The sequence below is a fragment of the Erwinia sp. AC075 genome, from assembly GCF_979253995.1.
In genome coordinates, this window is record NZ_CEEDEU010000001.1 from 3,192,565 (window position 1) to 3,249,360 (window position 56,796).

Consider the following 56,796-nt stretch of genomic DNA (forward strand, 5'->3'; position numbering starts at 1 on the left):
CAACGTTTCGGCTTTGTACTGTTCGTTATGATCGTGCAATGCGAACAGGCGCGCATTGATGGCGAAATGTTGTAGCAACAGTCCGGTATGACGTGTATCTTCCGCTGCGATCAGATCGACGCCCGCAAGCACCGTCAGCGCACGCTGGGTGATATCGCCCAGATTACCGATCGGGGTTGGAACGATATAGAGCGTGCTGGCAGAAATATCATCGCGTTGTTTCATTGTGTGATCCGAATTGCCGATTTAATATTGAGCATCTTGAAAAAAACATCACTGGATACAGTATGCTTCCTTCGAAAGTCATTCATAACAAAGCAGGACGCTGCATGCCTGTTCTACTGGCCGCCCTGTTCTTTGCGGGGTGTTCAAGCCAGGGTCCGCAAACGCCAGAGGCGAATGTGCAAGGCGCAGCTACAGGCACCTCTGACTATTATCTGCAGCAAATGCAGCAAAGTTCAGATGATAACAAGGTTGACTGGCAATTACTCGCAATCAAAGCGCTGCTCAACGAAGGGAAGTTCCCTCAGGCCAACGACCAGCTTTCCAGTCTGCCGCAGACGTTAAACGATACCCAACGTCAGGAAGCGCTGCTGTTACAGACGCAGGTTAAGCTGACTCAGCAGGACGTGAATGGCGCGGCGGGCCTGTTAAAACAGGTTGATGTTAGCGCGTTATCGAAAGAGCAGCAGGCCCGTTACTACCAGCTGCAGATTGCCGCGAACCAGGGTCGTCCTTCGCTGGACGTGCTGCGTGCATACATCGCGCAAGAGCCGTTGTTGACCAATCCGGCCGACAAACAGAAGAACATTGATGCCACCTGGCAGACGCTGGTGCAGATGTCGCCTGCTCAGGTCAGCAACATGGTGATCAACGCTGACGAGAATACGCTGCAAGGCTGGCTGGATTTGCTGAGCGTGTATAAGGCCAACAGCAACGATCCCGACATGCTGAAAGCCGGTCTGAAGGACTGGCAGACCCGCTACCCGGTTAACCCGGCGGCGAAAATGCTGCCAACGGCGTTGAGCCAGGTGCAGAACTTCCAGCAGTCGACCACCGGTAAAATTGCCCTGCTGCTGCCATTAAGCGGTCAGGCGCAGATCTTTGCCAACGCCATTCAGAAAGGCTTTAACGACGCGAAAAACGGCGTGCTGACCCAGGCGGCCGCCCCGGCACCTGCCGCGGCCAGCACACCCGCCGCCGATGGCAGCGCACAGCCGGCGGCGGCGACCAATCCAGCCGATCCGGCCGCGGCGGTCAGCCCATCCGCAGCGCCAGTGGAAGCTAATCAGAACGCCAGTGCGACGCCAGACGCCAATGCCGCTCAGGCGCAGCCTGCTGCTCAGTCCGGCAACGTCGCGCAAACCGCGCCACCGTCGAGCGCAACTCAGGTCCAGGTGTATGACACCAGCACCCAGCCGATTGACCAGGTGCTGGCGCAGGCACAGAAAGATGGCGCCACGCTGGTGGTCGGCCCGTTGATCAAAAGCAACGTCGAGAAGCTCTCTTCACTGCAAACCCCGCTGAATATCCTTGCGCTGAACGAGCCGGAGTCGGTACAGAACCATCCGAATCTTTGCTACTTTGCGCTTTCTCCTGAAGACGAAGCCCGTGATGCCGCTCATCATATGTGGGATCAGGGCAAGCGCTCGCCACTGCTGATGGTGCCACGCAGCTCGCTGGGTGACCGCGTCAGCAAGGCGTTCGCCACCGAATGGCAGAAGCTGGGCGGCAGCACCGTACTGCAACAGCAGTTTGGCTCGACCGGTGAACTGAAGCAGGGCATCAACAGCGGTGCAGGCCTGCAACTGACCGGCACGCCAATTACCACCGAACCGGCTCAGCCGCAGGGTGTGACCATTGCCGGGCTGACCATTCCGGCACCGACGCAGCCCGAGCCAGTGGCGGCAACGTCGGGCAATGGCGGCAGCGTCGACGCGGTCTACATTGTGGCCACCGAAGGTGAAATGGCGCTGATCAAACCGATGATCTCTATGCGCGTCAGCAGCCGCAGCATGGTGCAGATGTATGCCAGCTCCCGCAGCTTCCAGGCCGGTTCCGGCCCGGACTACCGTCTGGAGATGGAAGGTCTGCAGTTCAGCGATGCGCCGCTGCTGTCCGGTTCAAACCCGGCCCTGCTGCAGCAGGCCGCTAAAAACTTCAACAACGATTACTCGTTGGTTCGTTTGTATGCCATGGGCGTGGATGCCTGGACACTGGCAAACCACTTTAACGAAATGCGCCAGCTGCCAGGCTTCCAGGTGAAAGGGGAAACCGGCAACCTGAGCGCAACTCAGGACTGTGTTATCAACAGGAAGTTGACATGGAACCAGTATCGCCAGGGGCAAATCGTTCCGGCAAACTGAGTCGCCAGCAAACGGGGGCGGGCTATGAGCTTCAGGCCCGCCGCCTGCTGGAGCATGCAGGGTTAACCTTTGTGGCGGCCAACGTCCGCTATCGCGTCGGGGAAATTGACCTGATTATGCGCGACCGGCTGACGTGGGTGTTTGTCGAGGTGCGGTATCGTCGTAGCGATGCGTTTGGTGGCGCCGCCGCCAGCGTGACCCGCAGCAAGCAGCGTAAGCTGCTGCGCGCCGCAGCGGTGTGGCTTCGGGGACGCAACAGCAGCCTGGATAGCGCAGACTGCCGTTTTGATGTGATTGCGATAACCGGCACCCAGGTTGACTGGTTACCCAATGCCTTTTCGGTGGAGTAGACACTCCACCAACGACTGACCAGGTGAATGAAGTGCTGGAAAGAATAAAAGTATGTTTTACCGAAAGTATTCAGACGCAGATTGCCGCGGCAGAAGCGCTTCCGGATGCCATCTCCAATGCAGCGATGACCATGGTTCAGTCGCTGTTGAACGGCAACAAAATTCTGAGCTGTGGCAATGGAACCTCAAGCGCCAATGCCCAGCATTTTGCCGCCAGCATGATCAACCGTTATGAAACGGAGCGGCCAAGCCTGCCGGCGATCGCGCTGAGTGCGGATAACGTGCTGCTGACGGCCATCGGTAACGATCGTCTGCACGAAGAGATTTACGCCAAACAGGTCCGGGCGTTGGGCCAGGCGGGCGACATTCTGCTGGCCATCTCAACCCGCGGCAACAGCCGTGATATTGTGAAGGCCGTAGAAGCAGCGGTAACGCGCGACATGACCATCATCGCGCTTACCGGTTATGACGGCGGCGAGCTCGCCGGTTTACTGGGACCACAGGATGTGGAAATTCGCATCCCCTCGCACCGAAGCGCGAGGATTCAGGAAATGCACATGTTAACCGTGAATTGCCTGTGCGATTTAATCGATAACACCTTGTTTCCCCACCAGGACGTTTAAAGGAGCTTAAATGAAGGTATTACCAACTCTGGCCGTGGTACTGACCGCGCTGATGTTACAGGGCTGTGTGGCTGCGGTGATTGGCAGTGCAGCGGTAGCGACCAAATCCGCCACTGACCCACGTACCGTTGGGACCCAGGTTGACGACAGCACGCTCGAGCTGCGCGTCAGCAATGCGCTTGGCAAAGACCAGCAGATTAAAAATGACGCCCATATCGTCGCCACGGCCTATCAGGGCAAAGTCCTGCTGACCGGCCAGTCGCCAACGGCGGATATCGCCAGCCGTGCGAAGCAGATCACCATGGGTGTCGACGGCGCGAATGAGGTGTATAACGAAATCCGTACCGGCGACAAAGCCAGCTTCGGCACCGCCTCTTCGGATACCTGGATCACCACCAAGGTGCGCTCGCAGTTGCTGTCCAGCGACCAGGTGAAATCGTCCAATGTGAAGGTGACCACCGAGAACGGCGAAGTGTTCCTGCTGGGGCTGGTGACCGATACTGAAGCGAAAAGCGCGGCTGATATTGCCAGCCGGGTGAGCGGCGTGAAGCACGTCACCACCGCCTTTACTATTCTGAAGTAAGCGCTAACCGCCCGTGCAACCCTCTGCACGGGCGGACTTTATTCCTGCCTTCCTTGCCGCTACAACCGACTTAAACAGTCCATCGCCACCGCTTTAAAACTGGCAAAATCGCCACTGTCCCGCAGCCGGGTCATCGCCCTTTCGCGCATAAAAGTGACGAACAGATCGTAGATCGCCATTGCCTCTTCGTATTCCGTTTTGCTGATCGCCAGCAGAAAAATGACGTGGGCGGTCTCTTCTCCCCAGGCAATGCCCTGTGGGGCCAGCACGGTGTACACCACGGTTTTCTTCGCCAGCAGGCCAAGGGAGTGCGGCAGCGCGATGCCCTCGCCCAGCATGGTGCTGACGATCGCTTCACGCTCTTCCACCGACGGCCAGAAATCGCTGTCGACCACCCCTTCCTGCTCCAGCTGTTGGCACAGGCTCTGGAACAGTTCGGCCTGGGTCATCGGCTGGTCGATGATGCGGAAGTGGCTGGCATCGAAGTATTTTTCCAGCATATAGGGCCGGGTACGATCCACCAGCACCAGCTTACCAATCTGCTCCAGCTGGTAATCCGTCGGGAACGGCGACATCACCACCACCGGCTTATCTTTCTCGGTCAGCCGCGCGGTAGAAATGACAAAATCTTCCTCGATGCTCTGCTTCTGCTCGTACTCCCGCAGCGAGACGATATGACTGAGGACGATTTGCGGATATTTCCGCGTCAGCATCGCCTGGATCATCCGCACCGTCGAATTGCCGGTGTCGCAAACCAGCAGGATCTGCGGATGCCGCTGATAGCCGACGTTGTAATGCCGCTCCAGACCGACGCCGATATGCAGCACCAGGAAGCCAATCTCGTTTTCGCTGATCACATAAGGCGTGTACTTGCCCCAGCTGGAGACCGCAGCCAGCGTGACGTCATACGCCATCGGGTAATGCTGTTTGATATTGGCCAGCAGCGGGTTGGGAATATTTATCTGATAGCGAACGCGGGTGATCATGGTTTTGATATGCGTCAGCAGGTCAGCGCGGAGTTGGGGATCGTTCTGCAGGTTGAAATTGTAGTGGCTGTTGATGTAGCTGAGGATGTAATCCACCAGCGCCTCGCCGTCATCCGGGCTGATGGCGCTGGGCGCAATCTCCTCGACGCGCCGTGCCGCGATATTCACCCGCAGGTAGGCCTCTTCCGACGGCGAGATCGCCTTGCCGGTGATTGGCCGCATCAGGTTGATGATATGCCGCGCCGCATCGCGCACGTCTTCATCGACGTCTTCCGCGCTGAAATCAGACAGCGGATAGCCTTCGCTGATGCGCCTGACCGCGACCGCGCAATACAGCCGCAGATAGAACTCGCTGTCATCGGTCATGCGGATATGGAAGCGGCTGAAGCACTGATGCAGCAACGGCTGCAGCGTGCCTAACATGCCGCTGTTCAGCGCTTCCAGATTCAACAACGGATCTTCGCTGTCTTCCTGGGCGATTTTATACAGCAGATCGGTCAGGCAGGTACGCATCGCCACTTCGCTGCCAAACAGCTTCATGCCGTAACGCGGCTTGGTTTCAATCGCCAGCTGGTAACGCCCCAGCCACTCTCTCACTTCAGCCATATCACTTTGTAGCGTGGCGCGGCTGACAAACCACTCATCAGCCAGATCTTCCAGCTTCAGGGAAAAAGCTGAAGTGAGAAAACGGGTTAACAGATAGTGTACGCGGGCGGCGGAGGTGCGCGGCACGCGGAGATGTGACGGTGACTGATCCTGCAGCTGGCGGTAAAGCGCCTCATCATCCACTTTCAGCTGATAGCCCTCGCCACGGTTTAACACCAGACGGACGCCGTGATCGGCCAGCAGCTCATTCAGGGTGGTGATATCGGTGCGGACGGTGCGGGTGGAAACGTCAAAACGTCGCGCCAGTTCATCCTGAGGCAACGTCTCGTTTTGAAGCAGATCGAACAGTTGGGCAAGGCGTTGGTTTGGGAATCTCACTCTTTATCCTGTGATTGCGGGGCGGAAGCAGAGGGCCGAACAGCGTCGGCCCCTGAATAATTACGGCGTTAACACCAGTTGAGACGGAGCCCCAACCGCGGTGTAGTCGTTGGTAAACGACAGGGCGCCATTCGCGGGATCCACCTTGAAACGGGTGATGTTATCGCTGCGCTGATTCATGGCATACAGAGTCTTACCATCTGGAGACAGCGTCAAGGTGCGCGTGTAATCGCCGCGCGTCCAGACATCGTCTTTCTGCGTCAGCGTGCCGTTGGCCTCGATGGCGAAATGCGCAATGCTGTTATGCAGGCGATTGGCGACATAGAGGTTTTTCCCGGCCTTATCGATCACAAGGCCAGCGGCAAAGCTGGTGCCCTTGTAGCCCGCAGGCAGCGCCGGGACGGTCGCCGCTTCGCTAAGCGTACCCGTTTTGCGGTTCAGCAGATAGTGAGTCAGCGTCGAGGCTTCTTCGTTGATCAAATAAACCGAATGACCGTCGGGATGGAAGACAAAGTGGCGGGGTCCGGCACCGGCTGACGAAGCCGGGATCCAGGCCGGCGTATTCGGCTGCAGCTTGCCATCGGCACTGAGTCGGTACTGATAGATACGATCCAGCCCCAGATCGGTGGAGAAGACAAACTTACCGCTCAGATCGGTGGCGATCATATGGGCATGCGGGCCGTTATGATCGCTGACCGCAAAGCTGCCCTCAACGGCGGCTGCCGGTTTCGCGGCGCCTGCCGGTCCCTGATCCTGCTGCGTGTCGCTGGCCTCCGCCAGGCGACCATCGGCCAGCACCGGCAGCACCGCTTTGCTGCCGCTGACGTAGTTGGCGACCAGCAGGAATTTACCGTCTGGCGTCAGCGACAGGTAAACCGGTCCTGCACCGTGGGTACTGACTTCATTCAGCTTGCTCAGACTGCCATCTGCGGCAATGGCATACGCCACCACCACGCCCTTCTCGCTCTCGCTGGCAACATACAGCGTCTTGCCTTTGGCATCCGCCGTCAGCTGCGCCGGATTGGCCAGCTGGCTGACCAGCGTTTTGCCACTCAGCGCGCCGTCGGCCGGGTTAACCTGGAAGCGGTAAAGGCCTTCACCATTGGGATTATAGGTGCCGACCCAGGCAAACTGCGCCTGTGCCACCAGGGGAACCGTCGCCATCAACGCGACAGACACGGCAGAGATCAAAGACCAGTTACGCATGGTGTTCCTCGCAAAGAAATGTCAGGGGACTACAGAAGCGGCGGGCAGAACGCCCGCCGTGAGCACTTAACCGACCAACTTTTTGGTCATCGCCAGCAGCGTGCTGACATCGGCCGGACGGGTATTACCGCTCTCTTTATCGATGATTGAGCTGTAAATATGCGGAATGATCTTCGGTACGCCGGCATCCAGCGCGATCTGCAGGATCGCTTCGTAGTTCTCCAGATCGATGCCGCCGGTCGGCTCCAGCCAGAAGTCCTGTTCTGCACAGGCTTTAGCAACCGCCTTGAATTCGTCGATCGATTTCAGGCCGCCCATCGGGAAGTATTTCACCGAGCTGGCACCCATATCTTTCAGCAGGGCGATGGCGGTTTCTACCGGGACAATCGCATCGGCGGCTTTGGAACTCAGCGGGCCGGTGGAGATTTTAACCAAGCCGACCTTGCCGGTGGGCGAGATCAGCGCGTTGACCACGGTCTGATCCTGTCCCAGCAAGGCGCGGCTGGTGGCGGCCCCGGTGAATACCTGATTCACGTGCTGCGGCTGGATCTCAGCGGAGATGGCGCTGACCATCGCCGACTGGTTCGGATCGCCGGCACCCAGCCCCACCGACAGCGCGTTATCGATCAGCGCCGCGTACTCACGCATATCGCTCACCGCGCTGGCCACGCTGTCGTAGTTTTTGGACAGTACGCCCACCAGCACATGGCCTTCCGCCGCCTGCCAGATCTCACGGGCATTCTCTTTCGAACCGGCCAGCACGTTCAGACATACGCGGTCTTTATAAAATTTCGGGGTCAGCGTCATGCTTATTTCTCTCCTGCTAATAGGGCTTTAATGCACAGATAGATGGTGTTGAGCTGCTCTGGCGAGACGCTGCGCACATCCACTTCGACGATGCCTTCGTTGGCCTTATAGCCGCGGAAGTAGATGGCGATGACGCCGGTTTTCAGCGCCTGCACCAGCTCGCCGGTGGTGTGGCCAATCACCGCCTCATCGAAATGAATTTCGGTACGGGCGATATCACGGCCCGCCGCATCCCAGACCACGCGCGAAGTGATGCCATTCAGCGAGTTCAGGCTGTTGATAAACGGCGTCATTTTTTCCACCATCTGCGCACCCGAGACTTTCTCGTTGACCAGATAGTTTTCAATCGCCTGGGTCAGGCCAAGAATGCCCTCTTTGCCGACCTTCATCGCGCGGCCGATCCCCATCGACTGGCGTTTAACCCACTCAACGTACTGCTTACGGCCCATCACCAGCCCGCTGGTTGGCCCTTCAATCGCTTTCGCACCGCTGTAAATCACCAGATCGGCACCGTACTGGTAGTAGCACTGCAAATCTTCTTCGGCGGCGGCATCCACAATCAGCGGAACCCCGTGTTTACGGGCGACGACGGCTGCCTGCTCAACGCTCAGATGGCTCTTCTGCACGCAGTGGTGAGACTTGATATACATAATGGCCGCGGTCTGTGGCGTGATCGCCGCAGAAAGCTGATCGGCGGAGCATTCGTTCGCCCAGCCCGCTTCCACCAGGCGTCCACCGCCCATCGCCACCATGGTGCCCACCGGCGCACCGAAATTGACGTTATGGCCCTTCGGCACCACGATGTCGTGCGGCACAATCAGCGGCGTGGCGTGCAGGTTTTCCAGCAGCCAGTCATCGTCTTTCACGATCACTGCTGCCACGGACTGCGCGATGCCGGCAGAGGCGCAGGAGACCACCACGGCATCTTCACAGCCGAGCAGGTTGGCAATGTAAGCCCCGGTTTTGTTCACCAGGTCTTTCATTTCGAAATAGTGATTCAGGCCATAGTTGACGGTCTCAACCACGTCGGCACTGGGCGTAGACACTCCGAGGATAGTCATGCGGCCAGAGGCGTTAATGACCTGCTTTAAGCCGTATTTTTCATAAATCGAAGACATGATTCTTTTTCCCTTCGTCGGTAATGAACCACTGACCGCCAACAACGGCGGCCAGTGGTACCAGCTGCTTCTCACCCGAAACTGACTGCCCTTCGGAGTCGGTAAACAGGCAAGTTTCCTCTTTGACGTCAAAAATAGTCAGGTCGGCATCCCTTCCCACTTCCAGCCGCCCTTTACTGTGCAGACGCAGGCCTTCCGCCGCGTTAACGGTCACACAGTCGATAATCTGCGGCAGGGTCATGCCGACGTTAAAGAATTTGGACATCACGTGGGCCAGGGTATACACCGGGCCGTTCAGGCGGTTGCGGCAATAGATATCGGAGCTGATGCTGTGCGGCAAAATGCCGCGTGCAATCGCCACGCGGGCCACGTCAAAGCTGAAGCTGGCGCTGCCGTGACCGACATCCAGACGCACGCCGCGATGGATGGCGCGGCTGACCGACGCACGCAGCTCGCCCGCCGGGGTCAGGATGCGGTTTGGCTTGCCGTTGTAGCAGTGGGTGATGATGTCGCCACGGGTCAGCAGATCGGCGATTTCATCCAGATCGGGCGGATTGTTGCCGATATGCACCATCAGCGGCAGATCGCCAATCTCATGCTGGATCTCTTTGGCGCGGAGCAAGGGTTTGATGCCGTTGGCACCGACCACGCTGCTGCTCATACGCGCCTTAATACCGATGATGAAGGCCGGTAAACGCTGCACCGCATCGCGCACGCCAACCTTATCAATCTGGGTCATATCGGCCAGTTCGTTTTGCGTCACAATCCCGGTGCGGGCAATGTTCAGCAAGGCATACACCTGGGTATTGGCGCTGCGGGTCAGGCGGTAAAACTCGTCAACATCGTCAGCGCCGGTGCTGCCGGCATCGACGACGGTGGTGACGCCGGTATCAACGCCAATGCGATCCGCTTCGTCATGATAAATCGGGGATTTCGGGTAGCAGTGAACGTGGGAATCAATCCAGCCTGCGCTCAGCCAGTAACGTCCGGCCAGATCGCGCTCGGCAGTGGCCGTGCCCGTCACCTCCCCCAGCGCGGCGATTTTGCCGTCCTGCAGGGCGATATCCGTCACGCTGCCATCGGCAAGGCGTGCACGGCGAATAATCAGGTCATACATAACAAACTCCTTCTTGCACCGGATGGGATGACATCCGATTAAGCGGTTTACCCGAGATGGGTAAACCGCCGTTACATCAGAGCGCGACCGGGAAAATCGCACCCAGCAGCATGGCGCCGAGGATCGCGCCACCGGTAATCGGTTTGTTCCAGAGATAGAACAACAGTGCGCCGACCAGCGAACCCAGACCGATTGGAATCGATGCGGTCATTGCCGACAGGATGATCAGCGGCCCAAGGAAACGACCTGAGGAGTTACCCGCGCCCATCATCACGTCGGCACCGTAAGTGGAGTCGCTGTTGTTGATGGTGAACTTACGCGCGAGGATAATCAGGTAGCCAATCGCCACGCCAATCACCAGGCCTGTCACCAGCGAGGCGGCAAAGTTGGCGACCGGATAGACGATCCCGGCACCCAGCAGCAGCGCCGGCACGCCGAGGCCGACGCCGGTCTGAATGGCACCGCCGATATCGAGGATCCCGACCAGCGAACCTTCAATGATGCGGGCAAACAGGAAGCTGGCACCGAAGGCCGCTACCGCGCCATACACGCCGGTTTCCATGCCGGAACGCAGCATTGAAACGAAGGCCACTTCGTTAAACGCGCCCAGGCCATAGGTGTAGTACATGTGCGTTCCCGCAAACACCCCGGCTGACAGCAACCCGACGAAAATCGGGAAAGACCAGTCGGCATACCAGAAACCGCTTTTTGACTCTTCCATTGACCGTTCCTCTTATTTGCCGCTCAGGGAGTTGTGGATCATATCCAGCCAGCCTGGGACGCCCAGTTGGAAGGACTGCAGCACTTTCATATCGAAGCCGCGGAAGAAGCCGCTCAGCACGAACAGCAGCACAATCGCCGCCATCATCACCTTGGTGACTTTGTTCCAGCCGGCTTCTTCGACGCCTTTACCGATCAGGATACCCAGCACCAGGCCAGGGACGGCGTTACCCATGATCAGCTGCGCCAGGCCGCCGAAGATGGTGGCCCAGAAGCCCGATTTTTTGCCGGCATCGATCGCCGCCAGCCAGAAGATCACCGGCATCACGGTGTTCACCAGCAGGTTAGCCGCAGGCACCAGCACTTTCACTGCGGTCACCTGCAGCGCGGCCGGCACCGCTGAGGCGGTAGAGTTGAGGAAGGCCACCACGATCATGCCGATGATGCCGCAGGCAATCGCCATTTTTTTCGGGTCGTGCAGGGTTTCTGCCACGTTGCGGTTTTTCACCATCAGTGCCGCCGCGCCCCAGTGTGGGATGATGCGGTGGTCAACGTCCTGGGTGAAAGAACCGGCTGCAACCGACGATGCCCAGGCGTTGAAGAAGAAGCCCAGGCCAAAGGAGAAGTGAGAAGCAGGATCGCCTTCACAGGAATTCAGTTCACCCAGCGTACGAAATGCCCCCATCCCCTGCGTTGTTGGCGCGTGGAACATGCGCGCCGCACCGGCGCCAACGCCCACACCGACAAGACCGCCGATAATAAGTGACTTAAAGAGAATAATTAAAAACATCAGTCTTCCTTTCAGGCTTTCGCCAACGTTTTTAAATCAGGTTATTGCTGCCCTTACAGGCAGTGCTTTATTGCGAAACGAAACTGACTTTGTCAGTGTCGATCACCGTTACGTTGACGGTAATATCCAGCTCGACGCTGTAACTCCGCCGTTGTCTTGCCAGAAAGAAGAACAAAAACTTCTCCTGCCTGACACTCTCCCGGGCCTGAACCACCTTCACATCCTCTGGTTCAATCCGCAGCAGAACCTTGTTGGTCGATTTCAGCACGGAGTTCTGAACCCGGCTTAGCGCATCGGCAAAGGCGCGCTCTTTGCTGTCGCCTTTGCCGCTGACGTTCACCGTGGTAGTGAATTGTTCCTTCATCGATCAGCTACCGTGCTTCTTGTTCCACGCCTGAACCAGACGCTCGCCCAACTCTTCTTTGTCCATAAAGCCGAAGCCCAGTACGGTGGCACCTTCGTTGATGGCGGTAACGCCTTCGTCGACGGAACGCATACCGTGCTTCGCCTTGTAGCCATATTTGTTCTGTGCGGTGATCGCACCCGCGCCGCCGCTGCCGCAGAAGGAGATGCCGAAAGAGGCGCCTTCCGCTTTCATCACGTCGCCCAGCTTCATATCTGCCGCCACGCCAGGCACAACCACGGCTTTCCCGCCCGCTTTCTCAACGCCTGCCGCCACTTTCTGGCCTTTACCTAAACGATCGCCGATTACTACGATGACTTGTGACATGGTGAATTCCTCAATGTTGAATTTTTACCGGACCTGGCTGGCAGGCCCTGCGGGATTAGTCGTTTTCTTTCGCCACTTCAAAGTGGACGGAGAGCAGCCAGGCCTCTTCTTTTGGCAAATTGCCAAACAGATCGACCACCTGTTGCGCCAGAGCCATGGATTCCGGGGAGATATCTTCAAACAGCTCCTCTTCCACTTCAGGCAGCGGCTCGCCGGTCAGTGAGCGCAGCGCCATGGCCTTAACATGCGACGCCAGCATCTGCTGCTGTACAGCGTTAGGGACGATAGCTTTTGCCGCAAAGAGGTCGGCAATCTGCGCCATCACTTTGCCTGCCAGCGCCTGAATAGCCTGATCGTCGTCGGTCGTGCTCACGGATACCGCTCCATTATTCACTCTCTGCTCCTCATGTTCCGCTCGGACTCTGGCCTGAAACGGGGTTTATTCGCGTTACAAACAAATTAGTCCTCCGGCAGGCAACTGTGTAGACCGACTTTTTCCACTTCGAAGTGGAAATAGCACCGAGCGGTGTGGCTTGTGCCACAGAATCGTTAATTCATGCATAAAAGAGGAGGAAATGAGAGGAAAGTCACAGAACAGGGCTGATATTCGCTAAGCCAATGCATTGACGGGAATTTTTTGCAGCGAAAAATGCGTCTGAAGAGGTCAGTGATATAGGAAAAACTTATCTCAGGGATATTTCAGCCATCGTTCAGAAGGAAAATGGCGCGATGCGGGAGAATATCGGCAGGATAAAAGGCGTTATTTACAGGCGTGCAGTCACGGCGTAAATAAATGGGCTCCTGAGAGCCCGGGAAATTAACGAAACTTTTTGTGGTTCTCATTGCGGGTGGCGGTAAATTTCTTCGCTTCCGCTTTCGCACCGGCCAGATCGCCGGCGTCGGCCAGCTTCATGCTGCTGTCAATCTGACCAATCAGCGTGTCGAGGCCCGCGTGGTAATCTTTGATTTCGGCACTGTCCGCAGGTTTGCCTTTCAGCTTATCCGGGGTTTGCGTTTTGGCATCTTCCGCCGCACCGCGCATGCTGGTCAGGGCTTTTTTAAACTCACCGACATCGTCGGTTTTACTGACGGTATGTAAACCTGCATTCAGGGTATCCATATCGTCTTCCAGGCTGGCCATCGCCGACACGCTGGAGAATAACAGGGAGGCGGTCATCACGGCTAATAAGGCTCTACGCATTGCTCATTTCCTTCTTGTTATATGAGAAGTAAGACAATTTTTATTTGAAAAGCACGACAAAAAAGGGTGACCCAAAGGCCACCCCATAATAATACGCAAAAATGACGAAATTACTGCCCGGCGATTTTCATTTCTGGCAGCAGCACCGATCCACACTGGATGTTACTGCGCAGTTCAATATCGCTGCCGACGGTGACCATGTTCATCCACATGTCTTTGAGGTTGCCCGCTATGGTCACTTCGCTGACCGGATACTGAATCTCGCCGTTTTCAACCCAGAAGCCAGCCGCCCCGCGAGAATAATCGCCGGTCATGCCGCTCACGCCCTGCCCCATAAGCTCGGTGACCACCAGGCCGGTGCCCATTTTCTTCAGCAGCTGATCGAAGCTGTCGCCCTGACCGGCGATGCGCCAGTTATGGATGCCGCCGGCGTGACCGGTGCTTTGCAGCCCCAGTTTGCGCGCCGAGTAGCTGGTTAACAGCCAGGTTTGCAGCACGCCATCTTTGACGATGTCACGCTGCTGGGTGCGCACGCCTTCGCTGTCGAACGGCGTCGAGGCCAGCCCTTTCAGCAGATGCGGCTGTTCCTGAATGGTCAGCCACTCCGGCAGGATCTGCTGGCCCATCGAATCGAGCAGGAAGGTGGATTTGCGGTAGACGCTGCCGCCGCTGATGGCCCCCACAAGGTGACCAAACAGGCCGGTGGCCACTTCCGCAGCAAACAGCACCGGTGCTTTCATGGTGGACAGCTTGCGCGGAGAAAGACGGGACAGGGTGCGACGGGCGCACTCTTCACCGACCCACTCCGGGGATTTCAAATCTTCAATCGCGCGGCCAATGGTATAGGCATAATCGCGTTCCATATCGCCATTGGCTTCAGCAATCACGCTGCTGGAGATCGAGTGGCGGCTGGAGGAGTATCCCTGGATCATGCCGTGGCTGTTACCGAACACCTTCATGCCGATATGGCTGTTAAAGCTGCCGCCTTCGGTGTTGGTGATGCGCTTGTCGGCCTTCAGCGCGGCCTGCTCTGCGCGGGCCGCCATTTCGATCGCCCGATCCGGATCGAGATCGGTCGGATGGAACAGATCGAGATCCGGCGCATCGAAGGCCAGCAGCTCACGATCCGCCGGACCGGCAAACGGATCCGCGGTGGTGAATTTGGCGATATCGATGGCGGCCTGCACGGTGCGCTTAATCGCATCCGGGCTAAGATCGGTAGAGGACGCGCTGCCCTTGCGGTTCTGATGATAGACGGTGATGCCAAGGGCACCATCGCTGTTGAATTCTACGTTTTCCACTTCGCCAAAGCGCGTGCTGACGCTGATGCCGGTGGTTTTGGTCACGGCGACTTCCGCTCCATCGGTGCTGACTTTTGCCAGTTCGAGTGCTGTTGCTACCGCCTGTTCGAGGGTTTTACGCTGTTCTGCAACTTGGGAGAGTAATTTCATCGACCTACCATATAATTAACAGAGGGCTTTTCTGGAGCGGGTAAAACGCCAGATTGCCTGACTCTTTAGTGATTAAGGTTCATTTGAGTCTAACAGACTCAGAGAACAATTTCGCAGTAGCCACGTAACCTGATAGCATGAGCCTCTTTTTTAGGGAGCCCCCAATGACCAAACAGCCTGACGACTGGCTTGATGATGTACCAGATGACAAAGAAGAAGAAGACGAAGAGATTATCTGGGTCAGTAAAAGTGAAATCAAACGTGACGCCGAGGAGCTTAAGCGCCTGGGTTTAGAATTGATGGAACTGAGCAAAAACTCGCTGGATAAAATCCCGCTGGATGAAGACCTGCGCACCGCCATTGAGCTGGCTCAGAAGATCAAGAAAGAAGCGCGTCGCCGTCAGCTTCAGCTGATCGGTAAAATGCTGCGCTCCCGCGATGAAGAGCCGATCCGCCTGGCGCTGGATAAGCTGAAGAACCGTCACAACCAGCAGGTTGCGCTGTTCCATAAGCTGGAAGTGCTGCGCGATCGTCTGGTTGCCGAAGGCGATGAGGTGGTGCCGGACGTGCTGGCGCTCTATCCCGAGGCCGACCGTCAGCAGCTGCGTGCGATGATCCGCAATGCGCAGAAAGAGAAAGCCGCTAATAAACCGCCAAAAGCCTTCCGCCAGATCTTCCAGTATCTGCGTGAGCTTGCCGAAGCCAAATAAACCGGGCGGAAACCGTTCCGCCCTTTTGTTGCGCTTCTGAACTCTGGCAAGAGACTTTCCTGCCAGGGTTTTCGCCTGATTACTTCGCCAGTCTGTCCAGCAGCTTCTGATGAATGCCACCAAAGCCACCGTTGCTCATCACCAGAATGGTGTCGCCCGGCTGCGCCACTTTCACAATCATCTCAACCAGCACATCCACATCCGGGCTCCAGTGCGCCGGCTGCGAGCAGGCTTCGGCCACTTCTGAAACCTGCCACGGAATATGGTGCGGCTGCAGCAGAAACACTTCATCCGCACGCGCCAGCGCCGGCGCCAGGTCGTCCTTACTGATGCCCATTTTCATGGTATTAGAACGCGGTTCCAGTACGGCCAGAATACGGGCGGTGCCGCCAACCTTGCTGCGTAAGGCGGTCATGGTAGCGAGGATCGCCGTTGGGTGATGGGCAAAGTCGTCATAGACTTTGACGCCGTTGGCTTCACCGCGCAGTTCCAGGCGGCGACGGGCGTTGATAAAGTCGTTCAGCGCCAGACCGGCATCCTCCGGTTTAATGCCGACGTGACGTGCGGCGGCGATCGCCATCATGCCGTTATGCATGTTGTGTTCGCCCACCAGCGCCCAGTTCACTTCCGCCACGCGCTCACCGTCCAGCCAGACTTCCCAACGTGAGGCGTCCGGCGTCAGCTTTTTCGCCTGCCAGTGACCGGAGTCGCCAACGGTTTCCTGTTCGCTCCAGCAGCCCATCGCCATCACCTGCTTGATGTTGACGTCGTGATCCGGCATCAGGATTTTGCCCTGGCCTGGGACGATCCGCACCAGATGGTGGAACTGGCGCTGGATCGCTTTCAGATCGTCAAAAATATCCGCGTGATCAAACTCAAGGTTGTTGAGGATCAGCGTGCGCGGGCAGTAATGCACGAATTTGGAACGCTTGTCGAAGAAGGCGCAGTCATATTCGTCGGCTTCAATCACGAAGAATGGGCTTTTTCCTAAAGTTGCCGAGACATCGAAGTTTCCCGGCACGCCCCCGATCACGAAGCCCGGTTCGAGGCCGCACGCCTGTAAAATCCATGCCGCCATCCCCGCCGTGGTGGTTTTTCCATGGGTTCCGGCCACCGCAATGACCCAACGGTCACGCAGCACGAAATCATGCAGCCATTGCGGGCCTGAGAGGTAAGGAATGTTGCGCTCGAGTACCGCTTCAACACAGGCATTTCCGCGCGTCATCGCATTACCGATGATCACTAAATCCGGTGCAGGATCGAGCTGGGAAGCATCATAACCCTGAATTAAATCAATACCTTGTTTTTCAAGCAGCGTGCTCATCGGCGGATAAACGTTCGCATCTGAACCCGTCACTTCATGGCCCAGTGCCCGGGCCAGTACGGCCAGGCCACCCATGAAGGTGCCACAGATACCGAGGATATGAATACGCATAAAATGTTCCGTTAACAGGAAAGTCCGGCGCACAGTGTAGCGTCCTCATCGCGAGGAAGAAACGGATTTGCCCTATGTTCTTTAGTGTCCAATCGGCTAGACTGCTTACGCATACGTTGGCAGTTTGTAAATCAGGCTGCTGTTCAACCGCAGATTCAGGGATAGTGTTATGAAAACGTTAGGCGAATTCATCGTCGAGAAGCAACACGACTTTCCTCACGCCACAGGTGAACTGACGGCGCTGATTTCAGCCATCAAACTGGGCGCGAAGATTATCCACCGTGATATCAACAAAGCCGGTCTGGTGGATATTCTCGGCGCCTCCGGCGTAGAGAACATTCAGGGCGAGCAGCAGATGAAGCTCGATCTGTTTGCCAATGAAAAACTCAAAGCAGCATTGAAAGCGCGCGGGATCGTTGCCGGTATCGCCTCCGAAGAAGAAGATGAGATCGTGATCTTCGAAGGTGTCGAGAACGGCAAGTACGTGGTGCTGATGGATCCGCTGGATGGCTCGTCAAACATCGACGTTAACGTCTCTGTGGGCACCATCTTCTCCATCTACCGTCGTATCACGCCAGCCGGCACGCCAGTCACGGAAGAAGACTTCCTGCAGCCGGGCAACCAGCAGGTTGCTGCGGGTTATGTGGTTTACGGTTCGTCCACCATGCTGGTTTACACCACCGGCTGTGGCGTTCACGCCTTCACCTACGACCCGTCACTGGGCGTATTCTGCCTTAGCGCGGAAAAAATGGAGTTCCCGGAAGCGGGCTACACCTACTCCATTAACGAAGGAAACTACATCCGTTTCCCTCAGGGCGTGAAGAAATACCTGAAGTTCTGTCAGGAAGAAGACGTTGCCACGCATCGTCCGTATACCTCACGTTACATCGGTTCTCTGGTTGCAGATTTCCACCGCAACCTGCTGAAAGGCGGCATCTACCTCTACCCAAGCACCGCCAGCCACCCGAAAGGCAAGCTGCGCCTGCTGTATGAGTGCAACCCGATGGCCTTCCTGGCCGAGCAGGCCGGCGGTAAAGCCAGCGACGGTAAAAACCGTATTCTGGATCTGACCCCGGAAACCCTGCACGAGCGTTCACCGTTCTTCGTCGGTAATACCGCGATGGTGGAAGATCAGGAACGTTTCCTGCGCGAATTCCCGGACGCGTAACGCCTCCTGCGAGCCAGATAAAAAAAGGGCGATCTGACGATCGCCCTTTTTATTTCCCGTCTTTAAGCAGCCTGTCAGGCTGGGCTGACCTTAAACACCGCCATTGATTGCACCAGCTGCTGCGACTGCTCCTCCAGCGACTGGGTGGCGGCCATCGCCTGCTCGACCAGCGCGGCATTCTGCTGTGCCACCTCATCCATCTGCGTCACCGCCTGGTTCACCTGCTCGATGCCATGACTCTGCTCCTGAGACGCGCTGGAAATCTCCTTCATCAGCGTGGTCACCCGCATCACTTCGCTGGCGATTTCGTCCATGGTCTCTCCGGCTTTGGTCGCCATCTCCGAGCCTTCGCTGACCCGGCTTTGCGATTCAGCGATCAGCGTGCGGATCTCTTTCGCCGCCGTGGCACTGCGCTGCGCCAGGTTGCGCACCTCGCTGGCGACCACGGCAAAGCCTCTGCCCTGTTCTCCGGCGCGTGCAGCCTCTACAGAGGCGTTCAGCGCGAGGATGTTGGTCTGGAAGGCGATGCCGTCAATCACGCCGAGGATGTCGCCAATGCGCTTAGAGCTGTTGGAGATCTCCTGCATCTTATCCATCACGTAGCTCACCACTTCGCTGCCACGATCGGCGCTGTCAGAAACCGACCTTGCCAGCTGATGCGCCTGGCTGGCGTTATCGGCATTCAGCTTCACCGTCGCCGTCAGTTGCTCCATGCTGGCGGCAGTTTGCTCCAGCGACGCCGCCGACTCCTCGGTGCGCTGAGAGAGGTTGATGTTGCCTGAAGAGAGCTCACGGCTGCCGATATCAATTTGCAGGCTGGCATCGCGCACCCGGCTGACCGAGAGCTGCAGAGAGCTCTGCATCGCCGCCAGCGCCGCGTTCAGTCGTCCCAGCTCATTGTTGCCACTTTCCGGCAGCGCCTGGGTTAAATCGCCTGCGGCGACGAATTCCAGATGCCCGATGGCGGACTCGAGCGGTTTCAGCAGGATCGCCCGCAACAGCAGCCAGGCGACGGAAAGCAGGATCACCGTCAGAACGCCGCAGCACAGGATCAAAAGGGTCAGCATTTTCTGGTTGTGAGCGGCCTCCGCCAGCTGCGCATCCGTCACCTGATTGGCATAGACGTTGAAAGCATCGGCCGCTTTGGTAAAGGTGTTATTTAACGCGGTGAGCTTTTCTTCCAGAACGGTGTAATAACCGTCGGTGTTCTGCTTTTGCAGCGCATCCAGCATCGGCATGATGCCCTGCTGCAGATAGAGGTCATAACTGGCGACAATGTCATCGGAGAGCTTTTTGCCATGCGCGGTCACCGTGCCGGCATCAACAAAGGTTTTTAAGCCTTTTTTTGAGAGTTCGATATAGGCACTGACCCGCTGAGTGGCAAGGGTGGCCTCATCAATCATCCCTATTTCCATCTTCCTTACCGATAACGCTGCCGTGGTGCGTGCACGAAGCAGGCTGTTATTGGTAAGCGATAAGCTGTTTAACTCGATACCCTGAATGCGGTTGACCACCTCCAGCGATCGATTCCCTTTGTTAATGGCAACGATGCCCATCAGGCTTACGCCCAGTAGCATCAACGTCATCAGCGCTAACAACACTAATAACCCCGTTCGAATCGAAATTTTTCTAAGCATGATTTTGTGTGACCCTCGAAAAAGCAAATAGTCCAGGAACCCAAAAAGCGAAGAAGGTATCGGCAGGGTCGCGGGCAATCTTTAGCGCTGATGAAGTGAAAAGGATTGACGACTGCGGCTGACTTGATAAGGATCAATTTTTGCCCATGACCCTACAGAAGGAATTGTCCGATGAAAAAAACCATTGCGATTACAGGCCTGTTAATGGCGTTTTACGGCCACGCAGACGTGAGCCCGATTGATACCGCCCAGCAACAATGCCTGGATAAAGCCTCTACCACCGTGGCCATGCAGCAGTGTTTTAGCGCAGCGAATCAGGCCTGGGACAGTGAAATGAATCAGCAATACGGCAAACTGACAGCCACGCTAAACAGTGAGCAGAAAGCCAAATTACGCACCGCGCAGCGTGCCTGGCTGAAATACCGCGACAGCTGGCTGGATGCCACCAAAGCGCGGCTGAGCGATGGCGGCACCATGGCGTCATTACAGGTGGGCGCGCAAAGCGTAAGCCTGGTAAAAAACCAGGCCTTAGCGCTGAAATCGTTGGCGGATGGCAACAGCGGCAACCCTTAACAAGGGGCCATCCGCGCATCGAAGGTGAAGATTCTCCCTACAGGCCGTAAGGCCAGTACTGGAGCATTCCTAAAGGGCAAAAAGGGGGGATACTTTCCAACTCAGTTGGCTATAATGAGCGTCACTTGTTTAAGGCTGAATGAAGGAATTGACCATGAGTTTGACCCAGGTTCCAGCGGGCAAAGACCTGCCAGAAGATATCTATGTTGTTATTGAGATCCCGGCCAATGCCGATCCGATCAAATATGAAGTCGACAAAGATACCGGTGCCCTGTTCGTTGACCGCTTTATGTCTACCGCGATGTTCTATCCGTGCAACTACGGTTACATCAACCACACCCTGTCTTTAGACGGTGACCCGGTAGATGTACTGGTCCCTACCGCCTATCCGCTGCAGCCGGGCTCGGTTATCCGTTGCCGTCCTGTTGGCGTGCTGAAAATGACCGACGAATCTGGCGAAGATGCCAAGGTTGTTGCCGTTCCGCACAGCAAGCTGACCAAAGAATACGATCACATCAAAGATGTGAACGACCTGCCAGAACTGCTGCGTGCGCAGATCACTCACTTCTTCGAGCAATACAAAGCGCTGGAAAAAGGCAAATGGGTGAAAGTTGAAGGCTGGGACGACGCGGCCGCAGCGAAAGCTGAAATCGTGACCTCTTTCGAGCGCGCTGCGAAGAAGTAATTCTCGCGACGAAGACGAAAAAAAACACCGCTCACTGAGCGGTGTTTTTATTTGCAGCAACCTCAGGTGGGTTTGGGTGCATTTTGTTGCAGCCAGTCGCCGCTGACAATATGCTCTCTCCCGACAATCGAACGCTGATACACATAGAGCCAGGCGCTGCCGTAAGGCGTTTGCACCAGCTCACGCTTGTACTCCCCGCCCTTGGTTCTGAGTGCATCGAGCTCGCCCAGTGTGGACGCATCGATACGGTAAACTTCACAGGCAACCTGCCCGCTACCCGCAACAACGCCGGGGTAAAGACCTAAACTATAAAGCGCGTAGCCGTCGATCTTATGATCGCCCAGCCACTGCCCGTTGGTCATCCAATGACTGTTGCCTTGCTTCCGTCTTAAGGTGCCGTAGACAATTATTCGCATTGCTAGAACTCAAACTGATAAAGCAAATCCAGGGCCTGGTCGAGACCAGACACTGCTTCCAAATAGAGCTTGGGCATCAGGCGATAACGCAGGGTTAAGGTCGCCAGTGAATCAAATATGCCAACACCGTATTTTACCTGTAGACCCGGCAGAACGTAGCCGCTGACCTGGACCTGCTGGCTGTCACCGACGCCGGCCGTATCCAGGGCGAGATTGCTTACGCCAAAGGTCTCCCCGATTTTACCCACAACCTGACCACTTTGTGCAAGTCCCAATCCCACTAATGCTGAGGTTACTGCACTGCTGTCGCTGCCATTCGAGTCCAGACCCTGTCCGCGAAGCAGGTAGGACAAGGCTTCCTGCTGTGACATTGCCGGATCGGAGAACACTTCCACCTTCGGCTCATCGGCCAGCCCGGTGACGCGCACGCCGGCGGTAACATCATTTTCCGTCGCTTCCGGGTTACGGATCGCTTCAATATTCAGGTACGGCTGATCCGCCGGACCGGAGAATTGCAGCTCACCTTTGCGCACAATCAGATCCTGTCCGTAAGCATGGAAGCGGCCGGAAGGAATGTTGATCTGGCCGTTCAGGCCCAGGCCACGACGGTCCTGCACCATTTTCAGATCGCCATTCAGTTTGGCTTTCAGACCAAAGGCGCTGATGCGCACATCGTCACCGACGTGGATCACCAGGTTGCTGTTAATCGGAATAGCGGTCGATTTCGGTGCGATAGGCTGCAGGTTTTTATCCAGCAGCACTTCATCCGACGACACGCCCACCGCGCTCTCCGGCACTTCCTGCACGTTGATGCGCGCCCACGGAATATCAACGCGACCATCGAGGTTGAACATTTGCGGCGTCGCTTCAAATACCAGGTCCGGCGAGACGTCCATCCGCACCATCGGCGGCACCGTCACGCGGATTTTATCGCCCTTGGCGGCGATCCGCGCCCGCCAGGCATCCAGCACACTCCAGTCCGCGCCACCGCTTAAGGTCAGCTGCCCTTTCGAGGTCTGAATCAGCCCTTCCAGCGTCGAGCTCATGCCGTTGAACACCATATTAAGGTTGGCGCTGGTCAGGTCGACCGGCATAAAGCTGCCGTCGACATCCACGTTCTTCAGCCCAAGCTGACCGAACACCTGCGGTTTCTGCAGGCTGCCGCCCAGACGAAGGTTGGAACTGACGATCCCCGCGACCTTTTCGCCTCTCATCAGCGCCGGGTTCAGCAGCGCCAGCGACAGGTTGGCGATATTCACATTGCCTGACAGCGTGCGCTTGCCCTCGGGATCGGCAATTTGTACGTTGCCATCCAGCTGACCGTTATTGGCAATGCGGATCAGCCAGTCCAGCTGAGCGCGGCCATTGCGCATCGCGGCATTCAGGTTCAGGGTGTCGAACGCAATCGGCAGCGTGTTGCCCTGCACGTTCTGCTCGACCTTCACGCCGTTGCCTTTCAGCGAGACGCGCCCCTGCGGCAAACCACCGCCGGCGGTCCAGCTGACGTCCGCATCACCGCTGAACACACCGCGAAGCTGGGTGTCTTCCGTGAGGAACGGCTTGGCCATCGCCAGGTCGAAGCGATTGAGCTGCACTTTGGCGTGGCCGGAAGGCCCGGCTTCAATGGTTTGCGGCACGCAGAGCTCGGCATTCGGATTGAGCCAGCAGTGCGGCCCGATGCTGACGGTCTGCTTGCTGTTGAGATAATCCAGCGCGATTGGGCGCGTCAGGCGCCATTCACCGACCGGGGTATCGAAGCGGGTGTTGTTGAGCGTGCCTTTCCAGCGCTGCTCAGCCCGGTCAAAACTGCCGTTCAGCGCCAGCTGGCCCGAGACCGGCTTACCGTCGATATTCAGCTTCAGCTGATGCTGTTTTTCGCTGCCGCTGGCATCCAGAGTGATTTGCGAGATATCCAGCGCATCCTGCTTCAGTCGATCGACCTTCAGCGTCAGCTTACCCTGAACCTGCTCGCCGGAACTGACGTCGCCGTTCAGCGCAACGCGGGCAATGGTCAGCGCCTGCCAGCGCAGTCCCGTCGCGGTCAGATCCGCCAGCAGCTGCGGCTTTTTCAGATCGCCACGGGCTTTGATGGTGCCTTTCGCCACGCCGCCCAGGCCTGGCAACGCGTTGTCCAGATGCTGCGCATCAATATCGGCATCCAGATTGAGCGTGTCCCCCAGCGATCCCTTCAGATTGATATTGTTGCGGCCCAGCACCAGCTTCAGGCCCGGAATATCCCACTGGTTGTAGCTGTTGCCGTATAGGGAACCGTCGGCGGTGACCGCGTTCTGCTTGACGTTGCCGCGCAGTTTCAGTTCCGGCACGCGCATTTGCCAACTGCCGCCATACAGGCTGCCGCGCGTGGAGATGTGGCCCTCCAGCTTCGCCGGCCAGTCAGGATATTGCTTCGCGGTATTGATGCCAGACAGCGTCAGATCGCTGCGCCAGCTGATTGCCTTGCTCCAGTCCACCAGCGCCGTCAGGTCAATATTGCCTTCCAGCGCCGCGAGACGCAGTTTATCCAGCGAGAACTGCTCGATATTGCCTTTGCCGTCCAGCGCTACCGTGGCAGGCGGAATGCCCTGCCCTTTCAGCGCGGCCTTCAGCGACATCGCGTAATCCGTCGCTTTGCCTTTAAAGCTGAAGTTGAAATTATCTGCTTCGTACTGAATTTCACCGGTCAGCGGCCAGCGCAGCTGCGGGCTCTTCACGTTCACAGACAGCGGCAGGCCAACGTCGGCCAGGCGGGTATTGCCGTCCATCTGCACCTGAACCGGACCAGAAAGATTCAACGCCATATTGAGCTGCTCGCGCAGGCCCCCGTCCAGCGTCATTTTGATCTTCTCACCTTTGATCGGATCGACGTTGACGGTGCTGTTGAGCGTGAAGTTCACCGGCCAGTTGTCAGACAGCGTCGCTTGTCCCTGGGCGTTTAGCTGTCCCTGCGGCGAGTCGACATCCAGCGTTTCCAGATGCAGCAGTTTGTCCTGAGTTTTCGCTTTCACTAACAGGCGGTTAACGGTGATATCGGTATCGCCGGTGATGCGCAACTGCTCGCCAAGGATCTCTTGAACATCGACATCCAGCGGCATGTTGAAATCAGGCAGATCCGGCAGCAACGGTTTGGCAAACATCGCTTTCAGCGTTTCGCCCAGCGGCGGTTCGTCGGCCTTCGGCTGCTGCACTTTTGGCTGCACAATCTGTTCATCGGCCACTTTCGCCGCCTTTGGCAGTGCGATCAGCAGCCCCTGAATATGGGTAGGATTCAGCGTCAGCGCGCGGCCCTGCCAACTGATGCCGGAGGTGAAGTCGGCGAGGGAAATCGCCGTGTCATCCACCTTCACATTGATATTGTGCAGCGCAAGCTGACGCAAGGTGATCGGATACGGCGTGCTGAGATCGCCCGAGGACGGCTCTTCTTCCGCCGGTGCAGGTGCCGCCGGCGCCATTTTCTTGCTGTCGACCACCACATTCACATCTTTCAGCGACAGGTCGTTGACGCAGAACGCACTGTGTTTCAGGCAGCCCAACTGTACCGCGAGGTGGAACTCGCCGGCGTTAACCGTGACGCCCGGCATTTCATACTGCACGCCGGTCAGCGTCAGGTTTCGCCAGCCGCCCTCGACCTGTTTGATTTGCAGCCCCGGAACCCAGCGCGCGGCGCCGTTAAGCAGCAGATGCAGGCCGGGCGTGGTGCCAATTAAAAAGGCGATGCCGCCCAGCAGCACCAGCAGGAAGATCAGGATTCCAATAAGGACCTTTTTCCAACGACTCATAGTTCAGGCCCCAATCCGATATAAAACTGTACGTCACGATGTTCGTCATCGCCGATAGGACGGGCGATATCCAGCTTGACCGGGCCGACCGGCGACTGCCAGCGCACGCCAAAACCGGCGCCGGTTTTCAGATCGGTCTGTTTGATGTCATTCACCGCTTCGCCGGAGTCGACGAACACTGCGCCCCACCATTTGCCGGTCACGTTGTATTGATATTCCAGCGAGCCGGTCGCCAGCTTGGACGCACCGGTCAGCTTGCCATCGTCATCGCGCGGCGAGATGCCTTTGTATTTATAACCACGAATGCTGCGATCGCCACCGGCGAAGAAACGCAGGTCCGGCGGCACTTTGTCGAAGTCATTGGTTTCAATCCAGCCGAGGTTGCCACGGGCCACAAAGCGGTGTTTATCTGCCAGCGTACGGATCCAGACGTTCTGCGCCTGCACCACCGCGAAGTCGATATCCGATCCCCATGTGGTGTCAGAGACATCTAACGAGTAACGCTGCGAATCGCCCCAGGTCGGCATCAGTCCGCCACGGGAGCGGGTGCGGTTAACGCTGACGCCAGGGTAGATCAGCATGGTGGTGTTGGTGACGTTACCCTGAGTAAAGTGATCGAGGCTCCAGCGCAGGTTAATCGCGCGCTGCCAGCCGGAAGACGAGTCCCAGTAACGGGAGGCCGCCAGCGTGGAGGAGTCGGATTTGGTGTCGTTGAGGTCGGTTTTTTTCAGGCCGCCCTGCAGCAGGTAGTACTGCTCAATGGGATTTTTCAGCAGCGGGATTTTATAGCTGAAATCCAGCTGCTGTTCAGGGGCGGAGATATTGGCACTGGTGGTCAGGCTGTGGCCGTAGCTGTTGACCCACGGCTTTTTCCAGGTGGCTTTTACCCGAGGCCCGACATCGGTGGAGTAGCCGACACCGGTTTCAATGGTGTTCTCGGTGCGTGGGCTGACGACGCCATGCAGCGGAAGAATTTTGGTTTTTCGTGATTTACTGAATTCTGGTGCTACCACTACCGAGTTAAACCAGCCTGTGGCGGATAAACGGCGGTTCAGTTCCGCCAGGTCACGAGAGCTGTAATAGTCGCCCTTTTTAAACGGCACCAAGTTTTGCAGATACTCTTCACGAATTTGCGAGCCTTCAAAGCTGACGTCGCCAAAGCGGTAACGCTGGCCGCTGTCGTAATCGATATCCCAGAAGGCCTCACGGCGCTCTACAGAGACACCCAGCTGACTTTTTGTGTAGTCACCATCGAAGTAGCCTTTGCGCAGCGCCATGTTGCTGAGAGAGCTTTTAAAGCCGTCATAATCACTGTGGTTCAGTACGCCGCCGATTTTGCCACGGCCATTTTTGACCAGCGCCAGGTAATCTTTATCGGTGCGGGCTTCGCCTCGCAGGACCACCGTTTCGCCGGCCAGCTTCACCGGTTCGCCGGCGGTGACTTTCGCCACCAGCACCGGCCTTTTACCGCCCGCCGGCGGCGGTTGCAGATCGAACTCGATGGTCGGTTCGTAATAGCCCAGCGCCTTCAGGCCTTCTTTTACCGCATCACTGACACGGGCACGGAAACGGCCATCCGCCGAGACTTCATCGCTCGAAATGGTGGACAACCGCGCACGGACGTTCTTTTGTAACTCCCCCGATAACCCCGTCACCTGCAAACGCACGGTCGCTGCTTCAGCGAACGGTGCAGCAGCTAAAAGACCTAACATGCAATAAACATGAATTCGTGGCACGCTGACTCCTGATTATGATGCCGGCCCTTATTCCAGTTGGGCACAACGCTTTCTTTACGTTCTTTCCAGGCGCGGGATCCTGTAAGCATGGCAACTTTTTGCCGCTTATGGCCCTCTATTTGCCCGTAAAGCCAAATTTATTAACTTATTGTGTGCAAAGTATCGACACGTTACAACACAGGATCGTGATCGAATGTTACTTCGGCACTCTCCTCAACCAGACTCGGATTAATCTCACCCAGCCCATCGCCGCAATTGTAAGCATGCGGCGGCACGGCTATAATCCTTTGCACAAGTCGTCTGACGGCTTGTTGACTGACTTCTGCCCCGGCAATCTTGCCGAACAGGCGCAGACATTTTTGGCACGGATAGCCGAGCTCTTATCACGGGACATGATGTCCGCAGATCCTCAAACGCTGCCCAGGCCAAAAATGACAAGTAATTAAACTCAAGGCCGGTTCCGGGCACTTTCACCTGATCGTTACTGAATCGAGCCATTTTATGGATGTTTTATGTTAGACAGTTTGCTTGTCATCGTACTGCTGATTGCGATCAGCTCATTTTTCTCATTGTCAGAAATCTCGTTGGCTGCAGCCCGTAAAATCAAGCTGAAGCTGCTGGCGGATACCGGCAATATCAACGCGCAGCGCGTGTTGAAGATGCAGGAAACACCCGGGATGTTTTTCACCGTGGTGCAAATCGGCCTGAACGCCGTGGCTATTTTAGGCGGTATTGTGGGCGACGCCGCCTTCTCTCCGGCATTTCGTTCTCTTTTTCTACGCTTCACCTCCCCGGAACTGGCCGAGCAGCTGAGTTTTATCTGTTCATTCACCGTGGTGACCAGCCTGTTTATCCTGTTTGCTGACCTGTTCCCAAAACGTCTGGGGATGATCGCGCCAGAGCAAGTCGCGCTGAAGATCATCAACCCGATGCGTTTTTGTCTGTTTATCTTCCGTCCGCTGGTGTGGTTCTTTAACGGCGGCGCTAACATCATTTTCCGCCTGTTTAAAATCCCGCTGGTGCGTAAAGACGACATCACTTCCGATGATATCTACGCCATTGTGGAAGCGGGTGCGCTGGCTGGCGTGCTGCGTAAGCAGGAGCATGAGCTGATTGAAAACGTGTTTGAGCTGGAGTCCCGCACCGTGCCTTCTTCGATGACTTCCCGTGAGAACATCGTTTGGTTCAATTTGCACGAAGACGAAGACAGCCTGAAGGAAAAAATCGCTAATCATCCGCACTCCAAGTTCCTGGTGTGTAATGAAGATATTGACCATATCGTCGGCTATGTCGATTCGAAGGAGCTGCTGTTAAGGGTGCTGGGCCATCAGAGCATGGCGTTGAACAGCGGCGTGCAGATCCGTTCCGCGCTGATCGTGCCGGATACCTTAACGCTGTCAGAAGCGCTGGAAAGTTTCAAAACCGCCGGCGAAGACTTCGCGGTGATCATGAATGAGTACGCACTGGTGGTCGGCATTATCACGCTGAACGACGTGATGACCACTCTGATGGGCGATTTGGTCGGTCAGGGCATGGAAGAGCAGATTGTGGCCCGTGACGAGAATTCGTGGCTGGTTGAAGGCGGCACGCCGATTGATGACGTGATGCGCGTGCTGCATATCGATGAGTTCCCGCAGTCCGGCAACTACGAGACCATTGGCGGATTTATGATGTTTATGCTGCGTAAGATCCCGAAACGCACCGACTTTGTGAAGTTCCACGGCTATAAGTTCGAAGTGGTGGATATCGACAGCTATCGTATCGATCAGCTGTTGGTGACGCGGATTGATGCCCGTCCAACCACGGCGGCGTCGGTGTTAACGCCGGTGCCGGAAGAGTCGTAGCGGGAAGCAGGAAACAGAAAGGCGCGAGAATTCGCGCCTTATTTTTTAGTTAAATTCGGTTTGTAATCGCAGTACCTGGCGGTTCACTTCTGACATCACGCTGTAATGCTGTTTATCTTTAACGCGTGGGATCAAGATTTTGCCTTTATCGAACTCAAATGCGCCTACGTCTTTGATGTATATCCTGCCGCGAAACAGTGTTTTTACGTATTTGGCCACCTGCAGCGGATTATATCGCTGAAAGATCTTCATGCTGGTAATACTCCTGAAAAAGATATGTGCGCTGCGTCGTGTCCAATTTCGGTACGAATCCTTGCAGCGCAAAGTGGGTTCACTATAGACCAACATCGCCTTCCTGAAGTCCGAAAACCGACTTTTTTTCCTGTTTTTACACATCATGACAGTACAGACTGCCTGCTGGTTATGTCGAAACAGTATAAACCTTCAATTGAAAGGGATTTGTGCTGTGTGTTGCAAAGATGTTATTCCGATGCGACAGCAGCATCTTCTGCGCTTATTATTGCAGGAACATGACTAACTGGTCGGATCACATCAAAAGGTCGAGTCCATGAATACCGTTCGCTTATTTTTTGTTCTTATCGCGCTGTGTTTCTCCTCATTTGCCGGCGCACATGGTTTTGCAGAAGGGCAACGCGTGCCTGCCGTGGGCATCACGGATAAAGGTGAGCTGGTGTTGAAGCAGGATGATTTCAGTTATCAGAACTGGAACAGTGCAAAGCTGCCGGGCAAGGTGCGGGTGATCCAGCATATTGCCGGGCGCTCTTCTTCCAAGGAGAAGAATGCGGCGTTGATTGAAGCCATTAAGTCGGCGAAGTTTCCGCATGATCGTTATCAGACCACCACCATCGTCAACACCGACGATGCGATCCCCGGCACCGGGATGTTCGTTCGCAGCAGCATCGAGAACAACAGGAAGCAGTTTCCGTGGTCGCAGTTCATCGTCGACAGCAACGGCGTGGCCAAAAAGGCCTGGCAGTTGGATGATGCCGGATCGGCGATTGTGGTGTTGGATAAAGACGGCAAGGTACGCTTCGCCAAAGACGGTGCGCTGACGCAGGATGAAGTGAAGAACGTGGTGGCACTGGTACATAAGTTACTGGAGTGAGGCGCGGTATCCAGGTTGGAGTTGGGTCAAAGGCTGCTCGAGTGGTAAGGCGTCGTTGGGTGGGTTTGGTGGTCACACAGGTCAAAGGCCGCTCTGGTGGTAAGGCGTCAGCATAGAGCGCGTTATCCGGGACGCCGTAAATCCATCCCTGGAGGCTTGGCTGCGGCATCCCTGCCGCAGACACCCGGCTAACGCGCTCTATGCCGCCACCCAATAGCATTGGTGTCGTTGAGTGGCTTGGTGGACGCACACGTCAAAAGCAGGTTGTTGGGTGGGTTTTGAAGTCTGTTGCCCGATAAGAACAGGCAACGCTGAAGCTTTGGGGAAGGGAGAGAAGGTTGATAGCGAGTCTTCGGCGACAGGGATGTCGCCGCTGAGCCCCCAGGGATGGGTTTACGGCGTCTTTGCGTTCAACCTTCTCTCCCTGAGCTTGCCACAAGTTTCCACAGACGACTTGCTATCTCCCTGCGACAAACTCAGCTGAACCTACCGCCAGAACATCCAGACGACATGCCTATCCAAACACGAATCAGAACAGCGAAACGCGGAAGCCTGGGTTGAGGAAGGATTCACGCGGCGTGTAGTCGAGTGTTTTGCCCTTCCAGTCATGCACGTAAGCACCGGCAGCGATGGCGACCGCGTGACCTGCGCCGGTGTCCCAGATATTGGTTGGTCCGAAGCGTGGATAAAGCTGCGCTTTGCCTTCTGCCACCAGGCAGAACTTCAGCGAGGAGCCGATGGCCGTGGTCTGGTGCTCACCCAACTGGCTTAAATAGTCTTCCAGCTCGGTGTCTGAGTGGGAGCGGCTGACGACCACCAGAGGCGGATGCGCTTCACGCACCTGAATCTGCTCGTGATGACCGCCCTCGTCTTTCCATGCCTTACCGTCTGCTGCGGAATACATTACCTGCAGCACCGGCGCGTACACCACACCCAGCACCGGCTTGCCGTTTTCGATTAGCGCGATGTTGACGGTAAACTCGCCGTTGCGCTTAATGAATTCCTTGGTGCCGTCCAGCGGATCCACCAGCCAGTAACGCTGCCAGTGCTGACGCTCCTCCCAACCTGCCGGATCTTCTTCCGACAGTATCGGGATTTCCGGGGAGAGGTCGGTCAGCCCCTGAACAATCACGTTATGAGCTGCAATATCCGCCGCCGTCACCGGCGAATCATCGGACTTGTGAGCCACATCCATCGGTGCCTGTCCGTCATACACCTTCATGATTGCATCGCCTGCTTCCCTGGCCAGCTGGCAAATTTTGTCTAACATTTTCCACCTCTTGATTAGCATCTTGATGCCGGACTCTGCCGGCAGGTGTTACGTATCAGGCCGCCTTTTTTACAGCTAAAAACCTCTACTGATCATAGCAGCTGAATTTTAGCCGCCTGTCGCGCTGCGGGCCAGGCCCGCTGATTTCGACAGATTAGGTAAAAAGTTGACCTTATTTATCAACAGCATAATTCATTTTCTCTCGCGGAACCCCCTGTTTATCCCGCCAGGGTCATAAGAGGTAAATATTTGTGGCAGATCACAGTTATGTGAGACACAACGTAACAGTTTCATAAAAATTTGAGATGTTAGGGAGTGATGGCATCGAAATTTACGGAGAAATGATGATTAAGCCTGTTTATACCCTCGCAGCATTGCTGGTTGCGACCTCACTGCATGCGGCCACGGTGGATTTTCGCCTGCTGGAAACCACCGATCTGCACAGCAATATGATGGACTTTGACTATTACAAAGACACGCCCACGGAGAAATTTGGCCTGGTGCGAACCGCTACGCTGATTGACGCCGCGCGCAAAGAAGTGACCAACAGCGTGCTGGTCGACAACGGCGATATTATTCAGGGAAGTCCGCTTGGCGATTATATGGCGGCCAAAGGCCTGCAGCAGGGTGAAGTGCATCCGGTGTATAAAGCGATGAATACCCTCGATTATACCGTCGGCAACCTTGGCAACCACGAATTCAACTATGGCCTGGACTACCTGCATAAAGCGATTAGCGGCGCGCGGTTCCCGTATATCAACGCCAACATCATTGATGTCAAAACCGGCAAGCCGCTGTTCACCCCTTATTTGATTAAGGAGGTCGAGGTCACGGACCGTGACGGGAAAAAACATACGCTGAAGGTCGGCTATATCGGTTTTGTGCCGCCGCAAATTATGGTCTGGGACAAAACCAATCTGACCGGCAAAGTCACGGTGAATGACATTACCGAAACCGCCCGCAAGTGGGTGCCGGAAATGCGCAAAGCCGGTGCCGATCTGGTCGTCGCGATTCCGCACTCCGGGCTGTCTGGCGATCCGTATAAGGCGATGGCCGAAAACTCCGTCTATTACCTCAGCCAGGTGCCGGGGATTGATGCAATCCTGTTTGGTCATGCGCATGCGGTGTTCCCGAGCGCCGACTTTGCCAGCATTAAAGGCGCTGACATCAAACAGGGGACGCTGAACGGCATTCCGGCCGTCATGCCCGGCATGTGGGGCGATCACCTCGGTGTGGTCGATCTGGTGCTGGATAATCAGCAGGGGCACTGGCAGGTCAGCAGCGCGAAGGCCGAAGCGCGCCCGATTTACGACAAGACAGCGAAAAAATCGCTGGCGGCGGAAGATCAGGCCTTGCTGAAGGTGATGAAGCACGATCATGATGCCACCCGCGAGTTTGTCAGCAAGCCCATCGGCAAGTCGGCGGATGTGATGTACAGCTATCTGTCACTGGTGCAGGACGATCCGACCGTACAGATTGTGAATAACGCCCAGCGCGACTACGTGCAGCGCTATATTCAGGGCGATCCGGATCTGGCTAACCTGCCAGTACTGACGGCAGCCGCGCCGTTCAAGGCCGGTGGACGCAAGAACGATCCCGCCAGTTATGTCGAAGTGGAAAAAGGACAGCTGACCTTCCGTAATGCGGCCGACCTGTATCTCTATCCCAATACGCTGGTCGTGATGAAAGTCAGTGGTAAAGAGGTTAAAGAGTGGCTGGAGTGCTCCGCTGGCCAGTTCAATCAGATTGATATCCACAGCAGCAAGCCGCAGTCGCTGATTAACTGGGATTTCCGTACCTACAACTTTGATGTAATTGATGGCGTTAATTACCGCATTGATGTCACCCAACCGGCGAAATACGACGCCGAGTGTCAGCCGCTCAATGCCAATGCCTCACGTATCAAAGATCTGACCTACAACGGCAAAGCCATCGATCCACAGGCGACGTTCCTGGTGGCCACCAATAACTACCGCGCGTATGGCGGTAAGTTCGCCGGAACCGGTGAAAGTCATATTGCCTTTGCCTCGCCGGATGAGAACCGCTCGGTAGTGGCGGCGTATATCAGCGCGCAGACCAAAGCACAGGGAGAAGTGAAACCGCAGGCGGATAATAACTGGAAGCTGGCGCACATTGAGGGTGCCACGCCGCTGGATATTCGCTTTGAAACCTCACCAGGTGAGAAAGCCGCTCAGTTTATTCGCGAGCACGCGCAGTATCCGTTACAGCAAAAAGGGACTGATGAGGTGGGATTTGCCGTTTATCAGCTAGATTTGCAGAAATAATGATGAGAGGGCCAGGCGTCCCTGGCCCGAAATCTTACAGGATTTCTAACAACTCAACTTCAAACACCAGGGTGCTGAATGGCGGGATAGAGGCACCCGCACCACGCTCACCGTAAGCCAGCTCATGAGGGATCACCAGCTCCCACTTGGAGCCAACTGGCATCAGCGTCAGCGCTTCAATCCAGCCTGGGATAACACCGCTAACCGGGAACTCAGCCGGCTCGCCACGCTGTACAGAGCTGTCGAACACGCTGCCGTCGATCAGTTTACCGGTGTAATGCACGCGTACGCGATCCTGACGGGATGGGATAGCACCCTCGCCCTGCGCAATCACGCTGAACTGTAAACCAGACTCGGTGCTGCTCACGCCTTCACGCTTGATATTGTCTTGCAGGAATTTCTGACCTTCTACTGCCATTTCCTGCTGGCGCTCACGACGCACGGCATCAGCACGCTCATGAACTTCACGCAGCGCACGGTGAACAACGTCAACAGGTACAGCAGGGGCGTTCCCTTCCAGCGCATCGCGCAGGCCTGCCAGCAATGCTTCTGGCTGCAGACCCTGCAGTCCAGATTCCAGCAGCTGCTGGCCAACCTGTAAACCGATACCGTAACTTGCTTGCGCTTCTACGCTGTCAAAAGAAGGGGTAGTCATGGAATTTCCTTTCATCATTGATAAAAACAGAAGACGAAGCATAACAGCGCAGGCAACGGGCGTAAAATGGCATCTTCTTCAGGTGACTTTTGCTGGCTAAAAGGAAACAATACGCGGATCCCACGGGCGGAATAAACTCCGCACGCACAATGCGTTATCAGCTATATTTTAGTCGAGGTCAAAATGGGCCATCTTGCCCGCAGGCGAAGGAAAAGCCAGTCGCTTTCTCTAAACGGGTGGTTTCACCGGATAGCAAAAAGCTCACTATTTGCGCGTGGTTCGCGCCAGGAGGATGACGCAATGCCCAAAGCGTCTTCAGCATCACGAGTACCCCACGTCTTCCGCCAGATCTGGCACCTGCCGGATTCCGTCCGCTGGATGGACCCGCTGCCGCCGGGCCATCGTCGGGGGATCATTCTCGCTATCATTGTGATATTACTGGCGTTCCTCTGGCCAGCGCCCTCGCCTGTGCAGCCGCAAAGGCCCATCACGGCTGACTCGTCGTCCGGAACAGAGGTGCCGATGCAGGCGGAGATTAACGACCAGCAGCCGGAAACGCCTCAGGCGCCGGCGAAAACCAGCAATGATTCTCAGGGCACCTGGCACAGCTATCAAATCGCATCCGGCCAGACGCTGGCGCAGCTGTTCCGCGACAATAATTTAGCCGTGAATGATGTGTTCGCGATGGCGCGGGTGGAAGGCGACGATAAGCCGCTGAGTAATCTGAAAACCGGTCAGGCAGTGCGTGTGCGTCAGAATGCGCAGGGCGTGGTGAATGGATTAACGGTAGATACGGATAACGGGCAGATTTTGTTTACCCGCCAGCCAGACGGATCCTTTATTCGCGCGCAATAAAGCCCGATCGAAAAAAACAAAAACGCCGGCACGTGGCCGGCGTTTTTATGCGGTAGCGTTAGCGATTAAGCTGCTGAAACCACGTTTACAATCAGTTTTGCCAGCACATCGCTGTGAACCTGGAACTCAACTTCATGCTCACCGGTAGTACGCAGAACGCCGTTCGCCAGGCGAACTTCGCTCTTGTTCACTTCAACGCCAGCTGCAGTAACTGCATCAGCGATGTCGCGAGCACCGATGGAACCGAACAGTTTACCTTCGTCGCCTGCTTTAGACGCGATGGTAACGTTGCCCAGTGCGTTGATTTTCTCAGCACGTGCATTAGATGCAGCCAGAACGTCAGCTTGTTTAGCTTCCAGTTCTGCACGACGTGTTTCGAAGAACTCAACGTTTTTCTTGGTAGCAGGAACAGCTTTGCCCTGTGGTACCAGGAAGTTACGAGCGTAGCCCGCTTTAACGTTAACCTGGTCACCCAGGTTACCGAGGTTTGCTACTTTATCAAGCAGAATAACTTGCATTACCTTATCCTCTTAAAGTCGTTAATAGACAGCGGCCGATATTACTGATGACGATCAGTGTATGGCAGCAGGGACAAGTAGCGAGCGCGCTTGATGCAGCGGGCCAGCTGACGCTGGTATTTTGCACGAGTACCGGTAATACGGCTCGGGACAATTTTACCACTTTCGGTAACGTAGTTTTTCAGCGTAGCGATATCTTTGTAATCAATCTCTACAACGCCTTCCGCGGTGAAACGGCAGAACTTGCGACGACGGAAATAACGTGCCATTAGGCTAGTCTCCAGAATCTATCAATTCAATCTGCTCGGCATGCAACACCGTCTTATTCAGTCCATTACGCCCTTGATGGCTGCTAATGAAACCTGAAACGGTGAGAGGCGTGCCGACCGTTATACTTTGAGTAATGTGCTGATGCGCTTTGCCGCTAATAATGACGGGCATACGACACCAGGCTTGCCGGGTAAAACCGGCTTCCACCTGCTCGGAACGGTGCTCAAGCACGAACTGGCAATGTGGAATACCTGACGGGCTCACTTTACGCGTCGGTGTCTTGCACACGGTGCCAGACAACGTCAGCCGATTAGCCGTCACGGTAAATTACTCTTCAGAATCCCCAGCATCTGCATCATCAGAGGTTTCGTTAGCAAAATCTTCGCGACGATCACGACGCTCATCTTTCGCTTTAACCATCGGAGATGCTTCAGTTACCGCGTGCTTAACGCGCATAACCATGCTGCGGATAACGGCGTCGTTGAAGCGGAAGTTAGTTTCCAGCTCATCGATCACTTCCTGCGGAGCTTCTACGTTCAGCAGAACGTAATGTGCTTTGTGCAGTTTGTTGATCGGGTAAGCCAGCTGACGACGGCCCCAGTCTTCCAGACGGTGAATCGTGCCTTCTGCACCAGTGATAGCACCAGTGTAACGCTCGATCATGCCAGGAACCTGTTCGCTCTGGTCAGGGTGTACCATAAATACGATTTCGTAATGACGCATCGAATTTGCTCCTTACGGATTATTCAGCCTCCTGTCAGGGTCAGCCGCGGCCCATGGAAGCAAGGAACGTGTATGTTTGAGCGGCTGAAAAAATTGACGCGTAATCATACTGGCGGGGCCGGAAAAACTCAAGGTAATGTCGGGGCGGGGAGTAAATAATTTGTCAATTTCGCGGCCAGGCACAGGGGCATTCTGTGCTAACTGAATAAGATCATCAGCTTAACCGAAAAGTCGTTCAAAAAAGTTGATCTAAAACAGCAAGAATTACTAATACCTTTTAAGTCGCGGTGGGCTAAACTATACAGGTTGCTTATGACACGACCCTGACGTCCGCGTCAGACGGTATTACCAGATTGTGGAGTTATTATGAAAACCATCGCAATCGCCTCCTTACTAGGTCTCTTCCTTTCCACATCCGCCTTTGCCATTTCGACCGGCACCGAGCAGCAGGTGAAAAGCTACACCAGCAATGCGGCGAACAGTTATGTCTATATTAACCGGATACCTTCTCCGTTAGACAAAACATCGCATAAAGCCCCAACTACCGCAGCAGAGCGACTGTCCAAACAGTTGTAGCGGCGAAGGGTCCCGGGCTTCCCCGGGGACTTGCCTTATAAATGATGCTTAAAAAACGCCGCTATCGCTGTCAGTGCTGGCGGAGTGATGCGATGCCCGATGCCGCTTTCGACGATATACGTCAGATTCGCATCGAGCTTCGCTTCGCGCATCGCTTTTTCTAACCTGACGCTCTCTGCGGCAGGCACCACCTCATCCGCTTCGCCATGCCAGACCAGCAACGGTCGGTTAGCCAGTTTTTCCAGCTGCCCGCTGACGTCATACTCCGCTAACGGCGCCAGTCGGTCTGCCAGTTCCTTTTTCTGCTCAGCGGTTTTGGCCACCAGCGGCGGGAACAGCGTGTGCGACAACGACATAAAGTAGCCCGATCCCATCATACAGGCGACGCAGGCAATCTGGTCGTAACGGGCCATCGATCCCAGCGCGGTCATGCCGCCCATCGAGGCGCCAGCCACCGCAAACCGGCCCTCTTCTACCAGATGCTGCTCGCGTAATGCCGCCTCAATCCGTGGCACCTCATCAATATTGCTTTTCAGGATCTCCCAAAAACGGGTCAGCCGGAATTCCGTGTCGCCGTTATATCGCGCGCCGTGCATATCGGCATCCGGCATCACCACCCGGAAACCGGCCTGAGCCAGCTCAACGGCAAAATAGGCGTACACCTCTTTGGAAGAGGTGAAGCCATGCCAGAACAAAATGGTCGGTAAGGGCGTGTGGCGTTTACCGGCTGGCGTGGCGTGCAAACAGTCGATGCCGGCAAAAGATTCGGTAGCAATCTCAATCATTAAGCCTCCATGGAAAACAGGGTGGACTGACAGGGCGCCAGCGGATTGCGATGGAATTTGAGTTTATTATCTAAACCGTTAGCCTGCTCACAAAATTAAAAACTAAATGTTTCAGGTCTGTTGCCGTTAACCGATGCAAGCCCCTTAAACCTTCAACAGGCCTCCCATGAAAAAACTCTCATTCAGGCGCTGGAGCCTTGGCGTCAAGCTCTCGGTGATCACCTCATTCAGTGTCGCCATATTGTTCCTGATCCTGACGCTGGCGCTGACCCATAATGCGGCAAAACAGCTGCAGGCGTTGACCCAGGAAAATATGGATAACCAGGTCAGCGGCATTGGCGATATGGCGTCGATGTTTGACAGTACGCTTAGCGAAGAAGTCGCCAATTATACCGCGCTGTTCCAGAGCTTCTTACCGAAGCGTTTTTCCGTGGACGACAGCCAGCAAATCACCATTGGCGCGGAACAGACCCCCACGTTACGCGCCGGGCTGAAAACCCTTAACCTCGATCAGGTGCTGGTTGATGACTTCCAGCAGCGTACCGGCGCCATCTCCACCATTTTTGTGCGCATGGGCGACGACTTTATGCGTATTTCCACGTCTCTGCGCAAGCAGGACGGCGAACGGGCGATTGGCACCCGCCTGGATCACACCAGCCCGGCCTGGAAACTGATGCAGAAAGGAGAAATTTATCAGGGCGTGAGCATGCTGTTCGGCAAGCGCTATATCACCCAGTATCAGCCGGTCAAAGACAGCGAAGGCAAGGTTATTGCCATCCTGTTTGTCGGCGTGGACATCACCAAGCAGTATGCCGAAATTCGCCAGAAGGTGCTCGCCAAGAAACTGGGCGAAACCGGCCATTTTGTGGTGCTGGACAATGCGGCCGGTAAAAATCACGGCAACTTCGTGTTCCACCCAACGGAGGAAGGCAAGCAGCCACGTTGGTCAGACGCGGTTCAGCAGCAGCTGTTGAGGCAGGACAAGGGCATGCTGGAAGCGGAAGGCGAAGATGGCAGCCGCCAGATCATGACCTGGCGCCATCTGCCGGAGTGGAACTGGGTGATCCTCGGCGAAGTGAACAAGGCCAGCCTGCTGGCGCCGATTGACCAGACCCGCGATCTGTTCCTGCTGATCGGTGCTGCACTGGTGCTGCTGTTTGCCCTCGGCTTCGTCATCACTACCCGCCACTGGCTGAGCAAGCCGCTGCAGGAAGTGATCGAACTGGCACGTCATTACTCGGCAGGCAACCTGCAGGCGACGCTGACCACCCAACGCCATGATGAAGTCGGTCAGCTGATCCTGGCCATCAATGGCATTGGCGACGGGCTGGAGCGGATTGTTTCGCAGGTCCGCGCAGCCGCAGAAGAGATCAGCAGCGGGACGGATGCCATTGCGCTGAGCAGTGAGAACATCAGCGAGCAGATCTCCCGCCAGGCCAGCAGCGTGGAAGAAACCTCTGCCAGCATGGAGCAGTTAAGTGCGACCGTGGCGCAGAACGCCGCTAACGTCTCTGAGGCGCTGACGCTGGTAGATGAAGCCTCTGCGGTGGTGCAAAACGGCGGCGAGACCGTATCGCGCTCCGTGGTCACTATGACGGATATTAAAAGCGCCTCGCAGAGCATTGCCGACATCACCCACGTGATTGAATCGATTGCCTTCCAGACCAATATCCTGGCGCTGAACGCGGCGGTGGAAGCGGCACGGGCGGGTGAGCATGGCAAAGGTTTTGCGGTGGTGGCGGCCGAAGTGCGTGCGCTGGCACAACGCAGTGCGCATGCGGCGAAAGAGATCGACGGACTGATTGAAAACTCGCTAAGCAAAGTGGTTCAGGGGCACGATCTTTCCGAGCAGACGCGCAAGGCGATGGAGGATATCGTGGGTCGCATTGGTCAGGTGAAGGTGCTGATGAGTGAGATTAATATCGCCTCGAAAGAGCAGTCCGCCGGAATTGGTCAGGTCAACATTGCCATGAACCAGATCGGTCAGGCGACGCACCAGAACACCGAGCTGGTGTCGACCTCTGAACAGACCGCCCACGAACTGAGCCGCAAAGGGCACCATCTGACTCAGCTGGTGAGTGTATTTACGCTGAAAGGCTAATAATCACGGTGGGATAGCTTACACTATGAGCTATCCCACTGCTGAGATCGCACTATGAGCCGGTTACTGACAATCCTTTTGGTTTTGCTGACCGTTGGCTGTAGCCAGTTACAAACCCAACCTAAACCGCCACCCCCGCCCACTTCACACGCGCAGGAAGTCACGCGCTCGCAAAGCCTTAATCTGCGAAAGATCGGCACCATCAGCGTCAATGAGCGCGGTTCCCCGGATGATGCGCAACGCGCGATTGCCGCGAAGGCCAATGCAGCGGGGGCAACCTATTACTATATCCAGCTGGTCAGTGAGACGATAATGCCTGGGCTCTGGTACTCCAGCGCGATCCTTTATGGCCCTTCAGCCGCCGCTGGCGCGCAATAACAGCCGTTCCGCCACCGTTTCGGGCAGCCGGGAAAACCCTCTGCGATCCAGCATCTGGCGGCACCAGGCATCCGCCAGTGCAGGTTCCAGCTGGGTCATCACCTGTACACCGCAGGCCAGCGCGAATAAGCCTTCAGTCAGGTTACGTGCCTGCGCTTCCTGCGGTTTGCCGGCAGCAAGCTTGATCTGACGCCATAAGCTGTCGAAGTGGCGGTTCTGCCCTTTCACCGCGTCGAATTCTGCTGACAGCATCTCCCGGACACCAGGCTGTTTGCTCAGCACCCTGAGCACATCAAGGCACATCACGTTTCCCGATCCTTCCCAGATGCTGTTCACCGGCATTTCACGGTAGATGCGCGGTAGCTCGCTCTCTTCGCAATAGCCAATACCGCCGAGCACTTCCATCGACTCGGCCACAAAGCCGATGCCGCGTTTGCAGACGACATATTTGGCGGCGGGCGTAAAAAGCCGGCTGAAAAGTTTCTCCGACGCCGTGGCTTGATGGGACCAGGCCCGCGCCAGCCGCATCAGCATCGCCGTTTGTCCTTCCAGCACCAGCGCCTGGGAAGCTAACAGCTGCCGCATAAGCGGTTGATCAACGAGGTTTTTCCCCAACACCTGACGATGATGCGCGTGATACAGCGCGACCGAGAAGGCGCGGCGCATCATGGCGTGGCTGCCTAACGCGCAGTCAAAACGGGTATAGCCGCCCATTTTCAGGATCTGCCTGATGCCTTCGCCCTCTTCACCAATCAACCAGCCGCTGGCGGCCAAAAATTCCACTTCACTGCTGGCATTGGAGCGATTGCCGAGCTTTTCTTTCAGCCGTTCGATATGCACCGCATTTTTCTCGCCACCCGGTAGCAGTCGCGGCAGGAAAAAGCAGGATAGCCCGCCTTTTGCCTGCGCCAGAATCAGATGCGCGTCGCTTTGCGGCACCGAGAAAAACCATTTATGGCCGGTGAGTCGATAGCATTCTCCACTCCCGCGTGAGGCGACGGGCTCAGCGCGCGTGGTATTGCTGAGCACATCGGTGCCGCCCTGTTTTTCGGTCATTCCCATGCCGATCAGCAGCCCTCTTTTCAGCGGCGCCTCTTTGATGTGCGCATCATAACGATCGGACAGTAAGGGCGGCAGCCAGTCGGCAAAGGCCGCTGGCAGGTGTTTCTGTAATACCGGAATGGCACCGAAGGTCATGGTAACCGGACAGAGGCTGCCCGATTCGACCTGGGCGTGCAGCATAAAGCGCGCCGCACGGGCAACGAAAGCCGTCTCCGGGGCGTTATCCAGCCAGGGAAGGTTATGCACGCGATTGGCCGTCAACCCCTGCATCAGCAGATGCCAGGCCGGGTGGAAGCGCACATCATCCAGCCGTTCGCCGCAGGGATCGTAACGCAGCAGTTCGGGCGGAGAGCTGTTGGCCAGCCGGCCCAGTTCCAGTGATTCGGCACTGCCCAACTGCTGCCCCACCGAAGCCAAAAGATCGCCATCCCAACCCGCGCCTTCACGAAGCACGGCATCACGCAGAGGGGAGTCAGAAAGAAACAGGTTGCTGTTCGCCAGAGGGAGAGGTTGATTAAAAACGGTATGCGTTTTCCAGTTCATCGCGGCATCCTTATCATTAGCACTCATTCAGTATGAGAGACAGACAGGAACTGGGGGGATAAAGAAGGGAAATTCGGGGCGCAGGTCACGCCCCGGAGAGATTACTTACTGCTGCGCTGACGCACCGCTTCGAACAGGCAAACGCCGGTTGCCACAGAAACGTTCAGCGACGACACGCTGCCAGACATCGGAATGCTGATCAGCTCATCGCAGTGCTCGCGGGTCAGGCGACGCATGCCCTCACCTTCTGCACCCATCACCAGCGCCATCGGGCCGGTCATTTTGCTCTGGTACAGATTGTGATCGGCTTCACCGGCGGTACCGACAATCCACACGTTAGCATCCTGCAGAACGCGCATGGTGCGGGCCAGGTTCGTCACGGTGATCAGCGGTACATGCTCTGCCGCACCGCTTGCCACTTTTTTGGCAGTGGCATTCAGCTGCGCTGAACGATCGCGCGGAACAATCACCGCGTGAACGCCCGCCGCATCGGCGCTGCGCAGGCAGGCACCGAGGTTATGCGGATCGGTAATGCCATCAAGGATCAGCAGGAACGGCGAGTCCAGGCTTTCCAGCAGATCGGGCAGGTCGCTTTCCTGATACTGACGGCCAGGCTTCACCCGCGCCACGATCCCCTGATGCACGCCGCCTTCAACCTGGCTGTCCAGCCACTGGCGATTAGCGATCTGCACCACAATACCCTGGGCTTCCAGCTCTTTAACCAGCGGCTGCAGGCGCTTGTCATCACGCCCTTTGAGGATAAACACTTCCTGAAAGCGCTGAGGACTGCTGTCGAGCAGCGCCTTTACGGCGTGAATACCAAATACAATTTCACTCATTAATCTGTTACTCAATTAATCTTGTTAGGCCATGACTGCGATGCCGGATAATCGCTTATGCCGGATTGTCAGTCTTTTTCTTCGCCGCACGACGTGACCGGGTTCCGGACGCGATTTTACGCGTTTTGTCTGACGGTTTTCTCGGCTTTTTGTCTTTTTTGGCACCCGCATCGGCTGTAGCCGCGGTTTCCTGGCTCTTCGGCGCACGGAAAGAAGCGTCCGGCTCAAAGGTGCCTTTTTTGCCCTGGTCGCGACGGCGCTTACCGCTATTCTGCGACGCAGGTTTCTTGGCGCGATCGCGCTCGGTTTTGCCTTCGCCACGCGGTTTACGGCTGCTGGAGATCATCGCGAAATCAATTTTCCGCTCATCCATGTGTACCGCTTCAACCCGCACTTCGACGGTATCGCCAAGGCGATAGGCTTTGCCGCCGGATTCGCCAATCAGACGCTGACCCACCGCATCGAAACGGTAGTAATCGTTGTCGAGGGTGGAGACATGCACCAGGCCATCGATAAACAGATCGGTCAGGCGGACAAAGAAGCCGAAGCCGGTGACGCTGGAGATCACACCGGTAAAGGTTTCGCCCACCTGATCCTGCATAAAGTCGCATTTCAGCCAGTCAGCAACATCACGCGTGGCTTCATCGGCACGACGTTCCGTCATTGAGCAGTGCTGGCCCAGTTGCAGCATCTGCGGCATTTCGTAGTGGTAGCCGCCGGTTGGCGTGGTGATACTGCCTTCCGCCAGCGTACCGTTCTCTTTCGCCAGCAGGTACTTAATCGCACGGTGCAGCAGCAGATCCGGGTAACGACGGATAGGTGACGTGAAGTGCGCATACGACGCCAGAGCCAGACCAAAGTGGCCACGGTTTTCCGGGTCGTAAACCGCCTGCTTCATCGAGCGCAGCAGCATGGTTTGCAGCATTTCTGCATCCGGACGGCTGGAGAGTTGCTTAAGCAGCTCGGCGTAATCCAGTGGATGCGGTTTGTTGCCGCCGCCAAGCGTCAGGCCCAGCTCGTTCAGCACCGAGCGGAAGCTCTTGATGTTCTCTTCACCAGGACGGTCATGGTCACGGAACAGGGCTGGCTCGTTGTTTTTCTCAACGTAGCGGGCAGACGCGATGTTCGCGAGGATCATGCACTCTTCAATCAGCTTGTGCGCATCGTTGCGGGAAACCTGCTCAACGCGTTCAATGCGGCGATCGGCATTGAAGACAAATTTGGCTTCGTCAGTTTCGAAGGAGATACCGCCACGCTGTTCGCGCGACTTCTCCAGTACCAGATACATGCGGTGCAGCTCTTCCAGGTCTTTGACCAGCGGCTGGTATTGTTCACGCAGCTCCTGGTTGCCCTGCAGAATGCTCCACACTTTGTTATAGGTCAGACGCGCCCACGAGTTCATTACCGCTTCGTAGTGCTTATAGCCCGTCAGCTTACCGGTTGAGGAGATGGTCATCTCACAGACCATACACAGACGGTCTACCTGCGGGTTCAGAGAACACAGGCCGTTAGAGAGCACTTCCGGCAGCATCGGTACAACCTGCGAAGGGAAGTAGACCGATGTCCCGCGGTTAACCGCTTCGTCATCCAGCGGCGTACCAGGGCGAACGTAATAGCTCACATCGGCAATCGCCACCCACAGACGCCAGCCGCCGCCACGTTTTCTTTCACAGAAAACGGCGTCATCGAAGTCACGCGCATCTTCACCATCAATGGTGACCAGCGGCAGATCGCGCAGATCCACACGTCCGGCTTTGGCTTCTTCCGGCACTTCTTCTTTCAGCTTCGAAATCTGCTGTTCCAGCTCCGGTGACCAGGAGTGAGGAATGTCATGAGTACGCAGCGCCATTTCCACGGCCATGCCGGTGCCCATGTTATCGCCCAGCACTTCGACCACTTTACCCACGGCTTTGCTGCGGCGGGTTGGACGCTGAACCAGCTCCACGACCACCACAAAGCCCATGCGGGCACCCATCAGATCTTCTGGTGGGATCAGGATATCGAAGCTCAGACGGCTGTCATCAGGCACCACAAAGCCGACGCCGGCTTCGGTGAAGTAGCGACCGACGATCTGGTTGTTACGTGGCTCAAGCACCCGGACGACACGGGCTTCGCGGCGACCTTTACGGTCTGCGCCCATCGCCTGCGCCAGGATGATGTCGCCGTGCATGCACATTTTCATCTGATCGGCAGACAGGTACAGGTCGTCTTTGCTGCCTTCAATACGCAGGAAGCCGAAGCCATCGCGGTGGCCGATCACCTTTCCGCGCAGCAGGTCCAGGCGTTCTGGCAGGGCATAGCACTGGCGACGGGTGAAGACCAGCTGGCCATCACGTTCCATCGCCCGCAGACGGCGGCGCAGCGCTTCGGTCTGCTCTTCGTCTGAAATTGACAGTTCGGCTGCCAGCTCTTCACGGCTGGCCGGTTTTTCGCGTTTATCCAGATGGGCTAAAATAAACTCGCGACTTGGAATGGGATTGTCATATTTTTCTGCTTCCCGTTCCTTAAATGGATCTTTTGACATAGCGGTTCCTCCGTTGTCATCAACTGCTGAGTGAAGGTTGTTCAACCAGCAATAATTTGTAGAGCGGATGGTTGTCTTCCAGCAGATCTGCCAGGGTATAGCCATCCAAAACGGCCAGAAAACTCTGGACCGCATCATAGAGCGCCTTCTTAAGGCGACAGGCCGGACTAATGAGACAGGGTTGGCAATTCACCAACTGTAGCGGCTCCATTTCCCGAACGACCTGGCCAATCACAATCTCTGACGCTGGCTTGCCTAAACGGATCCCGCCGTTCTTTCCGCGCACCGCGGCGACGTAACCTGCCCGACTAAGTTGATTGATGATTTTGACCATATGATTACGCGAGACACCGTAAGCCTCTGTTACTTCGGTAATGCTGGCCATCTGGCCTGCCGGTAAGGCGGCCAGGTAGATCAGCGCACGTAAACCATAATCGGTGAAACTTGTTAGCTGCACAGTAACCTCGAAAGCTCGACCGACTGCCAGAAGCGCTGCCGTAATCCGCTCATAAATGAGTGTGTTATCAATGATGATAAACCAGCCTGCGTATTCGAGGCCATTTTATTTAAGCAAGCGTTGATAAAGAGAAAACAAGGTGGGAAGCGCAGGCGGATAGAGTAAGGCCGGGCATTGCCCGGCCTCAGATAACTTATGCGTCAAACGGGTCGCGCAGGATCATTGTCTCGCTACGATCCGGGCCGGTAGAGATGATATCTATCGGTACGCCAGTTACTTCTTCTACACGCTTGATGTAGTCAAGCGCGGCCTGTGGCAGGCCATCCAGCGTTTTCACGCCGAAAGTGGTCTCAGACCAGCCAGGCATGCTTTCGTAGATTGGCTCGATGCCTTCCCAGCCTTCTGCTGCCAGCGGCGTGGTGGTCACTTCGCGGCCATCCGGCATACGGTAAGCGACACAGATTTTCACTTCTTTCAGGCCATCCAGCACGTCCAGTTTGGTCATGCAGAAGCCAGAAAGTGAGTTAATCTGTACGGCACGACGCACGGCAACCGCATCCAGCCAACCGGTACGACGACGACGGCCCGTTGTGGCACCGAATTCGTTACCCTGCTTGCACAGGAACTCGCCGGTTTCGTCGAACAGCTCAGTCGGGAATGGACCTGCGCCAACGCGGGTTGAGTAGGCTTTTACAATGCCCAGCACGTAATCCACATAACGTGGACCGATGCCGGAACCTGTTGCCACGCCACCTGCGGTGGTGTTGGACGAAGTCACGTACGGATAGGTGCCGTGGTCGATGTCCAGCAACGTACCCTGCGCACCTTCAAACATGATCAGGTCGCCACGCTTACGCGCACCGTCCAGCAGTTCAGAAACGTCCACAACCATGCCGGTCAGGATGTCGGCAATCGCCAGCGTATCGCTCAACACTTTGTCGTAGTCGACGGCGTCTTCTTTGTAGTAGTTCACCAGCTGGAAGTTGTGATATTCCATCACGTCTTTCAGCTTAGCGGCGAAGGTTTCCTTGTTGAACAGGTCACCCACACGCAGACCACGACGGGCCACTTTATCTTCGTAAGCCGGGCCAATACCGCGACCGGTGGTGCCGATGGCTTTCGCACCGCGCGCTTTCTCACGTGCCACGTCCAGTGCAACGTGGTATTCCAGGATCAGCGGGCAGGCTTCAGAAATAAACAGACGTTCACGTACCGGGAAGCCGCGATCTTCCAGACCTTTCATCTCTTTCATCAGCGCAGCCGGAGACAGCACAACACCGTTGCCGATGATGCTGGTCACGTTTTCACGCAGAATACCTGATGGAATTAAATGGAGGACGGTTTTCTCACCGTTGATGACTAGCGTATGGCCAGCGTTATGGCCGCCCTGATAACGAACAACGTATTTTGCACGTTCAGTCAGGAGGTCAACAATCTTACCTTTACCTTCGTCACCCCATTGGGTGCCCAGTACGACGACGTTCTTACCCATTTCTCAAAATCACCGATTGCTTAAAAATGGATTCTACCACCGTAAAACCCGTCTTTCAGCTCTTTTAGCATACGATTGCGGACTTTTTTCCCAGATTTCACCCGCCGCTATGCGAACTGATCATGTAGTAGATCACCGCACCGGCCACCACAAGGCCACCACCAAAACGCCGTAACAGCGTGTCAGGCAATTGCGCCATCGATAAAATCATCCGCCGCCACATGCGCGGCAGCAGTACCGGGCCCAGGCCTTCCAAAACCAGCACTAACGCCAGCGCCATCCAAATGGTTGGGTTCATTATGTTTTCCGCTACAGACAATAAAAAAGGGGCCGGATAATCCGGCCCCTCGTTTTATAGCAGATTCTTAACGGGTGGCGTTAGAAGGCGATTTCATAAAGCGGAAGAAATCACTGTCCGGGCTCAGCACCATCACATCCTGATTGCTCTTGAAGCTATTATCGTAAGCACGCAGGCTACGGATAAAGGCGTAGAAGTCAGGATCCTGGCTAAACGCATCAGCAAACAGTTTCGCTGCTTCTGCATCCCCTTCACCGCGGGTCATCAGGCCGGTACGCTGCGCTTCTGCCAGCGTACGCGTCACTTCGTAATCCGCCGTTGCACGCAGTTTCTCAGCTTCTTCCTGACCCTGTGAACGCTGGCTACGGGCGACAGACTCACGCTCTGCACGCATACGTGCGTAGATTGCGTCTGACACTTCGGTAGGCAGGTTGATCTGCTTGATACGCACATCAACAACCTGAATACCTAACGCCGCCATACTGTTCGGGTTGATAGCCGGTTCGTTGCTGGTCGTTTCACGCTCCACACGGGCGGCTGCTGAGGCAATCGCATCATCTGCTGCTGGCGTGGCGATTTCATCGTCCTGGCCTGCACTACCGGTATTCAGTGCATCACGCACATCGGTGGTCAGACGGCCACGAGAATCGGTAACGATGTCCTTCACGTCCAGACGACCGATTTCAGAACGCAAACGGTCACTGAATTTACGTTTCAACAGCACTTCTGCCTGGGAGACGTCGCCGCCGCCGGTGGCCAGATAGTAACGGCTGAAGTCGCTGATGCGCCATTTGATATAGGAATCAACGATCAGGTCTTTCTTCTCTTTGGTGACGAAACGGTCGGCCTGGTTATCCATGGTCTGAATACGGGCGTCCAGCGACTTCACGGATTCCAGGAATGGGATCTTGAAGTGCAGACCTGGTGCGTACACCAGCGGTTTGTTTTCGCTATCACGCAGGACTTTACCAAAGCGCATGACGATGCCGCGCTGGCCTTCCTGTACCACAAACAGTGACGCGTACAGCACCACCAGCACAACAATCAATACGACGATTAATGGCTTACGCATCGCTTACTCTCTCCCTTCGCGCTGGGTATCGTTGCGCTGAGCATTCGCCCGGCGCTGATCCATGATGGTGTCCGGATTATACGTCGAACCGTTACTGGCGCGGTCATTGCTGCCGCTGGCCGGTGGCAGGCGCAACAGGCTGTTGCTGCTGCTGTCCTGGGTTGCGTTCGACGATGCTCCGCCCTGTCCGCGCATAATCTGATCCAACGGCAACACCATCAGGTTGTTACCCTTGTCATTCACCAACACCTTACGGGTATGGCTCAGCACGCGTTCCATGGTTTCAATGTACAGACGCTCGCGGGTGATCTCTGGAGCCGCTTTGTATTCAGGCAGAAGTTTCGCAAAGCGATCCACTTCACCCTGTGCTTCCAGTACGGTACGGGTTTTGTAAGCACGCGCTTCTTCCAGAATACGCTGTGCCTGACCGTTGGCGCGTGGCTGCACTTCATTCGCATAGGCTTCCGCTTCACGAACGTACTGCTCACGGTTTTCACGTGCCGCGATGGCATCATCAAATGAGGCCTTAACTTCTTCCGGCGGACGCGCAGCCTGGAAGTTCACGTCCAGCAGGGTAATACCCATATCGTATGGACGAATGGTCTCTTCAAGCTCACGCTGCGTATCGCTACGCACCACGGTACGCCCTTCAGTCAGAATACGGTCCATGGTTGAGCGGCCGATAACGCCACGCAAAGCACTGTCCGTTGCCTGACGCAGGCTGTCATCCGCACTGGTGACCGCAAACAGGTAACGTTCCGGGTTAGTGACCCGATACTGCACGTTCATTTCGACGCGCACGACGTTTTCGTCAGAGGTCAGCATGGTGCCGGAGGCTGCCAACTCACGGACGGCTTCAACGTTCACCGCACGAACCTGATCGATAAAGGTCGGTTTCCAGTTCAGGCCTGGCTCAACCAGATGACTGAATTTGCCGAAGCGTGTCACCACACCGCGTTCCGCTTCTTTGATGGTGTAGAAGCCGCTACCGGCCCAAATCACTACCGCCGCAACCACGACAATACCGACCAGACGACCACCGCGACCCGGCGTACGCTGCCCGCCGCTGTTATCATTTTTGTTACCACCGCCAAATCCGCCAAGCTTTTTGCTCAGCTTGCGAAAAATATCATCTAAATCAGGAGGCCCCTTATCGCGCCCTCCTTTGTTTCCCCCAGAGTTGCCGCCTTGATTATTGCTGCTTCCCCACGGGTCGCGGTCCTGTCCGTTATTCCCGGGCTGATTCCACGCCATGTTTATACTCCATATAATTGTGTGTGCGGTGGTATCCCAAGGCCGGGATACGCGTGTCAGGCAAAATCAGTCAAACAATGTAATCCACCAGCGCCGGCTCCTGTTTACACAGACGGCGCCAGTCAACGATCGGCATACGTACCTGTAAACCTACGCTACCATCGTCTTCGTTCCACTCTTTTTCTATCGCCTGAAGCTGATAAAAACGGCTACGTAACCGCCCTGCTTCAGGCGGCAGACGCAAGTCATACTGCGCAATTTCACCGGCCAGCCGCTCGGTCAGCGCCTGGAATAGCAGTGGGATCCCTTCCCCTGTCTGGGCAGAAACCCACACCCGCACCGGCTTATTCTCTTCATCACGATCGATACGCGGAACGAAACCGTCAAGCATATCGATCTTGTTCATGACCTGAAGCGTGGGAATTTCGTCTGACTCAATTTCTTCCAGCACCACTTCAACGGCTTTAATATTTTCATCGACGCGTAAATCTGCGGCATCAATAACATGCACCAGCAACGTTGCTTCACGCGTTTCTTGTAATGTGGCCTTAAATGCGGCGACTAAATCGTGCGGCAAATGACGAATAAAGCCGACGGTATCCGCCAGCACCACTTCACCCACATCGGCAACATCGATACGACGTAATGTCGGATCGAGCGTGGCGAACAGCTGGTCAGCAACATAAACCTCCGCCGCCGTCACACGGTTAAATAAGGTGGATTTACCGGCGTTGGTATATCCCACTAACGACAGGGTCGGCACATCGGCTTTATTTCGCGCCTGACGACCTTGCTCACGTTGTTTAGCTACCCGCTCGAGACGCGAGAGGATCAGCGTAATACGGTTACGCAGTAAACGACGGTCCGTTTCCAGCTGCGTTTCACCCGGGCCGCGCAGACCTATCCCGCCTTTCTGGCGCTCAAGGTGCGTCCAGCCACGAACGAGGCGCGTGGCAAGATGGCGAAGCTGTGCCAACTCCACCTGCAATTTACCTTCATGGGTACGGGCGCGCTGGGCAAAAATATCAAGGATAAGGCCGGTTCGGTCGATGACGCGGCATTCACAAAGGGCTTCCAGGTTTCGTTCCTGGGCCGGGCTGAGGGCGTGATCAAATAACACCACCGTCGCACCGCTGACTTTCACCGCCTCTGCAATTTCAACTGCCTTACCTTCACCGACGAAATATTTTGGATGGGGAGATTTTCGGCTGCCGGTGACAACACTCAGCGCTTCAACACCCGCAGAAGAGACCAGGGTTTCGAATTCCTGCAAATCTTCCGTATTCCGCTCTTGGGAAAAATAGATATGTACCAGAACGGCCTGCTCACCGGCTTCATAACGGTCAAACAAACTTAAAACCTCTCAGAGCCTTATTAAACCTGCAACACGTTTGGCCATACTGCGTGAATATCAGATTCTCAATGCGCACCGGGATCAACAGATCCTCAGGTGGCGAGTTTGCGCAATCGACTCTCGCCATTCGGCGAAGAGTGGATCGGGCGAATTGCCAGGACGGGGAACCCGAGTGAACAGGTAACCCCGTCTTGGAAGAGCAGTGATTACTCTGTGTCGTCACTCTCTTGCTGAGGCTGAGTAGACGCCCCCTGGTTACTGCCATGATGATAGTTGCTGCTTCCGCCACCCGCATTGTTGCTGTGGTGGGAGACCGGACGGGACGGAACAACAGTCGAGATAGCGTGCTTGTACACCATCTGGCTAACTGTGTTTTTCAATAGAATTACAAATTGATCAAACGACTCGATCTGACCCTGCAGTTTGATACCATTCACCAAATAAATCGAAACCGGAACACGTTCACGACGCAGCGCGTTCAAGAACGGATCTTGCAATGATTGCCCCTTAGCCATTCTATCTTTTCCTTATATGCTTGTTGTTTACTACTTAAGAGCATGAACGCTCTGAAATACTGCGTAAAAATTTGCGCAAGATACTGCACTAATTGTACACAATCACCCAGGCTTCGCACTAAGAACCTGTAACAGGGTATCGCGCGCGGCGTCAGGTTGTTCGCTATCCAGCCAGTGAACATCCTTCCAACCGCGTAACCACGTTATTTGCCGCTTAGCCAGCTGCCGGGTTGCGCAAATTCCCCGATAAACCATGTCATCGTAATCGATCTCACCCGCCAGATATGACCACATCTGGCGGTAACCGACACAACGAATGGAAGGCAAGTCCGTATGCAAATCTTCTCGTGCGTATAACGCCCGAGCCTCCGCTTCAAACCCTGAGGCTAACATCTGTTGAAAGCGCAGTTCTATCCGTTGATGGATCACTTCGCGGTGCTGAGGTGCAATCGCGAACTGGGTCACATCGTATGGCAGCGCTTCGCCAGAAGTTTTAGTCAGTTCCGTTAAAGTTTTACCCGAAATAAAAAAAACTTCCAGTGCTCGCGAGAGTCTCTGGGGATCATTCGGATGAATACGATTTCCTGCAACGGGATCTATCTCACATAATTGACGGTGAAGGGCATCCCAACCCTGTTCACTCGCCTGTTGCTCAATACGCTGACGCACTTCCGGATCCGCCGGGGGCAACGGCGACAATCCTTCCAGCAAAGCCTTGTAATAGAGCATGGTGCCACCAACAAGCAACGGGATACGACCGCTTTCGGTTATCTCCGCCATTTCAGCCAGCGCATCCCGACGGAACTCTGCAGCAGAATACGCTTCAGAGGGGTCGCGAATGTCCAGTAAACGATGGGGCGCCAATGCCAGCTCATCTGCGGAAGGTTTGGCTGTGCCAATATCCATACCGCGATATATGAGGGCGGAATCTACGCTAATCAACTCAACCGGCAGTTCCTGACGTAATGCAATCGCCAGTGCTGTCTTACCGGAAGCCGTTGGCCCCATCAAAAAAATTGCCTTAGGCCGGCCAGCCTTGGATGTCTCACTCATGCTTCAGGGCGTTCATCGCCTGTTCAATATCGATGTGCTGTAAAAATCCAGAAGGTGGCGATTTCAGTAACTGCGGGCAAAGCCGTTCGACTTCAGCCAGCAACGTAATCGCCTGCGAGTGATTCCAGTGCGGATGTTCAACTACCGAATGACGCGCTAACCATTGCGCCACCTGCGTTGCGGACACATCCTGCTGCCGGGCGAGATAGCCTAACAGTTCTGGAATCAAGTTTTGTAAATTTTGTTGGCGTAATGGTAAAGGTACCGCGCGCAACGTCACATGGTGTGAATCCGCCTGCAGCTCAATTCCCATCTGGATCAATAAGCTGGCGTGATGCGTAATCGCTTCCCGCTCTGGCTTGTCCATCTTTACCCTAACCGGGATCAACAACGGCTGAGGTTTCAGCCCTTCTTCCCCAGGTTCAAGCTGCGCCTGCTTCAGCCAATGCGCCGCTACCGGCAAATTAATCAATGCCAGCCGCTCCTGCGCTTCAACCAAGGCAAAATTGTCCCGTATCACGCTCAGTACCCGGCCAAAGCTCTGGCTGTGCCCGCTGAGCGGCAGCTCAGTGCTGCGTTCACCCTGTTTTGAAGGTTCCCTGGCGACAGGGACCTCCGGGGTGCGCATCAGCTGCTGATAGGCCTTGCCTTCCTGCGGCTGATAGATCGGTTCCTGTCGCTGCCAGTGGCTTGAACCTGCACCGACTCCCCCACCGGCGGGTGAACGCTCTCCCCCGCCTGAGGTCGAAACCGCGGGCGAATGGCCTGCCGTGTGTGACTTCCCGGACGGGATTTTAGACGGTGCGGGCGTGGAAAAATGGTTGCCACCCGCAGCCTGGCGGTTCTCTGTCTGCCAGCGTTCGGCGGGCGCCGCCGGTTCCACATCGGGCAGGGTTTCGGCACCGGCCTCCTGCAAAACGCTGACCACACCCTGATAGATAAAATCGTGTACCAGCCGCGACTGATGAAAGCGCACTTCATGCTTGGCGGGATGGACATTGACGTCGACCTGATGGGGATCGATTTCCAGGTACAAGACGTAGGCCGGCTGATGGCTGTCTCCCAGCTTGTCCTGATAGGCCTGGCGAATGGCATGATTAATCAGCCGGTCGCGCATCATGCGGCCATTGACGTAGCAGTATTGCAGGTCGGTAATCGCTCTGGAGCCCACCGGATCGGCAACCCAGCCCTTCAGGCTCAGATCGCCGTGCTGCCACTCAATCGCCAGCGCATGGCTTAAGAACGCGGTGCCGCAAATTGCGCCAAGCCGACGTTCACGCTGGCTGTGATCCGCCACACCACGATACTGCCGCATCAGTTTGCCGTTATGGGTCAGCGAAAAAGCCACGTCAAAACGCGCCAGCGCGATACGGCGGATGATTTCGTCTATATGGGTGAATTCGGTTTTCTCGGTGCGCATAAATTTGCGGCGTGCCGGGGTGTTGTAAAACAGGTCCAGCACTTCCAGCGTGGTGCCTACCGGATGGGCCGCCGGTTTTAGCGTAACCGCCATATCCCGCCCTTCGGCATAGGCCTGCCAGGCTTCCGGCTGTGCTTCCGTACGCGATGTTAACGTCAGTCGCGATACCGAGCTGATACTGGCCAGCGCTTCGCCACGGAAGCCCAGGCTGACGATCGCTTCAAGGTCATCCAGCGTGGTGATTTTGCTGGTCGCATGACGGGCAAGCGCCATCGACAGTTCGTCTTTCCCAATGCCGCTGCCGTTATCGCGGATGCGGATCAGTTTGGCACCGCCTTTATCGATTTCGATATCGATCCGGGTGGCGCCCGCGTCCAGGCTATTCTCGACCAGTTCTTTGACAACCGACGCTGGCCGCTCCACCACTTCACCAGCAGCTATCTGGTTAGCGAGCTGAGGAGGCAACACCTGAATCGGCATATCAATTCCTTATCTGGTTATGAAGTCGGGATAGTTAAGGTCTGGCCCAGCATCACGTTTTGCGATTTCATCTTATTGGCCTGCTGAATGGCCTTTGGACTGACGCCGTAATGGGCGGCAATCGCGGTAAGAGAATCGCCGCGAACCACTTTGTGGCGCACCGGCGTTTTGGCTTTAGCCACGGCGGCAGGCTGGCTGCCCGCCGGCACCTTCAGTCGTTGTCCAACCCAGACCACATCTTTCTTCAGGGTGTTCATTGAACGCAAGGTTGCCATGCTGATGCCGTAACGGGCGGCAATACCGGATGCTGTCTCGCCCCGTTTTACCACATGACGCTGGATCGCCCCAGTGTATTGGGTGGTGTCTGGTGCCGGGTTGGGTTCAACATTAACCGTCGCTGCGGACTGCAAGGGACGGTTTTCCTCCTTTGGGATGGATTGCAGCGGATGCGCCAGGAAGTAGTTGCGAAGTCCTTTATAAATCGACTCGGCAATCTTCTGCTGGTATGCGCTACTGCCAAGCAGTCGCTCCTCCGAAGGATTACTGATGAAGCCGGTTTCCACCAGCAGGGAAGGAATATCCGGCGAGCGCAGAACGCCCAGGCTGGCATGTTCCGGCCGACGTTTGTGCAGCGAACCCACACGCTGAAGCTGCGCAATCACTTTTACTGCCACATCATAACCCACGCGTTGCGAGTGACCGAATTGCAAGTCTAGCACCGCCTGGCTGAGGTACGGATCGGCCTGACTGTTGGCCAGCAGATCCCCTGCGCCGCCCAGCAGCTCGGACTGTTTCTCGTGCTGCTCCAGCCAGCCCGCCATTTCACTGTTAGCGCGGCGGTTTGACAGGACCCAAACGGAAGCGCCTGACGCACTGCGGTTCGGTGCCGCATCGGCGTGGATGGAAACCAGCACGTTGGCGTTTTGCTTACGCGCCACATCGGACCGGCCCATCACGGAGATAAAGTAATCCCCGTCGCGGGTCATCACCCCTTTGAACATCGGATCGGCATTCAGCAGCGCCTTCAGCTTACGGGCGATGGCGATGGTCACGTTCTTCTCTTTCAGACCGCCCGCGCCAATCGCGCCGGGATCCTGTCCGCCGTGACCGGCATCAATCGCCACAATCACCGCTTCGTTGGCCGAAACCGGCGTTCTGCCCGGTCTGACAACGTCATTGCCGCTGCTGACAGCGGTCACTGGGTTGCCTTTAAAAGGATTCTCAACCGGCGCTGATGGCGCGCTGCTGGAGGCAGAGCTTACCTCAGCCGGACGGCGGGAAGCCGTGGCGGCCGGGCGGGTGCCGGCGATAGTGAAGACCACATTGTAATTGTTACCTTCGCGCTGGGTGACCGCCCGCGTTTTGCTCGCCTGGGTCAACTCAAACACCAGACGAATGCTTTGCTTGTCTTTCGGCGTGCTGGAGCGAATGCGCTTAACGATATTTTCACCGCTGAAGGTCAACGGCAGGCCTTTGATAACGCCGCTCTGGCGAATATCCAGTACCACGCGATCGGGATTGTGCAACGGGAAAAAGCCATACACCGGCTGGCCGTTAAAACTGAGGGTGACGGTAGCTTTATCATCACCATTGGAGACTTTAATGTCGGATAAATTGGCTGCAAGCGAACTAAACGTCGTCAGTAAAAGTGCCAGTACCAAACCAAACTTCATGCGCAACCTCATGAACAACCCTTTTCCATAGCGACCTGCTGAATCATCATTTCTCCCGCCGCTGAGCAGGCTTTCAACTCCGCCTGACGCGCCGTTCCCTGATAGCTCAGGTGCAGTTCAATGTCCGGAACGGGCAGGAAGCCCGCGCCTTGTTGTGGCCACTCAACCAGGCACACGCTGTCACCGCCAAAATAGTCGCGGATCCC

The 56,796-nt window shown here is 56.0% G+C and carries 56 protein-coding genes (2 of these 56 cut by a window edge); 16 read left to right on the plus strand and 40 right to left on the minus strand.

Annotated elements, in window-relative coordinates; translation table 11 throughout:
• Positions 1-225: the 5' end (the start) of a 16S rRNA (cytidine(1402)-2'-O)-methyltransferase gene (gene rsmI, locus AC0IXH_RS15110; RefSeq protein WP_206404178.1), read on the minus strand. 633 nt of this gene lie to the left of the window's left edge; only the first 225 of its 858 coding nucleotides appear in the window; its start codon is at positions 223-225; the stop codon falls past the left edge of the window.
• Between the two features lie 62 nt (positions 226-287).
• Between rsmI and AC0IXH_RS15115 the strand changes: the two genes are divergently transcribed.
• From AC0IXH_RS15115 to dolP, 4 genes are read left to right on the plus strand one after another with little or no spacing between them, the layout of a single operon-like run.
• Positions 288-2,366, plus strand: a complete 2,079-nt coding sequence (locus AC0IXH_RS15115) for a penicillin-binding protein activator (RefSeq protein ID WP_471720658.1) — start codon at positions 288-290, stop codon at positions 2,364-2,366.
• The gene (locus tag AC0IXH_RS15120; protein WP_346566883.1) at positions 2,324-2,716 is read left to right on the plus strand and encodes a YraN family protein; all 393 of its coding nucleotides are present in this window, start codon (positions 2,324-2,326) and stop codon (positions 2,714-2,716) included. The genes AC0IXH_RS15115 and AC0IXH_RS15120 overlap by 43 nt, the downstream gene beginning before the upstream one ends.
• Positions 2,717-2,748: 32 nt before the next feature.
• A complete protein-coding gene (gene diaA / locus AC0IXH_RS15125) occupies positions 2,749-3,339 on the plus strand; it encodes a DnaA initiator-associating protein DiaA (RefSeq protein WP_013200532.1) in 591 nt (196 codons plus the stop codon).
• Between the two features lie 10 nt (positions 3,340-3,349).
• Positions 3,350-3,922: a division/outer membrane stress-associated lipid-binding lipoprotein gene (gene dolP, locus AC0IXH_RS15130; protein ID WP_013200531.1), complete on the plus strand. Its 573-nt coding sequence runs from the start codon at positions 3,350-3,352 to the stop codon at positions 3,920-3,922.
• Between the two features lie 59 nt (positions 3,923-3,981).
• On the opposite strand, the gene AC0IXH_RS15135 is transcribed toward dolP, so the two are convergent.
• The 12 genes from AC0IXH_RS15135 to pmbA all read right to left on the minus strand — a co-directional run bounded on the left by AC0IXH_RS15135 (position 3,982) and on the right by pmbA (position 15,032).
• Positions 3,982-5,892, minus strand: coding sequence for a BglG family transcription antiterminator (locus tag AC0IXH_RS15135; RefSeq protein WP_346566881.1), 1,911 nt, complete (start codon positions 5,890-5,892; stop codon positions 3,982-3,984).
• Positions 5,893-5,952: 60 nt separating this feature from the next.
• Positions 5,953-7,098, minus strand: a complete 1,146-nt coding sequence (locus tag AC0IXH_RS15140; RefSeq protein ID WP_013200529.1) for a lactonase family protein — start codon at positions 7,096-7,098, stop codon at positions 5,953-5,955.
• A 66-nt stretch (positions 7,099-7,164) separates the two neighbouring features.
• Positions 7,165-7,905, minus strand: coding sequence for a 2-dehydro-3-deoxy-phosphogluconate aldolase (gene dagF, locus AC0IXH_RS15145; RefSeq protein ID WP_013200528.1), 741 nt, complete (start codon positions 7,903-7,905; stop codon positions 7,165-7,167).
• A 2-nt stretch (positions 7,906-7,907) separates the two neighbouring features.
• Complete coding sequence (locus tag AC0IXH_RS15150; protein ID WP_041691878.1) at positions 7,908-9,023, minus strand: DgaE family pyridoxal phosphate-dependent ammonia lyase; 1,116 nt, start codon at positions 9,021-9,023, stop codon at positions 7,908-7,910.
• Positions 9,007-10,140 carry an amidohydrolase/deacetylase family metallohydrolase gene (locus AC0IXH_RS15155; protein ID WP_471720659.1) on the minus strand — a complete coding sequence of 378 codons (1,134 nt, stop codon included), beginning with the start codon at positions 10,138-10,140 and terminating at the stop codon, positions 9,007-9,009. Before AC0IXH_RS15155 ends, AC0IXH_RS15150 begins: the two co-directional genes overlap by 17 nt.
• Before the next feature lie 76 nt (positions 10,141-10,216).
• Positions 10,217-10,861 (minus strand): DUF4310 family protein, encoded by a 645-nt coding sequence (locus tag AC0IXH_RS15160; RefSeq protein WP_013200525.1) that lies wholly within the window; start codon positions 10,859-10,861, stop codon positions 10,217-10,219.
• A 12-nt stretch (positions 10,862-10,873) separates the two neighbouring features.
• Complete coding sequence (locus tag AC0IXH_RS15165; protein WP_106381837.1) at positions 10,874-11,650, minus strand: DUF4311 domain-containing protein; 777 nt, start codon at positions 11,648-11,650, stop codon at positions 10,874-10,876.
• Positions 11,651-11,717: 67 nt separating this feature from the next.
• Complete coding sequence (locus AC0IXH_RS15170) at positions 11,718-12,014, minus strand: DUF4312 family protein (protein ID WP_471720660.1); 297 nt, start codon at positions 12,012-12,014, stop codon at positions 11,718-11,720.
• A gap of 3 nt (positions 12,015-12,017) precedes the next feature.
• Entirely contained in the window at positions 12,018-12,380 is a 363-nt protein-coding gene (locus tag AC0IXH_RS15175) for an SFCGS family glycine-rich protein (RefSeq protein ID WP_013200522.1), read from the minus strand.
• 55 nt (positions 12,381-12,435) lie between these two features.
• Entirely contained in the window at positions 12,436-12,753 is a 318-nt protein-coding gene (locus AC0IXH_RS15180; RefSeq protein WP_134823326.1) for a glycine dehydrogenase, read from the minus strand.
• Between the two features lie 444 nt (positions 12,754-13,197).
• Positions 13,198-13,581: a cytochrome b562 gene (gene cybC, locus AC0IXH_RS15185; protein WP_013200520.1), complete on the minus strand. Its 384-nt coding sequence runs from the start codon at positions 13,579-13,581 to the stop codon at positions 13,198-13,200.
• Between the two features lie 110 nt (positions 13,582-13,691).
• Positions 13,692-15,032, minus strand: coding sequence for a metalloprotease PmbA (gene pmbA, locus AC0IXH_RS15190; RefSeq protein ID WP_151038410.1), 1,341 nt, complete (start codon positions 15,030-15,032; stop codon positions 13,692-13,694).
• Positions 15,033-15,196: 164 nt separating this feature from the next.
• On the opposite strand from pmbA, the gene yjgA reads away from it, so the two are divergent.
• Entirely contained in the window at positions 15,197-15,742 is a 546-nt protein-coding gene (gene yjgA, locus AC0IXH_RS15195; RefSeq protein WP_013200518.1) for a ribosome biogenesis factor YjgA, read from the plus strand.
• 79 nt (positions 15,743-15,821) lie between these two features.
• Here yjgA and mpl read toward each other — a convergent pair whose 3' ends face one another.
• The gene (gene mpl / locus AC0IXH_RS15200) at positions 15,822-17,177 is read right to left on the minus strand and encodes a UDP-N-acetylmuramate:L-alanyl-gamma-D-glutamyl-meso-diaminopimelate ligase (RefSeq protein ID WP_013200517.1); all 1,356 of its coding nucleotides are present in this window, start codon (positions 17,175-17,177) and stop codon (positions 15,822-15,824) included.
• 169 nt (positions 17,178-17,346) lie between these two features.
• On the opposite strand from mpl, the gene fbp reads away from it, so the two are divergent.
• On the plus strand, positions 17,347-18,345 hold the full coding sequence (fbp, locus tag AC0IXH_RS15205) for a class 1 fructose-bisphosphatase (RefSeq protein WP_013200516.1): 999 nt from the start codon (positions 17,347-17,349) through the stop codon (positions 18,343-18,345).
• Positions 18,346-18,419: 74 nt separating this feature from the next.
• Here fbp and AC0IXH_RS15210 read toward each other — a convergent pair whose 3' ends face one another.
• Positions 18,420-19,982: a methyl-accepting chemotaxis protein gene (locus tag AC0IXH_RS15210; RefSeq protein WP_471720661.1), complete on the minus strand. Its 1,563-nt coding sequence runs from the start codon at positions 19,980-19,982 to the stop codon at positions 18,420-18,422.
• Between the two features lie 171 nt (positions 19,983-20,153).
• On the opposite strand from AC0IXH_RS15210, the gene AC0IXH_RS15215 reads away from it, so the two are divergent.
• Together AC0IXH_RS15215 and ppa are read left to right on the plus strand one after the other, a co-directional pair.
• Complete coding sequence (locus tag AC0IXH_RS15215) at positions 20,154-20,555, plus strand: lysozyme inhibitor LprI family protein (protein ID WP_013200514.1); 402 nt, start codon at positions 20,154-20,156, stop codon at positions 20,553-20,555.
• 154 nt (positions 20,556-20,709) lie between these two features.
• The gene (gene ppa, locus AC0IXH_RS15220; RefSeq protein ID WP_013200513.1) at positions 20,710-21,240 is read left to right on the plus strand and encodes an inorganic diphosphatase; all 531 of its coding nucleotides are present in this window, start codon (positions 20,710-20,712) and stop codon (positions 21,238-21,240) included.
• A gap of 62 nt (positions 21,241-21,302) precedes the next feature.
• Here the strand turns inward: ppa and AC0IXH_RS15225 are convergent, their stop codons facing one another.
• The 3 genes from AC0IXH_RS15225 to tamA are packed head-to-tail and all read right to left on the minus strand — an operon-like array spanning position 21,303 to position 27,144.
• Positions 21,303-21,656: a gamma-glutamylcyclotransferase family protein gene (locus AC0IXH_RS15225; RefSeq protein ID WP_013200512.1), complete on the minus strand. Its 354-nt coding sequence runs from the start codon at positions 21,654-21,656 to the stop codon at positions 21,303-21,305.
• A 2-nt stretch (positions 21,657-21,658) separates the two neighbouring features.
• Positions 21,659-25,432, minus strand: a complete 3,774-nt coding sequence (gene tamB, locus AC0IXH_RS15230; RefSeq protein ID WP_471720662.1) for an autotransporter assembly complex protein TamB — start codon at positions 25,430-25,432, stop codon at positions 21,659-21,661.
• Positions 25,429-27,144 carry an autotransporter assembly complex protein TamA gene (gene tamA, locus AC0IXH_RS15235; protein ID WP_013200510.1) on the minus strand — a complete coding sequence of 572 codons (1,716 nt, stop codon included), beginning with the start codon at positions 27,142-27,144 and terminating at the stop codon, positions 25,429-25,431. Before tamA ends, tamB begins: the two co-directional genes overlap by 4 nt.
• A 38-nt stretch (positions 27,145-27,182) precedes the next feature.
• Between tamA and AC0IXH_RS15240 the strand changes: the two genes are divergently transcribed.
• A complete protein-coding gene (locus tag AC0IXH_RS15240; RefSeq protein WP_041691875.1) occupies positions 27,183-27,614 on the plus strand; it encodes a hypothetical protein in 432 nt (143 codons plus the stop codon).
• Positions 27,615-27,680: 66 nt separating this feature from the next.
• A complete protein-coding gene (gene paeA, locus AC0IXH_RS15245; RefSeq protein WP_013200509.1) occupies positions 27,681-29,012 on the plus strand; it encodes a polyamine export protein PaeA in 1,332 nt (443 codons plus the stop codon).
• Positions 29,013-29,057: 45 nt separating this feature from the next.
• On the opposite strand, the gene AC0IXH_RS15250 is transcribed toward paeA, so the two are convergent.
• On the minus strand, positions 29,058-29,264 hold the full coding sequence (locus tag AC0IXH_RS15250; protein ID WP_013200508.1) for a DUF1107 domain-containing protein: 207 nt from the start codon (positions 29,262-29,264) through the stop codon (positions 29,058-29,060).
• A gap of 316 nt (positions 29,265-29,580) precedes the next feature.
• On the opposite strand from AC0IXH_RS15250, the gene AC0IXH_RS15255 reads away from it, so the two are divergent.
• Positions 29,581-30,138 (plus strand): YtfJ family protein, encoded by a 558-nt coding sequence (locus AC0IXH_RS15255; protein WP_471720663.1) that lies wholly within the window; start codon positions 29,581-29,583, stop codon positions 30,136-30,138.
• A 529-nt stretch (positions 30,139-30,667) separates the two neighbouring features.
• On the opposite strand, the gene cysQ is transcribed toward AC0IXH_RS15255, so the two are convergent.
• Entirely contained in the window at positions 30,668-31,408 is a 741-nt protein-coding gene (gene cysQ, locus AC0IXH_RS15260; protein WP_013200506.1) for a 3'(2'),5'-bisphosphate nucleotidase CysQ, read from the minus strand.
• Between the two features lie 344 nt (positions 31,409-31,752).
• Between cysQ and AC0IXH_RS15265 the strand changes: the two genes are divergently transcribed.
• Complete coding sequence (locus AC0IXH_RS15265) at positions 31,753-33,693, plus strand: bifunctional 2',3'-cyclic-nucleotide 2'-phosphodiesterase/3'-nucleotidase (protein ID WP_471720664.1); 1,941 nt, start codon at positions 31,753-31,755, stop codon at positions 33,691-33,693.
• 34 nt (positions 33,694-33,727) lie between these two features.
• Here the strand turns inward: AC0IXH_RS15265 and fklB are convergent, their stop codons facing one another.
• Positions 33,728-34,348, minus strand: coding sequence for an FKBP-type peptidyl-prolyl cis-trans isomerase (fklB, locus tag AC0IXH_RS15270; protein ID WP_013200504.1), 621 nt, complete (start codon positions 34,346-34,348; stop codon positions 33,728-33,730).
• 300 nt (positions 34,349-34,648) lie between these two features.
• On the opposite strand from fklB, the gene AC0IXH_RS15275 reads away from it, so the two are divergent.
• Positions 34,649-35,203 (plus strand): LysM-like peptidoglycan-binding domain-containing protein, encoded by a 555-nt coding sequence (locus tag AC0IXH_RS15275; RefSeq protein WP_013200503.1) that lies wholly within the window; start codon positions 34,649-34,651, stop codon positions 35,201-35,203.
• Positions 35,204-35,268: 65 nt separating this feature from the next.
• Here the strand turns inward: AC0IXH_RS15275 and rplI are convergent, their stop codons facing one another.
• From rplI to rpsF, 4 genes are read right to left on the minus strand one after another with little or no spacing between them, the layout of a single operon-like run.
• Positions 35,269-35,721 (minus strand): 50S ribosomal protein L9, encoded by a 453-nt coding sequence (gene rplI / locus AC0IXH_RS15280; protein WP_013200502.1) that lies wholly within the window; start codon positions 35,719-35,721, stop codon positions 35,269-35,271.
• Between the two features lie 41 nt (positions 35,722-35,762).
• On the minus strand, positions 35,763-35,990 hold the full coding sequence (gene rpsR, locus AC0IXH_RS15285; protein WP_004392491.1) for a 30S ribosomal protein S18: 228 nt from the start codon (positions 35,988-35,990) through the stop codon (positions 35,763-35,765).
• Between the two features lie 4 nt (positions 35,991-35,994).
• A complete protein-coding gene (priB, locus tag AC0IXH_RS15290) occupies positions 35,995-36,312 on the minus strand; it encodes a primosomal replication protein N (RefSeq protein WP_071822094.1) in 318 nt (105 codons plus the stop codon).
• A gap of 6 nt (positions 36,313-36,318) precedes the next feature.
• The gene (gene rpsF / locus AC0IXH_RS15295; protein WP_013200501.1) at positions 36,319-36,714 is read right to left on the minus strand and encodes a 30S ribosomal protein S6; all 396 of its coding nucleotides are present in this window, start codon (positions 36,712-36,714) and stop codon (positions 36,319-36,321) included.
• Between the two features lie 366 nt (positions 36,715-37,080).
• Here rpsF and AC0IXH_RS15300 point away from each other — a divergent pair, with 366 nt between their 5' ends.
• Positions 37,081-37,290 (plus strand): hypothetical protein, encoded by a 210-nt coding sequence (locus AC0IXH_RS15300; RefSeq protein ID WP_041691874.1) that lies wholly within the window; start codon positions 37,081-37,083, stop codon positions 37,288-37,290.
• A gap of 35 nt (positions 37,291-37,325) precedes the next feature.
• Here AC0IXH_RS15300 and yjfP read toward each other — a convergent pair whose 3' ends face one another.
• Complete coding sequence (gene yjfP, locus AC0IXH_RS15305; RefSeq protein WP_346566874.1) at positions 37,326-38,075, minus strand: esterase; 750 nt, start codon at positions 38,073-38,075, stop codon at positions 37,326-37,328.
• Positions 38,076-38,241: 166 nt separating this feature from the next.
• Between yjfP and AC0IXH_RS15310 the strand changes: the two genes are divergently transcribed.
• Both AC0IXH_RS15310 and bsmA read left to right on the plus strand, forming a co-directional pair.
• Positions 38,242-40,176, plus strand: a complete 1,935-nt coding sequence (locus AC0IXH_RS15310) for a methyl-accepting chemotaxis protein (RefSeq protein WP_471720665.1) — start codon at positions 38,242-38,244, stop codon at positions 40,174-40,176.
• A 54-nt stretch (positions 40,177-40,230) separates the two neighbouring features.
• Positions 40,231-40,554: a biofilm peroxide resistance protein BsmA gene (bsmA, locus tag AC0IXH_RS15315; RefSeq protein ID WP_471720666.1), complete on the plus strand. Its 324-nt coding sequence runs from the start codon at positions 40,231-40,233 to the stop codon at positions 40,552-40,554.
• Here the strand turns inward: bsmA and AC0IXH_RS15320 are convergent.
• The 14 genes from AC0IXH_RS15320 to tsaE form a co-directional block, all read right to left on the minus strand.
• Positions 40,531-42,159, minus strand: coding sequence for an isovaleryl-CoA dehydrogenase (locus tag AC0IXH_RS15320; RefSeq protein WP_471720667.1), 1,629 nt, complete (start codon positions 42,157-42,159; stop codon positions 40,531-40,533). The two genes, bsmA and AC0IXH_RS15320, sit on opposite strands and share 24 nt — an antisense overlap.
• 101 nt (positions 42,160-42,260) lie before the next feature.
• Entirely contained in the window at positions 42,261-42,998 is a 738-nt protein-coding gene (gene rlmB, locus AC0IXH_RS15325) for a 23S rRNA (guanosine(2251)-2'-O)-methyltransferase RlmB (RefSeq protein WP_013200497.1), read from the minus strand.
• Between the two features lie 55 nt (positions 42,999-43,053).
• Complete coding sequence (gene rnr / locus AC0IXH_RS15330) at positions 43,054-45,522, minus strand: ribonuclease R (RefSeq protein ID WP_013200496.1); 2,469 nt, start codon at positions 45,520-45,522, stop codon at positions 43,054-43,056.
• A 19-nt stretch (positions 45,523-45,541) separates the two neighbouring features.
• Positions 45,542-45,979, minus strand: a complete 438-nt coding sequence (gene nsrR, locus AC0IXH_RS15335; RefSeq protein ID WP_013200495.1) for a nitric oxide-sensing transcriptional repressor NsrR — start codon at positions 45,977-45,979, stop codon at positions 45,542-45,544.
• 193 nt (positions 45,980-46,172) lie between these two features.
• The gene (locus AC0IXH_RS15340) at positions 46,173-47,471 is read right to left on the minus strand and encodes an adenylosuccinate synthase (protein ID WP_013200494.1); all 1,299 of its coding nucleotides are present in this window, start codon (positions 47,469-47,471) and stop codon (positions 46,173-46,175) included.
• A gap of 97 nt (positions 47,472-47,568) precedes the next feature.
• Positions 47,569-47,769 carry a DUF2065 domain-containing protein gene (locus AC0IXH_RS15345; RefSeq protein ID WP_013200493.1) on the minus strand — a complete coding sequence of 67 codons (201 nt, stop codon included), beginning with the start codon at positions 47,767-47,769 and terminating at the stop codon, positions 47,569-47,571.
• Between the two features lie 67 nt (positions 47,770-47,836).
• Complete coding sequence (gene hflC / locus AC0IXH_RS15350; protein ID WP_013200492.1) at positions 47,837-48,841, minus strand: protease modulator HflC; 1,005 nt, start codon at positions 48,839-48,841, stop codon at positions 47,837-47,839.
• A 3-nt stretch (positions 48,842-48,844) separates the two neighbouring features.
• Positions 48,845-50,095 carry an FtsH protease activity modulator HflK gene (hflK, locus tag AC0IXH_RS15355; protein ID WP_013200491.1) on the minus strand — a complete coding sequence of 417 codons (1,251 nt, stop codon included), beginning with the start codon at positions 50,093-50,095 and terminating at the stop codon, positions 48,845-48,847.
• Positions 50,096-50,165: 70 nt separating this feature from the next.
• Positions 50,166-51,446, minus strand: a complete 1,281-nt coding sequence (hflX, locus tag AC0IXH_RS15360; protein ID WP_471720668.1) for a ribosome rescue GTPase HflX — start codon at positions 51,444-51,446, stop codon at positions 50,166-50,168.
• Positions 51,447-51,655: 209 nt separating this feature from the next.
• Positions 51,656-51,964 (minus strand): RNA chaperone Hfq, encoded by a 309-nt coding sequence (hfq, locus tag AC0IXH_RS15365; RefSeq protein WP_013200489.1) that lies wholly within the window; start codon positions 51,962-51,964, stop codon positions 51,656-51,658.
• Positions 51,965-52,066: 102 nt separating this feature from the next.
• Positions 52,067-53,017 (minus strand): tRNA (adenosine(37)-N6)-dimethylallyltransferase MiaA, encoded by a 951-nt coding sequence (miaA, locus tag AC0IXH_RS15370; protein WP_013200488.1) that lies wholly within the window; start codon positions 53,015-53,017, stop codon positions 52,067-52,069.
• Positions 53,010-54,917: a DNA mismatch repair endonuclease MutL gene (gene mutL, locus AC0IXH_RS15375; RefSeq protein WP_471720669.1), complete on the minus strand. Its 1,908-nt coding sequence runs from the start codon at positions 54,915-54,917 to the stop codon at positions 53,010-53,012. The genes miaA and mutL overlap by 8 nt, the downstream gene beginning before the upstream one ends.
• A gap of 17 nt (positions 54,918-54,934) precedes the next feature.
• Positions 54,935-56,590: an N-acetylmuramoyl-L-alanine amidase AmiB gene (amiB, locus tag AC0IXH_RS15380; RefSeq protein ID WP_346566869.1), complete on the minus strand. Its 1,656-nt coding sequence runs from the start codon at positions 56,588-56,590 to the stop codon at positions 54,935-54,937.
• A gap of 8 nt (positions 56,591-56,598) precedes the next feature.
• Positions 56,599-56,796, minus strand: partial view of a tRNA (adenosine(37)-N6)-threonylcarbamoyltransferase complex ATPase subunit type 1 TsaE gene (gene tsaE / locus AC0IXH_RS15385; protein ID WP_013200485.1) — the final stretch only. It continues 279 nt past the right edge of the window; 198 of the gene's 477 nt are visible here — the last part of the coding sequence; the start codon falls outside the window, past its right edge; the stop codon is at positions 56,599-56,601.

Excerpts from the sequence above, each read along its gene's own strand:
- AC0IXH_RS15115 (WP_471720658.1), top strand. The coding sequence starts at position 288 with ATGCTTCCTTCGAAAGTCATTCATAACAAAGCAGGACGCTGCATGCCT.
- AC0IXH_RS15120 (WP_346566883.1), top strand. The coding sequence starts at position 2,324 with ATGGAACCAGTATCGCCAGGGGCAAATCGTTCCGGCAAACTGAGTCGC.
- dolP (WP_013200531.1), top strand. The coding sequence starts at position 3,350 with ATGAAGGTATTACCAACTCTGGCCGTGGTACTGACCGCGCTGATGTTA.
- AC0IXH_RS15140 (WP_013200529.1), bottom strand. The coding sequence starts at position 7,098 with ATGCGTAACTGGTCTTTGATCTCTGCCGTGTCTGTCGCGTTGATGGCG.
- dagF (WP_013200528.1), bottom strand. The coding sequence starts at position 7,905 with ATGACGCTGACCCCGAAATTTTATAAAGACCGCGTATGTCTGAACGTG.
- AC0IXH_RS15150 (WP_041691878.1), bottom strand. The coding sequence starts at position 9,023 with ATGTCTTCGATTTATGAAAAATACGGCTTAAAGCAGGTCATTAACGCC.
- AC0IXH_RS15155 (WP_471720659.1), bottom strand. The coding sequence starts at position 10,140 with ATGTATGACCTGATTATTCGCCGTGCACGCCTTGCCGATGGCAGCGTG.
- AC0IXH_RS15160 (WP_013200525.1), bottom strand. The coding sequence starts at position 10,861 with ATGGAAGAGTCAAAAAGCGGTTTCTGGTATGCCGACTGGTCTTTCCCG.
- AC0IXH_RS15165 (WP_106381837.1), bottom strand. The coding sequence starts at position 11,650 with ATGTTTTTAATTATTCTCTTTAAGTCACTTATTATCGGCGGTCTTGTC.
- AC0IXH_RS15170 (WP_471720660.1), bottom strand. The coding sequence starts at position 12,014 with ATGAAGGAACAATTCACTACCACGGTGAACGTCAGCGGCAAAGGCGAC.
- AC0IXH_RS15175 (WP_013200522.1), bottom strand. The coding sequence starts at position 12,380 with ATGTCACAAGTCATCGTAGTAATCGGCGATCGTTTAGGTAAAGGCCAG.
- cybC (WP_013200520.1), bottom strand. The coding sequence starts at position 13,581 with ATGCGTAGAGCCTTATTAGCCGTGATGACCGCCTCCCTGTTATTCTCC.
- pmbA (WP_151038410.1), bottom strand. The coding sequence starts at position 15,032 with ATGAAATTACTCTCCCAAGTTGCAGAACAGCGTAAAACCCTCGAACAG.
- yjgA (WP_013200518.1), top strand. The coding sequence starts at position 15,197 with ATGACCAAACAGCCTGACGACTGGCTTGATGATGTACCAGATGACAAA.
- mpl (WP_013200517.1), bottom strand. The coding sequence starts at position 17,177 with ATGCGTATTCATATCCTCGGTATCTGTGGCACCTTCATGGGTGGCCTG.
- fbp (WP_013200516.1), top strand. The coding sequence starts at position 17,347 with ATGAAAACGTTAGGCGAATTCATCGTCGAGAAGCAACACGACTTTCCT.
- AC0IXH_RS15210 (WP_471720661.1), bottom strand. The coding sequence starts at position 19,982 with ATGCTTAGAAAAATTTCGATTCGAACGGGGTTATTAGTGTTGTTAGCG.
- AC0IXH_RS15215 (WP_013200514.1), top strand. The coding sequence starts at position 20,154 with ATGAAAAAAACCATTGCGATTACAGGCCTGTTAATGGCGTTTTACGGC.
- ppa (WP_013200513.1), top strand. The coding sequence starts at position 20,710 with ATGAGTTTGACCCAGGTTCCAGCGGGCAAAGACCTGCCAGAAGATATC.
- AC0IXH_RS15225 (WP_013200512.1), bottom strand. The coding sequence starts at position 21,656 with ATGCGAATAATTGTCTACGGCACCTTAAGACGGAAGCAAGGCAACAGT.
- tamB (WP_471720662.1), bottom strand. The coding sequence starts at position 25,432 with ATGAGTCGTTGGAAAAAGGTCCTTATTGGAATCCTGATCTTCCTGCTG.
- tamA (WP_013200510.1), bottom strand. The coding sequence starts at position 27,144 with ATGTTAGGTCTTTTAGCTGCTGCACCGTTCGCTGAAGCAGCGACCGTG.
- AC0IXH_RS15240 (WP_041691875.1), top strand. The coding sequence starts at position 27,183 with ATGATGCCGGCCCTTATTCCAGTTGGGCACAACGCTTTCTTTACGTTC.
- paeA (WP_013200509.1), top strand. The coding sequence starts at position 27,681 with ATGTTAGACAGTTTGCTTGTCATCGTACTGCTGATTGCGATCAGCTCA.
- AC0IXH_RS15250 (WP_013200508.1), bottom strand. The coding sequence starts at position 29,264 with ATGAAGATCTTTCAGCGATATAATCCGCTGCAGGTGGCCAAATACGTA.
- AC0IXH_RS15255 (WP_471720663.1), top strand. The coding sequence starts at position 29,581 with ATGAATACCGTTCGCTTATTTTTTGTTCTTATCGCGCTGTGTTTCTCC.
- cysQ (WP_013200506.1), bottom strand. The coding sequence starts at position 31,408 with ATGTTAGACAAAATTTGCCAGCTGGCCAGGGAAGCAGGCGATGCAATC.
- AC0IXH_RS15265 (WP_471720664.1), top strand. The coding sequence starts at position 31,753 with ATGATTAAGCCTGTTTATACCCTCGCAGCATTGCTGGTTGCGACCTCA.
- fklB (WP_013200504.1), bottom strand. The coding sequence starts at position 34,348 with ATGACTACCCCTTCTTTTGACAGCGTAGAAGCGCAAGCAAGTTACGGT.
- AC0IXH_RS15275 (WP_013200503.1), top strand. The coding sequence starts at position 34,649 with ATGCCCAAAGCGTCTTCAGCATCACGAGTACCCCACGTCTTCCGCCAG.
- rplI (WP_013200502.1), bottom strand. The coding sequence starts at position 35,721 with ATGCAAGTTATTCTGCTTGATAAAGTAGCAAACCTCGGTAACCTGGGT.
- rpsR (WP_004392491.1), bottom strand. The coding sequence starts at position 35,990 with ATGGCACGTTATTTCCGTCGTCGCAAGTTCTGCCGTTTCACCGCGGAA.
- rpsF (WP_013200501.1), bottom strand. The coding sequence starts at position 36,714 with ATGCGTCATTACGAAATCGTATTTATGGTACACCCTGACCAGAGCGAA.
- AC0IXH_RS15300 (WP_041691874.1), top strand. The coding sequence starts at position 37,081 with ATGAAAACCATCGCAATCGCCTCCTTACTAGGTCTCTTCCTTTCCACA.
- yjfP (WP_346566874.1), bottom strand. The coding sequence starts at position 38,075 with ATGATTGAGATTGCTACCGAATCTTTTGCCGGCATCGACTGTTTGCAC.
- AC0IXH_RS15310 (WP_471720665.1), top strand. The coding sequence starts at position 38,242 with ATGAAAAAACTCTCATTCAGGCGCTGGAGCCTTGGCGTCAAGCTCTCG.
- bsmA (WP_471720666.1), top strand. The coding sequence starts at position 40,231 with ATGAGCCGGTTACTGACAATCCTTTTGGTTTTGCTGACCGTTGGCTGT.
- AC0IXH_RS15320 (WP_471720667.1), bottom strand. The coding sequence starts at position 42,159 with ATGAACTGGAAAACGCATACCGTTTTTAATCAACCTCTCCCTCTGGCG.
- rlmB (WP_013200497.1), bottom strand. The coding sequence starts at position 42,998 with ATGAGTGAAATTGTATTTGGTATTCACGCCGTAAAGGCGCTGCTCGAC.
- rnr (WP_013200496.1), bottom strand. The coding sequence starts at position 45,522 with ATGTCAAAAGATCCATTTAAGGAACGGGAAGCAGAAAAATATGACAAT.
- AC0IXH_RS15340 (WP_013200494.1), bottom strand. The coding sequence starts at position 47,471 with ATGGGTAAGAACGTCGTCGTACTGGGCACCCAATGGGGTGACGAAGGT.
- AC0IXH_RS15345 (WP_013200493.1), bottom strand. The coding sequence starts at position 47,769 with ATGAACCCAACCATTTGGATGGCGCTGGCGTTAGTGCTGGTTTTGGAA.
- hflC (WP_013200492.1), bottom strand. The coding sequence starts at position 48,841 with ATGCGTAAGCCATTAATCGTCGTATTGATTGTTGTGCTGGTGGTGCTG.
- hflK (WP_013200491.1), bottom strand. The coding sequence starts at position 50,095 with ATGGCGTGGAATCAGCCCGGGAATAACGGACAGGACCGCGACCCGTGG.
- hfq (WP_013200489.1), bottom strand. The coding sequence starts at position 51,964 with ATGGCTAAGGGGCAATCATTGCAAGATCCGTTCTTGAACGCGCTGCGT.
- miaA (WP_013200488.1), bottom strand. The coding sequence starts at position 53,017 with ATGAGTGAGACATCCAAGGCTGGCCGGCCTAAGGCAATTTTTTTGATG.
- mutL (WP_471720669.1), bottom strand. The coding sequence starts at position 54,917 with ATGCCGATTCAGGTGTTGCCTCCTCAGCTCGCTAACCAGATAGCTGCT.
- amiB (WP_346566869.1), bottom strand. The coding sequence starts at position 56,590 with ATGAAGTTTGGTTTGGTACTGGCACTTTTACTGACGACGTTTAGTTCG.